We start from the raw sequence: 57671 nt of genomic DNA, 5'->3' as shown, positions 1-57671 counted from the left end.
GATATTCGATTCATAAAGTATTGGTACATCCGCCATATTGAGAAAAAAGATATCACAGCAGAGATCCATGCAAGCTTCGCAGTAGAAGTAGATTGTGAAGGAACAACGAATACCTGTATCGCAGAGATTTCCGATCAAATCCGAGATATTCTCATCCCCCTGTCAATATTGACTCGGCAAGCAATCAGCCTGCATGGCTGGGAATGGTGCAAAAACGATGGCACGGAAACTACTTGGATTCTCCTCTTAAACCTAATCTCGCACCTGACATGGCAATAGAACCGATTCTGGATCTCTGCATTGAAAAGGAGTTTCAGTCTCAAGCACAAAATATGGTTGAAAAATTTCTTGTGGCCAATGCCGAAATAGAGGCAGTGACATTGTTATCTGCCGCACTATCACCACATCTTGAAAAATCAACATCAGCAAATTTTTTGGCTTTATTTAGTGTTTTAGAGCAGGTGGTATCGCTTGAGAAATTAACTACGAAAGAGGCACAGCACTCAAGCAATTGCTGTAGCTCACTGGCATTTCGCTCACCTAGCTGAACGACTTGCTTTTATCTTGCTTGATGCAGAAGTACCAAAAGGAATTGAGATCAACTCTCCCACTCTTGCGCGCGAGGATTGGTACAACCGAATGTATTGATTGTCAGTGCAAGAAAAAGCACAGACCAATTCCAATTAGTTAGAGCAAATAACAAAAAACCCGCTTATCTCACGATAAACGGGTTTTTAATTTGGTGGAGCTTAGCGGGATCGAACCGCTGACCTCAACACTGCCAGTGTTGCGCTCTCCCAGCTGAGCTAAAGCCCCAGATTCATTGACATCCTGTCTCTGAGTGGCGCGCATTTTATGCAGCTGACCTCGGAGTGTCAAGCGAAAATTGGGGCTTGCACTCCGGTTTTTTTATCGATAAATCAAGCGCTTAACTATTGGCAGCTGGTTCTTCTGCGGTTGCGCCCAGTTTGTCAAAGATCTTTTCCAAGTCTTTCTGTTTGTTTTTGCCGAAGCCACCCAAGGCATTGATGGCGTGGCGGATGCGGGCGCGGCTCATGTCGGGGCCGATGATTTGCATGGAGTCCACTACTGAGAAGGACGCGGTGGTGCCGGCAATGGCGACAAACACGGGTGCGAGGGCGTCTTTGATCTTGATGCCCATTTGATCGGCGAGCAGTTTGAGTTCGGCGAACAGGTTATCGCGTTCCCAGGTGCGCAATGCCTCCAAACGCCAGAGGGCGAATTGCAGATACTCTTTTTGTTTCTCTACATCCAGCTTATTGCCGGCAAAACTCGCTTCGTTCACCGGCATCATGCCACTGACGAGGAAGCCGGCCAGTGGGGCGAAATCGCTCAGGGTGGTCATGCGCGATTGGGCGTGTGGCAGTGCTTGCAGCAAAGTTTCTTTGTTGAGTGCCCAGCCGTGCAAACGCTCGGCAAGTTGCTCGATGGTGAAGTTCTCGCGAATCCACAGGCTGCTGAGCCAGTTGAGTTTTTCCACATCGAAAATCGGGCCGCCTAATGACACGCGCAGCAGATCAAAGTGTTCCTGCATTTCGGCAAGGGTGAATTTCTCGCGCTCGTCCGGCATTGACCAGCCCATGCGGCCAAGGTAGTTGAGCATCGCTTCCGGCAAATACCCCATGCGCTTGTAATAAAGGATGCTGGTCGGGTTTTTGCGTTTGCTGAGTTTGGATTTATCCGGGTTGCGCAGCAGTGGCAAATGGCACAGCACTGGTGCTTGCCAGCCGAAGTATTCATAGAGTTTCAGATGCTTGGGCGCGGAGTTGATCCACTCTTCGCCGCGAATCACGTGGGTGATTTGCATCAGGTGATCGTCCACCACGTTGGCGAGGTGATAGGTGGGCATGCCGTCGCCTTTGAGCAGCACTTGCATATCCACTTGCGACCATTCGATTTCAATATTGCCGCGCAACATATCGTTGATAATGCACACGCCGTCTTCCGGGATTTTCATGCGGATGACATAGGGTTCGCCCGCTTCCAAACGGCGTGTCACTTCCTCTTGCGACAGCTTCAAACCGCGACCGTCGTACTTGGGTGTTTCACCGCGCGCCTGCTGCTCGCGACGCATTTCGTCCAGCTCTTCCGCCGTTGCGAAGCAATAAAAGGCATGGCCTTTTTCGACCAGCTCCAGCGCATATTTGCCGTAGATATCCATGCGCTCGCTTTGGCGATAGGGGCCGTGCGGGCCACCGACGTCCGGGCCTTCGTCCCACTCCAGACCCAACCAGCGCAGGCTGTCCAGAATCGCCTGTTCGGACTCGGGAGTGCTGCGGGTTTGGTCGGTATCTTCAATGCGCAACAGGAATTTACCGCCGTGCTGACGGGCAAAACACAGGTTGAACAGCGCGATATAGGCGGTGCCTACGTGCGGATCGCCAGTGGGCGACGGGGCAATACGGGTACGGACTTCAGACATGGAATGGCCTTTTGTGCGAATCAGAAGACTCTGGGAACAGGAAACAGGAAACAGGAAACAGGAATCGGCGCGCATTATACGCTTGAATCGCCCGGTGGGAGAAACAGGGAATTAGCAATTAAAGAACACGCGCTCCTAACAACGGCAAATGCTTGAGCCGATGGTACTGCAGAGATAAACCGATACATTGCTTTAATTGTTTAACGGGAATCAACTCCATGCTGGTAAAGATAATCGCCCTGCTGCCCTCGTAGTGAAATAAATAACCATAGAGCGCCTCGAAGGTTTCAACGAGCGTGGTTTTGCAATTGAAATAAAGTGCGTAATGTTCGGGGGCGCGCGGTTTCCAATCCATGCGGATGGTACTGCCCTGTTTGGCAATATAACTCGGCTCGCCCCACTTCAAGGTTTCTTCTATTTCGCCCACATCCAATTCAGCGGCAGTTTCCAAAATTAATGTGCGCAGGAATAATAATTTTTTGCGGATATAGGGCGGATATTGTTTAAAGACGTCGGCAACAGCTGGATTGTGGATTTTTTTCATCACAACACACTCCTGCGATATCCATAGGCATCTGCACTGTATTTTTTAGTGCAGATGTTTATTGGCTTGAATCAGAAAAAATCAGTTTCCAGAAAGTGTTACAGCTAATGCTTCATCCCAGAAGGATGCTTCGATCTTATGGCCTTCCGGATCACGTACGAAACAACCGTAATAAGGTTCTCCGTATAAAGGACGCGGGCCAGGCGGACCGTCGCAAGTTGCGCCGGCGGCGATTGCAGCATCATAAAATGCATGGACTTGTTCTTTGTTGTCCGCAATAAAACCGATATGGAAACCATTGCCGATACTGGCTGGTTTTCCATCGTGCGGAACACCGATCCAAAACTCGGGAAATTGTCGACCAAACGCGACTGCGCCGGGATGCTCCATAATGATTTTTGCTCCCACACTGGGAAGCACTGCTTCATAAAACGCGCGCAAACTATCAAAATCATTGGTGCCAATCGATACATGCGAAATAACACTGGGGGATGGACTGCTCATAATTCCTTTCTCCGGTTGATTCAATATGATTACATTTTTTTATTAGCGAATACGTTGATAATTACCTAATTCTGCTTTGATTCCCAAACGCGCAATCGTTTCCTGCGCATTGAAACCTGTCTTCTGATGCATTTCTTTAACTACTGCGCGTGCGCTTTCGATAAAGCTGGCGTTCTCCCATTCTACGAAGGTAGCCAATACAAAGGTATTTTCATCCATGGGTTGTTCCAGTAAAAAATCCTGAATAAAACCGGGCTGCTCATTAAGTATTTGATGGGTAGCTTTGACGCGGGCGAAAAATTCTTCGCGGGCGCTGTGCGGCACAACGAATCTGTCCAGGCGATACACGCGCTGGGATGCATAGGGGGATTCCGACATAAGGTTACTCCGGTAAATTGTTGTTGCTTGAAACTGTTGCTTGATAGTTTCAACAATACCAGAGTAGATCCGCTGCTCACCAAAACCTGTCAGGAGAAGACAACGAAAAATAACACGCAAAAAAAGCCCCGGCGATTAACCGGGGCAAGGAGAACCTAACTTGTTAAAACGCTTAACCTTAGAGAGATTCGAGGAAACGTAATACATCCTGCTTTTGTGAAGCAGATAATGCTTGATACGCATTTTTAGATGCTTGACCCTCGCCACCGTGCCACAAGATAGCTTCTTCAATCGAACGCGCGCGGCCATCGTGCAAATAGCTATGTACCGGAGTACACACTTGTGCGCCTTGAGCAGCATCAGTTACACCGCCGGTCACACAGGCCGACAAGCCCAAGCCCCAGAGCGGCGCGGTACGCCATTCAGCGCCGCTTGCCAAACCTTCGCCGAGGTTGTCTGCCATATCAGGACCCATATCGTGTAACAACATGTCGGTGTAGGGCTTGATAGTTTGGCTGCGCAATTCACCCAGTGGATGGTATTGGCTGGTGACATAACTTGGCGTGTGGCAACCGACGCAACCGATAGTCGCGAATTGTGCTTCACCGCGCTGTACTGCTGCATCATTAATATTGCGTTGCGGACGCACACCGAGCGTTGAAATATATTTCACCAGATTATTCAGATGTGTATCCGACAACTCTGAACCGCTGGCGCCACAATCAGTTTGCGCCGAACCGCAATCAGGATTTGGCAACAGACTGGTCATCACTCCCATATCCGCATTAAATGCAGCAGCGACTTGATGCTTCACACTGGTAGTTCCCGCTTTGTAACCAAAACGACCGAGACGGGTTTGACCCGTAGCAGGATCAGCGATGCGATTCGCGCGACCGGAAATGCCATCGCCATTTGCATCGTTAATATCTTCTTTCGCAAGAATGGCGGATTCAGGAATGGCCTCCAATAAACCCATACCAACCAATTGGGGCGCAACACGCGCAGAAAAACGCGCGGGTGTTACGCCACTGAATTGATAATTGGGTTTACGCAAACCGTTTGATTCACTCCAGAATGCGATTGAAACCTGCCCTTCACTTGCAGCACCGCCAGATGATTTTGGTTGCAATGAACGACCTAAATTAGGATGTGGATTGCTATTGATATCCGCCACTTTAAATACCCATTTATCCAACGGCTGGCCAACCGGCGCGGGTGCAGCGCGACCATTGCGCACATGGCAACCGGCGCAGCGATCATGCACATAATGTGGTCCGGCTTTGCCGACGGTGTCGGGGAAAATGCCGTTATCGGCAACATGCTCATCGTGCGAACCATCCACAAACGAGGCGTGATGCACGCGGCGACCCAACACGAACGGTTGGCCGTTGATCGATGCGAGGTTGGTCGCCATTTGGATGAAGTGATTATCCGGCTCATTGGAGTGCATGTAAGGAAGCGTTGTCTTGCCACCTAACCAGGCTTTCTCGGGAATTTTTACCGAATCTTTTCTGCCACCTTGAGTGCCGAAATTACCGGTGATATCCCAAGGCACTAAACCTTCGCCGACAATATAAAGATAAGTAGTGCCGTAATACGCAGAGCGACCGTGCGGCACACTGTGATCGAGGAATTGGCTTAATTCAAATTCGAGTTTATCGCCGATTTGAATGTTACGACCTTCACGTGCGTTGTAGCTGCGCTCTTTATAGTAATTAAAATCATTGATTACATTCATGGTGCCGTTATCGTGATATTCAGCAACAGTACCCACGCCGCGATAGAACCAGCGGTTTTCTGCTTCAGTATCGCTCAAGCGGAATTGCGTCACCACATTCATGCGCACGGTACTGCCACCTTTCGCAACGTAGTCAACAATTTCAATCGTTGCAGTGCGATGTTCCCAATAAAAACTGAGGAAGTGATCGTAGGCCTGGAATTGATCTTCTTTCGCGTGACGGTCGCGACCGCGATCCGCGATCCGCGTTACCAATGCATCGCCGCGATCAAATTGAATCGCACCTTCAAGCACAGTTGATGAATTGTATAAAGGTACAATATTGCCGAGACTTGCCGCTGAAGAACTGGACGGCGCCACCGATGCCGCCGTTGAACTGCGCGATGAACTCGATGGCGCCACGGAACTGCGCGACGAACTCGACGGAATTATCGAACTGCGCGATGAGCTTGATAATGGCGTGCTTGAACGCGATGAACTCGTGGCAACTGTGCCGAGTGAGTAATTTTGCCACGCGGTATCCTGCCCTACTCCTGAACGGATAATAGTGAAATTAACGCTGACCACATCAGTCGCAGATAAATTGGGGATGTCGTAAGTCCAATTATTACCGGAAACATTCATGCGCACATTTTGCTGCGCACCGTTATTAATCCGGTAGTGGATATCGACAATATCGGCTTGTGTGACAGTTGCACGCAACGTCGTGCTATTGAGCGTGGTCACACACCCCTGATTGCAATTACCGGCAGCAACACTGGATGAAGACGCTGGCAAAGCTCCAAATACATCTATTTCAAAAATAGAATAGCCCCAGTTATTACCGGTGCTGCGCGTCAACGCATTCATGCGTACATAGCGGTAGGTGCCGCTTACACCCAGTGTGTCGGTACGATTGCCAAAGGTGCCTCCAGTGCGCGAACTCAGTTGCGTCCAAGTGGAATTGTTATTGGAGCCGAGTATTTCGTAATTCGCGGCATTCGCCGCTTCCCACAAAATCACCACTTGGTTGAGCGTGTAAGCTTGTCCCAAATCCAGCGTGAGTGAACTGGGCGACACACCGTGATTGGACTCCCAACGGGTGCTGCCATTGTTATCGATAGCCAAATTGGCCGGTTGCAAGTTGGTGCTGCCGGTGATGGAGACTGGATTAATATTGATGGTTTGTGCGCTGGTTGTTTGTACAAACAAGCAGGAACTGACCAGCGTGAGTAATGCACAGACGGCATTGCGTCCGAATTCACGGCGACCGAATCCACGGCGGCCGAATAGATTTATTCGCATTTGGTGTTGCCTCTTTGTTAGATATTATTGTTGTGAGGTTGAATTACCCGACTAACAGCAAAGTGGGAATCAACGGTTGATGCTACCTATCCCTAACATTAGATTCAGCTTCATTGCTGCCGCGAGTTTCATAAACACAACCTGTCAGGCAAAAACACACCGGGTTCAGTAGCGCTTATGTAGTGGCTCAAGGTCGAGTTTAAGGCGGCATAATCAGAGCGTCGTCCCACTAAGGCGCTGGCGTTAAGTGATCAACAAAAGTGTGAACTTGTAGAGAAATCCGTGTGTATAAGAAACAAAACCGGTAAAAAAGCGCGCGATTCGTCACACCAATGGTAGAGATAAACCCAGTTCAGATGATGTGCCACTAGATGATTCGTGCAGGTGGGACGAGGGAGGCGGAGATTACGCCAAGCGAACGCCGCAGAAAAAGCGCAAACTGTTACTAACCTTTCTATAAAAATGCTATTTCGTATCCTCTCCACCAAACGAAACGTCAACTAATCCGGTAACACTATGAGCCATAAACGCATCCACCCGCTCGATCTGATGACCAATAAAACCGCCGACCTCTTTATCCTTGATGTGCGTACCGCCGCCGAAGTGAATGCATCCAAACTGCCGGATTGCTTGCATATCCCACTGCATGAATTAACTCCCGAGCGCTTGCAGGCGGACATCACCAAAAGCGATAGAAATGGCAACATCATCTATCTACTGTGCCAGAGCGGCAAACGCGCGGAAATGGCGGCTGATCAATTACAAGATCATATAAACGCAGAATTAATCATTATCGACGGCGGAATTAACGCAGTTCGCGACGCACAGATTCCGTTGCAGCAAAGCGGCAAGGCTGTGATGTCACTGGAACGACAAGTGCGTATTGCCGCCGGCTTTCTGGTGTTTACCGGGGTCCTGTTGGGCAGTGTATTCAACCCGGGATTTTACTGGCTCTCGGGATTTGTCGGAGCGGGTTTGATGTTCGCCGGTATCACTGACACTTGTATGATGGGCATGTTGATTGCACGTATGCCATGGAATCGCTAGCCGCTGTTTGTGCTCTGCGCGATTATTCCAGAGAGGAGTCCTTATGATTTTCCGTCAATTATTTGAGCGCGAATCCAGCACCTACACTTATTTAGTCGCCTGTGCAGAAACGCGCGCGGCGGTATTGATCGACACAGTAAAAACAGAAGTGACTAAATATTTGCAGCTGCTGGAGGAGCTGGACCTCAAGCTGGTTTATGTGCTTGATACCCATACCCACGCCGACCACATCACCGGTGCGGGCGCTTTGCGCGACACCACCGGCTGCAAGACATTGTTAGGGCAAGAAGCCGGTTCCGCGTGCGTATCGCAAGCATTGCACGATGGCGACCAGATCCCGGTAGGAAACCTGACCCTTAAAGCCATTTACACGCCAGGCCATACCGATGATTCCTACTGTTACGTGCTGGAACATCACAATCAGATGTGTGTATTCACCGGCGATACCCTGCTGATTCGCGGCACCGGTCGCACCGATTTCCAAAACGGCAGCGCGGCAGATCAATATCACAGCCTGTTTTCCAAGCTGCTCACCCTACCCGATCACACCTGGGTCTATCCCGCGCATGATTACAAAGGCTGGCAGTTAAGCACTATCGCCGAGGAAAAAGCGCACAATCCACGCTTGCAGGTGCAAGACCTGAATGCCTATGTAGAGATGATGGAAAACCTTGACTTGCCCAACCCGACATTGATGGATATTGCCGTCCCGGCTAATCGTGCCTGCGGGGAATAATCAAATTCCCGCTCGCATACCAAACCGTCAACTGAATTTGCTAGAATCACCGCTACAAAAAATTCCATGAGAAATACACCCATGCTAATCCAAGCCCCTATCTCCCTCGGCGAACTTATCGACAAAATTACCATTCTGGAAATCAAAGCCGTTAATATCGGCGATGAAGCCAAACTGAAAAATGTGACTCATGAATTAACCATCCTTGATGAAAAAGTAAACAGCTTGCTGGATACGGAAGGCTTGAACAAATTAGCTCCGCTCAAACAAGCATTGAAAGACATCAACCAGGAACTCTGGATAATTGAAGATGACATTCGCGATTGCGAATTAGCTAAAGACTTTAGCGATAAATTTATCCAACTTGCACGCGCTGTATACGTCACCAATGACAAACGTGCTGCGGTAAAAAAGGATATCAACCTCGCGTTTGGCTCTGAGTTGATAGAAGAAAAATCCTATAAAAAATATCAGTAACACAACCGTTTTGGTTTCGCCTTCACCGGTGATTCGCATAACCATTTTAGATTCACAAAAAGATATCACCCATGAAGATACTGCTTATCAAAATGTCCTCCATGGGTGATATTTTTCACACCTTTCCAGCGATCAGCGATATTAAAAAACAATACCCTCACGCTGAAATCGATTGGGTGGTAGAAGATAGCTTTAAAGAGATTGTTGACTGGCACCCCGGAGTGAATAAAGTCATACCCATCAATTTGCGCCGCTGGGTAAAACGGCGCAACAAACAAAGCTGGCAAGAATTTAAAGCTTGGCGAGCGGAAGTTCGCACAGAGACCTACGATTGTATTATCGATGCGCAAGGATTATTAAAGAGTGCAATCATCGCTAAATGTGCCAAAGGCAATGGTGTTGATGGTTACGACAAAAATTCTGCCCGTGAACCCATTACCCACTGGTTTTATGCGCGCGGCCACTTTGTTGATCGCGACCAACATGCCGTAGAACGTACTCGCCAATTAGTAGGCAAAGCATTGGGTTACATACCCTCGCCCAAACTGAATTTTGGCATCAACCAAAATTTCACGCATGTTCACAAAAACGCGCAGAAACTTATTTTTATTATCGGCACCAGTTGGGTCACCAAACTCTGGGCAACCTGTGAGTGGCAAGAATTAACCTCAATTGCAATCGATGCCGGCTTCGCGGTTGAAATTATTTGGGGCAGTGCAGAAGAGCAGGCAATCGCCGATAAAATTATCAGCGCCTGCCCGCAAGCAACGCGACCTGAGCAGCGTCTATCGATTACCACCATTGCTGAAAAATTGGTCGCAGCTGCTGCCGTGGTGGGTCTGGATACCGGTTTTTCCCACTTGGCCGGCGCATTGGAAACACCGACTATCGCGCTCTACGGTGCAACATCACCCATCAAAGTCGGGTTAATTGGCGATCACACGCAGAATTTGCAATTATCTGAACCATTGGAATGCATGCCTTGCCATAAACGCCACTGCAAATGGCTACCTGAAAACAACACTGATACCCCGCAGTGCATGAGCGGAATTAAAGCTGCTGCTGTGTGGGATGCATTGCAACAAAAACTGGCTGCGCAAGCACTGCATGAAGCTGCAACAATAGATTCTCCCGCTAACGATTCAACACCGATTTAATTCAGGATACTGTTATGTCACCACAAAAAATGGGCGTAGTCATTACTACTTATAACCAACCCAAGTGGCTCAAAAACGTGTTGTATGGTTACGAAGCACAACGCCACAATAATTTTACGGTGATTATCGCCGACGATGGTTCAGGCCAACCCACCCGCGATGTGATCGAGTTTTTTCAGGCGCGCGGCAAATTAAATATCCAGCATATTTGGCATGAAGATAAAGGCTTTCAAAAATGCCAGATCCTGAATAAAGCGATTGCGCAATCCGATTGCGACTATTTAATTTTCACCGACGGCGACTGCATTCCCGAACCGGATTTTATCAGCATCCACCAATCACTGGCGGAACCCGGTTATTTCCTGTCGGGCGGTTACGTAAAACTTACTACACCGGTATCAGAAAAAATCACCGAAGCGGATATTGCCAGTGGTGTTATTTTTAATATTGATTGGCTAAAAAAAGCCGGCCAGCCTTCAAGCCATAAACTGTGGAAATTAATTAAAAGCCGCAGCATCAAAGCGCTGCTTAATGCTGTCACTCCCACCAAAGCCACCTGGAATGGTATGAACAGCTCTACCTGGATAAGTGATATCAAAGCCTGTAATGGTTTCAACGAAGATATGCAATACGGCGGACTGGATCGTGAACTCGGCGAACGTTTATATAATCACGGGTTGAAAGGAAAACAAGTGCGCTACAGCGTTAACTGCTTGCACCTTGATCACCCACGCGCTTACGACAATCCCGAAACATGGAAAAAGAATTACGCGATTCGTAATGACGTAAAAAGTACGGGGAGATTTTGGGCGGACAATGGAATAAAAAAGGCACCCTAATCATCTTAATAAAATATCGGCATTGATTCATAGATTTAATTCCCGTAGCCTCATGCCGCCTTTCACTCGATGCAGAAAGGGTAAATTTACATCATGTAAGATGAAACCAGGAGATTTTTATGAAAAGGTTTTATTTGCTATAAGCGCAGTTTTTTCTCAATTAGTTCATATGCGCAAATATTTGAAGCAGGTTTGTCAGGTGGTATGGGTGGAACGGAATTTAGAGACTCTAGCCACACAGAGATACAATCAGTAACGCTATGCGGAGGCTCACGAGTCGATTCAATAAAAGTAACTTACACCGATGGATCAGGTGTACAGCGTGGTGGAAATGGTGGCTCATGCAGCACCCTCAAGATTAGAGGCGCTGACGTTTTCTACTCAACAAGACTTGTGGGGGTCAGTGGTTGCTATAACGGAAACACAATAAATTCTCTTACTCTTAGGGATTCTAATGGAGCGACTATAACAAAGGGGGAATGTCGTGGAGTCGGATTTGGATATGCTACTGATAACATAATTGGATTTAAGGGTAGAAGTGCAACTCTTCTTGATGCAATAGGCATAATTAGTTCAACCAAATTTAAAGGAAGTGCGGGCCCATCAGGCTCCATAGGTGGTAATAATGATTTCCATATATTGGGACCAATAAATCATATTGAAGTCTGCTCCGGGAGCAAAATTGACTCCATTAGAGTAAATGGCGGCGAAAGAATTGGAGGTAGTGGTGGCACATGTCAACAATTAAACATAAACTTTCCATTCCCAACTGGCAATTACGTTACTGAAATCGCTGGTCAATATAATAATAATGGGTTGGTCAATCTTCGCATCTCCACATTTCATGGAGCATCACTATATGCAGGACTCCAAACAGGAATTGAGAACTTTAGTTATAAATTTAGCAACAATGGTAATTTTTTAGATGGATTATATGGCAGAAGTGGGAGCCGTATAGACTCCCTTGGTGTTATATATTTCCCTCCTAATTTTTAAAATATAATTTAATATGAGGATAGCTTACTATCCTCATATTAAATTCCTGATAAATGAATATATGAAAAATAGTTTCAATGAAAAATTAAAAGTAATCATTTATCAAGATGGATTACTTTCCTATTCTGAAACATTTATCAAACAACAAGCTCTCGCTCTAAAATCATGGAAGCCAATACTTGTTGGGCATAAATATCTCCGTCATAGCCTAGATTTTTCCATGCTGGATTCGCAACTGTTACCCCCTTCAAACACATCGTTTCCACGTCGTGCACTTTATATAATCTATCGCTGGCTCAATAAAGCCGATCCGATTGGCATTAATACATTAAAAAATCTCAATGCCAATTTAGTTCATGCGCACTTTGGCACTTCGGCAATCGATATATGGCCTTATGCAAAAACATTAAATTTACCCATGCTGGTAACATTACATGGCTTTGACATTAGTATTTACAGAGCATGGTGGGAGTCAGGCAAACGCGGCCGCAGAAAGCGCAATTACCCAGAGCAATTATTGCAACTAGCCAAAGAGCCTAAAGTTCATTTCCTTGCCGTATCAAGTGCAATTAAAGAGCGCGCCATTAAATTCGGGATTCCCGCTGATAAAATCACACTAAGCTACATAGGAGTAAACTCTGAGGATTTTACTCCGGGACCAACTTCCATTTTAGAGCGTAAAAACCGCATCCTGTATGTTGGTCGATTGGTTGAGAAAAAAGGATCGCCTTATCTTATCGAAGCATTTGCTGCAGTCAAAAAGCAAATCCCGGATGCCGAACTGGTAATCGTTGGTAAAGGCAAGATGGAGGAGCAGTTACGTAACCAGGTGCAAGAACTGGGATTGAATGATGTAATTTTTACTGGCGCATTAACCAGCGATCAAGTTAAGGAACAAATCGATAGCTGTAAGATATTTTGCCTTCCCAGCATAACCGCAAAAAGTGGTGATGCAGAAGGATTACCGATTTCCATCCTTGAGGCTCAAGCGAGTGGAGTATTTGTTGTAAGCTCGTCGTCCGGTGGTGTGAATGATAATTTAATTGACAAAGAAACTTGTTTTACCTTTCCTGAAAAAGATAGCAAAGCTCTTGCCTATATACTTATCGACGTACTCAAATCTCCCGAATCACACACCAACATCATTGATAATCAAATGAAGCTAATTGAATCAAAATTTCAATTAAAAAACTGCGCTATAGAATTGGAAAAAATTTACGGTAAATATGCCCAATAAAATTTGAAACTAAAAATGCCAAAACCAGTGTTAATATTAACCTCCAAATAGTATTAAACACTTCCGATTCTTTTATCCAGCCAAGAAAATATAAATGATTGGGTGCTCTCGGGCGCCTTTTCTATACTTTGGATGCAAATAAATGCAGTACGAATATCTTTATCGGCAGCATCTATTTTGCTTTTAATACGGATCAATGCCTGATCTGCAGGCTTTAGTTGCAATGTTGTTAATTGATTATCGACAACAGCATGACCAGCCTTTAACTCTAGATGAGCTGCAAGCCCTTCAACAATGAACTGCTCAGGTGAGCGCAAACGGAAACAAACGCTAAACTCCAACAGCGCCGGATTATCTTCAAAGAATTTTTTAAATGTTGAAACCCGCCAAGCATGGGGGTTATGCGGAATTTGAAAGTATTTTTTTTCAAATCCAACTGCAGTTGCACTTAGCTCCTGTCCGGCAAGATAACCAGCACGCTGCTCACTTGGTTTATTTCTCATTACCATTTCTTTGAACCAGCGTCGAGCTCGTTTTCGCCACCCCGACTCAACAAAAGTTCGCCAACTTCCGCGCAATACAACCTTATTCTCACGAAAAAAATCCTCCGGTTTTACTGGCTGAATTAACGCGAAATCATCATTTAAGAAAATGAAATGCTCTGCTAAATCCGGAATCCTCCAAAGCACAGCAAGGATAGAACTACTATTAAAAGTAGGAAGATATTGCTCAAACCCTGCAAAAATCACATGATGATCAACAACAATAACACGCCCCTCATATTCCGTTCCTTGCAAGCGATTAACAATTGCTGGTGTCTGATTATCTGTAACTATGTAAATAGTGCGTATCCAGGGAGCAAAGCACAGCAAAGAGGTCACGCAATAATCCAACTCTCCCGAATGATGGAACCGAATTGGATTAGCCGCACGTGGCCGCACATCACCAAGGGTTGCAAGGTAGGCATTTAGTTTTTTAGCGTGCTCGGGGTCAGCACCATCGACCCAGGTTATCACTGCATCTATAGGAAAATTTTTACTCGCCGAGCCGGTCATAAGCAATCCGAGATTATTGAGAAATTGAAAGGGATTATTCTAACCTAACAGAGGTTCGACTAGGCCATACCAGCGCCAGACTGTATAATCGCCAGCCTGATTTTTCGCCTATTGATCAGCCGCGCAGCGGCATCCGCAAGAGCCTGTTATTGCTATGGAAAAAACCTACGAACCCCATGCTATCGAACGCCAGTGGTACCAAACCTGGGAAGAAAAAGGCTATTTCAAGCCTGCCGGAAACGGAACCCCTTACTGCATGATGATTCCGCCACCGAATGTCACTGGCAGCCTGCATATGGGACATGGTTTCAACAATGCGGTGATGGACACCATGATTCGTTATCGCCGCATGCAAGGCGACGATACGTTGTGGCAAGTGGGTACCGACCATGCCGGTATCGCCACCCAGATGGTGGTTGAGCGTCAATTGGCTGCACAAGGCGTAAGCCGTCATGATCTCGGTCGCGAAAAATTCCTCGAAAAAGTCTGGGAGTGGAAAGAGCAATCCGGCGGTACGATTACTCGTCAAATTCGCCGCCTGGGTTCATCCGTAGATTGGAGCCGCGAACGCTTCACCATGGATGACGGTTTATCAACTGCAGTGCAGGAAGCTTTCGTTCGTTTGTTCGATGATGGCTTGATTTATCGCGGCAAACGCCTGGTGAATTGGGATCCAAAACTGCACACCGCTATTTCTGACCTGGAAGTAGAAAACCACGATGAAAAAGGTTCATTGTGGAATCTGCGTTATCCATTAGCCGATGGCGCCACCACCGCTGACGGCAAGAATTATCTGGTCGTTGCAACCACTCGCCCTGAAACCATGCTGGGCGATAGTGCTGTAGCGGTTCATCCTGAAGATGAGCGTTACAAATCGCTTATCGGTAAATTTGTTCTGCTGCCATTAGTAAACCGTTTGATTCCGATCGTTGCTGATGATTACGTTGACCGCGAGTTTGGCACCGGCTGCGTAAAAATCACCCCGGCACACGATTTCAACGACTACGAAGTAGGCAAGCGCCACAACTTGCCACTGATTAATGTGCTCGATAAAAACGCGGCAATTTTAGGCGTTGCACAAATTTTTAATGTGGATGGCAGCCTCAATACGCAACTCGATGGCACCCTGCCCGCTCAATACGCGGGGCTTGATCGCTATGAAGCACGCAAGCAAATTGTCGCTGCATTTGAAGCGGCTGAATTGCTGGAAAAAATTGACGACCATGGTTTGAAAGTACCGCGTGGTGATCGCTCCGGCGTGGTGATCGAACCCTGGTTGACCGACCAATGGTACGTGAGCACCAAACCATTAGCGGAACCGGCAATCGCAGCAGTTGAAGACGGCCGTATCCAGTTCGTACCAAAACAATACGAAAACATGTATTTCTCCTGGATGCGCGATATTCAGGATTGGTGTATCAGCCGTCAATTGTGGTGGGGACACCGTATTCCCGCATGGTATGACGCAAGCGGCAAAGTGTATGTCGGTCGTAACGAAACCGAAGTGCGCAGCAAATATAATCTTGGTGCTGATGTGAAACTGGATCAGGATGAAGATGTATTGGATACCTGGTTCAGCTCCGGTTTGTGGACATTCTCAACACTCGGTTGGCCAGAGCAAACGGAATTCCTGAAAAAATTCCACCCGACTGATTTGTTAGTGACCGGTTTCGATATTATTTTCTTCTGGGTTGCGCGCATGATTATGCTCACCATGCATTTGGTGAAGCATGACGATGGCACACCGCAAATTCCGTTCAAAACCGTATATGTACATGGTTTGGTGCGTGATGGCCAAGGCCAGAAAATGTCGAAATCCAAAGGTAATGTGCTCGATCCACTCGATATTATTGACGGCATTGATTTGGAAACCCTCGTGCAAAAGCGCACTACCGGTTTAATGAATCCGAAAGATGCCGGCAAAATTGAAAAGCAGACCCGCAAAGAATTTCCGGAGGGAATCCAAGCCTACGGAACAGATGCATTGCGCTTTACTTTCTGCTCACTCGCATCCACTGGCCGCGATATCAAATTCGATATGGGCCGCGTAGAAGGCTATCGCAACTTCTGCAATAAAATCTGGAATGCTATGCGTTTCACATTGATGCAATGTGAAAATCAGGATTGCGGACAAGACGATGCGCAGGGAAGTATAAGTGATTACGAATTATCGCTGGGCGATCGCTGGATCATCAGCAAATTGCAAATTGCTGAAAAAACGGTGACAGAAAACCTGGATAACTATCGTTTGGATTTGGCTTCACAAGCGATCTATTCCTTTGTGTGGGATGAATACTGCAGTTGGTACTTGGAAGCAACCAAAGCTGTTTTGTTTAATGCCGATGCAACAGCAGCACAAAAGAAAGGGACTCGCCGCACATTGGTGCGAGTACTGGAAACCATTTTGCGTTTGGTGCATCCACTGATGCCATTTATCACTGAGGAAATCTGGCAAATAATCAAGCCGCTCTCAGGTGCGACCGGCGAAACGATTATGCATGCCCGTTATCCACAAGCAGATGACAGCAAAATCGATCAACAGGCATTGAATGATGTTGAGTGGTTGCAAGCTGTTGTTTTGGGTGTGCGTAACATTCGTGGCGAAATGAATATTTCTCCCGCTAAAGATTTGCCAGTGCTCTTTAAAAATGGCACCGGCGACGACCAGCAGCGCTTGACTAACAATCAACAGTTCCTGAAAAAATTAGCGTCCCTGGAAAGCGTTACCTGGCTGAATGCAGGCGATGCAGAACCTATGTCTGCCACCGCCCTGGTGGGCCAAATGGAAATTTTAGTGCCTATGGCTGGGCTGATTGATAAGGATGCCGAGATCGCTCGCTTGACCAAAGAAAGCAATAAATTAGTTCAGGATATTGGGCGCACAGAAGCAAAACTGGGCAATGCGGCGTTTGTCGAAAAGGCGCCAGCGGAAGTTGTTGCGAATGAGCGCAATCGTGTTGCGGAAAATAAAATTGCGGTGGAAAAATTGCGCGAGCAGATTCAAAAGATCAGCGCGCTGTAAAATAAATTTCATACGCCCAATAAAAAAGCCGATACAAAAACATCGGCTTTTTTATTTGAATATTGTCGTTTTGGAGCAGATCGCGTTGGGCATCGCTGCGCTCAGCGCCAACCTACGCAAATAAATTTTTAATCAGCAGAAAAAAAGCCCAATCTTTCGATTGGGCTTTTTGTTTGAATTCAATGGCGGAGAAGGGGGGAGTCGAACCCCCGATACCCTTTTGAGGTATGCTCCCTTAGCAGGGGAGTGCCTTCGGCCACTCGGCCACTTCTCCACGTCTACTGACGCGGGATAAGCTCCGTTTCAGCAGGTGCGGCATAATACCATAATTCGCTAAAAATCAAAGTCTTGAAGAGATATTTCCACAACAAAATAACGAATATTTCGAGTCTGGATAATTTACATCCAATTAGGGAAATATTTAAAAAAGTACATTTATAAAAACGCCTACGCGGCGGATGATCACTCATACCGCCGCGTAGTTGAAAAGCGCCGAACAACAAAACAATTAAATAAATTAACTGTCTTGCTCTTCCTGATTTTGCTTTTCGCGCTGAATACGCTGATAAATCTCTTCGCGATGCACAGCAATATCTTTAGGAGCATTGACACCAATACGAACCTGGTTGCCTTTAACACCTAATACGGTAACGGTAACCTCGTCACCAACCATCAAGGTTTCGCCAATACGGCGAGTTAAAATTAACATCTTTAATCTCCTTCACTCATCCTGTAAGAGTACGACTTAGACACCCCTTGCCACCATCGACCCCCGAATACCCCCTGTCGCGTCCTGACAACCGAATGCCTGGATTTAAGTATCGTCTACTTTTTGCGAAAGGGAAGAAACCCCCAACATTTTTCTGTTTATTTTTTAGGTAAACAGCAATACAACTCAAACACCTTAACTAAACCATCTTCAATAGAAGACCTAGCCCCTCACACGGCCTTCTGACGGTTCGGCATCCAAACCAAAAGCGGTGTGCAAACTGCGCACAGCCAACTCCAAGTAACGCTCATCAATGATCACCGAAATTTTAATTTCAGACGTGGTGATCATTTGAATGTTAATACGATCTTCTGCCAGCGCAGTAAACATGCTTGATGCAACACCCGCATGGGAGCGCATACCAACACCCACGATGGACACCTTCGCAACCTTATCATCACTACGCACTTCGCGCGCACCAATTTCTTTGGCAACCCCTTCCAGCACAGCAACTGCTTTGCTCATATCATTTTTATGCACAGTAAATGTCAGGTCAGTAGTGCCATCGGCAGATACGTTTTGGACAATAACATCAACCTCGATATTGGCTGCGCCAATAGGGGCAAGAATTTTAGCTGCTACACCAGGAGTGTCAGGTACACCGGCAACAGTGACTTTGGCTTCATCGCGATTAAATGCAATACCGGAAACAATAGGTTGTTCCATAGTTGAATCTTCCTCATCGAGGGTAATAAGAGTTCCAGGGCCTTCTTTGAAACTGTGCAAAACACGCAGAGGCACCTTGTATTTGCCTGCAAATTCTACAGAGCGAATTTGCAGGACTTTGGAACCCTGGCTGGCCATTTCCAGCATTTCTTCAAAGGTAATCTTTTCCAGGCGACGCGCACGCTCACAAACACGTGGATCGGTGGTATATACGCCATCTACATCGGTATAAATCTGGCATTCGTCAGCCTTTAACGCAGCAGCAAGTGCTACACCGGTAGTATCCGAACCACCACGACCGAGTGTTGTAATGTTGCCATGCTCATCTACACCCTGAAAGCCAGCGACAACAACGACACGACCAGCCTTGAGATCAGCGCGCATATTTTCTTCGTCAATAGACTGAATGCGCGCTTTGGTATGGGCGTTATCCGTAAGAATACGCACTTGGCCGCCGGTATAAGAGCGGGCATCCACACCGCGCTTTTTCAATGCCATGCTCAGCAGAGCAATAGTTACTTGCTCGCCAGTGGATACCAATACATCCAGCTCACGTGAATCAGGGGTATCCTGAATTTGCTGAGCCAAACCAATCAGGCGATTAGTCTCACCGCTCATTGCGGAGAGTACCACGACCATATCGTGACCCTGTGCACGGAAACCGGCCACCTTGTCGGCCACTTGCTCAATGCGTTCAATGGAACCTACCGAGGTGCCACCGTATTTCTGAACCAATAAGCTCATTACAGCCTATCCTTTATCAATTGACGATTGCTATTACTTACTAACCAGATCACAAAAAGGCGCCAATTAAACACCAGATTACGACAAAAGTTAACCCAAATGGATGATTAAAAGCGGATTAATCACACTTCCTTTACCTTTCTGTACAGCTATTGACCGAGTTGGGATTTAACCCATGGTACAACTGATGCTAAAGCAGCAGCCAGTCCCGCCACATTGGTACCACCACCTTGCGCCATATCAGGGCGTCCGCCCCCTTTACCGCCGAGTTGGCCGGCAACATAACCCATTAAATCACCGGCTTTTACTTTGCCAGTGACATCCTGTGTAACACCGGCAATCAATGCCACTTTATCTCCCTCTATTGCAGCGAGGAGAACAACTGCCGAGCCAAGTTTATTTTTGAACTGATCGGCTGTCTCTCGTAGTGATTTGGCATCGGCACCCTCAAGATTCAAGGCCAACACCTTAATACCTGCAACATCGACTGCCTGTGAGAGAACATCACCACTACCTGCGGTCGCCAATTTGGTTTTAAGCGTGGCAAGATCCTTTTCCAACTTGCGATTCTGCGCAACCAATGCATCCAGTTTTTCAATCAATGATTCGCGATTGGCTTTAAGGCTCCGGCCAGCGGTATCCACCAATTCCTCAACCCGATCAAACAGCTCAAGGGCTTTAGCGCCGGTAATTGCTTCAATACGACGGATACCTGCAGCCACTCCGGATTCGGAGGTAATACGGAATACACCTATGTCGCCAGTGCGATTCACGTGGGTACCGCCACAGAGTTCAACCGAGAAACCATCCCCCATGGTTAGAACACGCACGGTATCACCGTATTTTTCGCCAAAGAGAGCCATTGCACCCTTGGCCTTGGCGGCATTCATATCGCAAAGTTCGGTAGCGACCAGTGAGTTGGCGCGAATCTGATCATTCACCAGCGTTTCGATCGCTTTCAATTGCTCCGCAGTAACCGCTTCAAAATGCGAGAAGTCAAAGCGCAACCGCTCTGAATCAACCAGCGAGCCTTTTTGAGTGACATGTTCGCCCAGAATTTTACGCAACGCGGCATGCATCAAGTGGGTAGCAGAGTGATTTAACGCCGTCGCTTGACGCACATTGCTGTCTACCTTGGAGGAAACCGTATCACCAACAGAGATTGCACCCTGGAGGACACGTACAACGTGAAGGCTGGACACGCCCTGCTTCTGGCAATCGCGCACTTCAAGACGGTTCGCACCCAGTTCAATATATCCGCAATCGCCTGCCTGACCACCAGATTCAGCGTAGAAGGGTGTGCGATCCAGAACCACAGCACCCTCTTCGCCCTCAACCAAACGCTCAACTTTTTTGCCATCTTTAACCAGCGCAAGTACTTTGCCTTGCTCTGCCAACGAGCTGTAACCCAGAAACTCGCTGACGGGTAAATCAAGGCCTGCCGCGTTGTAATCCATCTTGAAGCTGCCGGCTGCGCGGGCACGAGCGCGTTGCTCCGCCATAGCCGCCTCATAGCCTTCCTGATCAATAGTCAGGCCGCGCTCGCGTGCAATATCAGCGGTTAAGTCGACCGGGAAACCATAGGTGTCATACAAGGTGAACACTACTTTGCCGGGAACTTCAGTGCCGGAAAGCTTACCCAGGGCATCTTCAAGTACAGCGATACCTTTATCGAGCGTCTTTTCAAACTGTTCTTCTTCTTGCAGCAATACGCGTTCGATGTGCGCCTGGTTCTTGTACAACTCGGGATAAGCCTCACCCATCACCTCAGCCAACGCCTTTGCCAGCTTGTGGAAGAAAGGTTGCTTCTGACCGAGTTGGTTACCGTGACGAATTGCACGGCGAATGATACGGCGCAGCACATACCCGCGACCTTCATTGGATGGCGCGACGCCATCGCTGATCAGGAAAGAACAGGAGCGGATATGGTCGGCAATGACACGCAGGGATTTATTTTCCATATCGCTGGTGCCAGTCGCCGCAGCAGCCGCATTCAACAGGTGTTGAAACAAATCGATTTCGTAGTTGGAGTGCACGTGCTGCATAACGGCAGAGATACGCTCAAGCCCCATTCCGGTATCCACCGAGGGAGCAGGCAGCGGATGCAAAATGCCATCCGCAGTGCGATTGAACTGCATGAACACGTTGTTCCAGATTTCGATGTAACGGTCGCCATCCTCTTCCGGTGAACCCGGTGGGCCGCCCCAGATATCAGCGCCGTGATCGTAGAATATTTCGGTGCATGGACCGCAAGGACCAGTATCGCCCATTGCCCAGAAGTTGTCCGATGCGTAGGGAGCGCCCTTGTTATCGCCGATGCGGATAATGCGCTCGGCAGGAACACCCACTTCTTTGTTCCAGATGCCGTAGGCTTCGTCATCGGAAGCGTAAACGGTTACCCACAGTTTTTCCGCAGGAATGTTCAGCCAGTTCTTTGCGGTCAAAAACTCCCACGCAAACTTGATTGCATCCTGTTTGAAGTAATCGCCAAAACTGAAATTGCCCAACATTTCAAAGAAGGTATGGTGACGTGCGGTGTAGCCAACATTTTCGAGATCGTTATGTTTACCGCCAGCACGAACACAACGCTGGGAGCTGGTTGCACGATTGTAAGAGCGCTTATCGCCGCCGAGAAATACGTCTTTGAATTGGTTCATACCCGCATTGGTAAACAATAACGTAGGATCATTCTCAGGAACCAACGAACTGCTGGCCACTATCGTGTGACCTTTGCTTTCAAAGTACTTCAAAAAGGCGTCGCGAATTTCAGCGCTCTTCATAAGGCATCCACTAAATATTCAAATTTCTGCAAGGTTTAAAGAAGACAGCCGTAAGTCAGGCGTGATGCTCTTCTATCTCTTCGGCGCTGAGTTTGCGCGCTTCATGTTCCAACATCACCGGGATGCCATCGCGGATGGGATAGGCCAAACCACTTTCCCAACACACCAGCTCCTGCTGCTCGGGGCGATATTCAAGCTCGCCTTTACTTACAGGGCACACCAAAATACTGAGTAACTTTTTATCTATCATGATCTTAGGTCGTGCTTAGTTAACCGGGGGCGGTATCTTACACTGCCTTTTGCAGCCCTGTCTCTAGAGCGGCGGGGCTATAGGTGCAATTAGGGATTTAAATCACCCGAAACCGGTGCCAAAGGCACGGCCTGCCAGCGTTTCAACTGCTTAACGACGGTGGGATTAGTAAAAATTTGCGGATTGGATTCGGTGATTTTTTGCTCTTTTTCCCACTCTGCCACCAGCTCTTTTGCTTCATAAAAAGCCTGTTCAAAATCCACACCCGGCCTGAGCGATTCCTTGAAATAGGCTTTTCCAAAATAGGTGAATAAACTGTCATCCGCACAGCCAAATGAAGTTTTATCCGCTGCCGCGGCAGTCATCACCAGGCTATGCGAGTCTTTAAGGTCGTCGATAAATCCACCTGAGTAACATGCAGATAACACGATTACCCGGTGCTTAATACCGGTTGCTTTGAGCAAATCCCCCAACCATTTTGCATCTATATCATTCAATGCAAGGCCATTGTGATTCAGCGATATTGTTTTGTTTTTTGAACCATGACTGGTGATATAGAGGAAAAAAATATCCTGCTCTTTATCCATCTGCTCAGCAAGGCGTGCAACAGCAGCACTGATACTGGTGCGCGTTGCCAACGGATGCCCTGCCAGCGAGCGCTGGCTATTAGCCAGATAAATTGCGGTCGCACTATTTCCATATTGCGTATTAAAAAGATTTTCTATAAATGTACTTTCGCGATGGAACACTTCTTCGGTACCGTAACCTGCAACCACCAAACTATACAATTCTATTTTTTTCGGATCTGAAATTTGCACCGCATCCAGAGCGTGTTGCAACTCAACGGATTCCTTATAGAGTGCGTGTTCAGCCACTTCTTCCGGTGAGAAAATTTTTACTGCATCACCACCATCCACCAAGCGATCGTAGCGCCAACGACCATCAATGCGGCTCACGCCATCGATAGGCGTTTTATAAGTCAGTACTCCCTTACCGTGTTTTCTGCCGTAGGAAAATTCCCCTTCGTAGATATCACCATTACTGGCGATTAATTTCCCTTTGCCATCATATTGACCAAACTTGAATTCACCGGAATATTGCGCTCCATTTTTTGCAATGTAATTTCCCTTACCTTCAAGCTGGCCATCCTGATAATCACCTTCCCATTGGTTGCCCTTCCCGTCTGTTTGTACGCCTTTACCGTTTAGTTGCCAGTTTTTAAATTCACCGACATAAGTAAATCCATCCTCACTGGTATAAGTGCCTGAGCCGGTAAAATTATCCGTTTGAAACTCACCACTGTAGCGATTGCCTCGCCCATCATCAAACACACCTTGGCCATGCATTTTTCCCGCGACAAAATCGCCGGTGTATTTTTCACCTGAAGCCCGCCGCAATTCGCCTTTACCTTGAATCACACCCTCTACCAGTTGTCCGCTATATACAGATTTATCGGCAAAACCCCACGTTCCAGCGCCGTGCATTTTATTATTTTCAAAATCACCTTCATAAATATTTCCACCCGGATAAATAAGCTTACCCTTACCCTGAAATTGGTTTGCTACAAATTCACCTTCATAACGAGCACCATCCACATATACCAATACGCCGCGCCCTTCCATGTAACCACGGGCAAAATCACCTTTGTAATTGCCTGAATATTTTGAAGAGAACTTTCCTTTGCCGTGCATCAGTCCTGCTAAAAATTCACCATCGTATTCATCTCCATTCGTCCAGGTCATACGCCCCTGTCCGTCGAGCTGCCCTTCGGCATTAAGGTCGCCAATATAAGTAGCGCCATTTGCAAAACTTAATGACGGAGAGAATGCAAAGCGCAAATCGCGAAAAGTACCTTGCATCGCGATCAAGGTAAAAACAATCCCCGCGACAAAAGCACCGACAACTAAAGAAACTCGTTTCATAAACAATCCATTATGATTCTGAAAAAAGGATCGACAAAACATTCGAATTTTTATTTCGCCGGCATTGGTTCAACTAACAATTGTGGATCGACACGCTCCTCAAACCAGTTCATCCGCCAATCCAAATGTGGGCCAGTGGCGCGCCCTGTCTTACCCACTTTGGCAATGGTTTGCCCTTGGCTTATTGCATCACCTTTTTTCACCAGCACTTCGCTTAAATGAATAAAAGTCGACGAAAGGCCGTGTCCGTGATCGATAATTAATGTTCCGCCAGAGAAAAACATATCGGGATGCACAAGAGTCACCACACCGCCAGCTGGCGCTTTTACCAAAGTACCAACAGGTTTGGCGATATCAACTCCATAATGCGGTGAATTGGGTACGCCGTTGTAAAAACGCTGGCTGCCGTATACGCCAGTGATGGGGCCAATTAGCGGCCATTCAAATTTCTGTGTAAAAAAAGTAAGGGGCAAATCGCCTTTGCGTGCATCCGCTGACATTTGCGCTTCGCGTTTTGCCCGTTCGACTTGCGCCGGATCCGGCTCGACTGTCTGTTGTGGTACACCCGTTACTTTCTGGATGTTGTAGCTACGTTTCTTAACCGTAAAGCGATGTTCTTTGCGCAGGCCATTGCTATCAATTGTTGTAAGGCTTGCCTGTTGCCCTGCATCGCGCCCAAGACCAATTACGAATTCACCCGCAGGTGATATCTGCAACTTTTTACCGCGATATTCCACCTGGGTTCCTTGCGGTACTTTGCCGAGAATCACCGCGCCTTGCTGCCACTCGCCCTTCAATTCAAGTGCAGTAGCTGCCATGCTCGACAGCGCAAATAAAATACCAATGACAAATTGATGTAATTTCACATGTGACTCCAGATATACCTGCTAAATTTTGGACAAAAAAAACGGCAGACTAGCTGCCGTTTCTTATCATTATCTGCACTTAGACAATTTGATCGTCGACACGCAAGATTTTCATAGTGTTAGTACCGCCTAACAGGGTGGTATCACCACTTGAAACGATTACGAGGTCGCCATTTACCAAAGTACCTTGCGATTTCAACATCTCAATCGCGCGGACGAAATCATCTGCACAAGGAGCGCTATTGGTATCGAATGCGATAGGTTGTACACCGCGGTACATCGCCACTTTACGCTGGGTGCTCACATGACGGGAGAACGCAAAAATAGGCAATTGCGAACCCACACGTGACATCAAACGCGGTGTGCTACCGGATTCGGTAAAGCAGATAATCGCTTTAACACCATCGAGATGGTTGGCGGTAAACATAGAAGCCAGTGCAATCGATTCATCAACGCTGCTGAAAGCCTGATCCATACGATAGTTATCAAAACTGGCCGTTGGATGTTTTTCAGCGCCGAGAATAATACGCACCATCGCTTCAACAGTTTCTACCGGGAAACTACCGGCAGCCGTTTCTGCCGAGAGCATTACCGCATCGGTTCCATCAAGTACGGCGTTAGCAACGTCGAATACTTCAGCGCGAGTTGGCAGTGGGCTGTTGATCATCGACTCCATCATTTGGGTCGCTGTGATTACCGCTTTATTCAGTGCACGTGAACGCGCAATGATGCGTTTCTGTACACCGATCAATGCTGCATCACCAATCTCAACACCCAAGTCACCACGCGCAACCATTACGGCATCGCTGGCAAGAATAATGCCGTCCAGGGTAGCATCGTCAGCAACAGCTTCTGCACGCTCAACTTTAGACACCAAACCGGCACGGCCACCCGCTGCAACCATTAGCTTGCGCGCGAAATCCATATCCTCAGCAGAGCGAGGGAAAGACACGGCAAGATAATCCACATCGATTTCTGCCGCAGTCTTGATATCAGCGATATCTTTTTCAGTTAGTGCAGGTGCAGTCAAACCACCACCTTGGCGGTTGATACCTTTGTTGTTCGACAAAGGACCAGCCACTTTGGTAGTAGTGTAGATACGAGGACCTTCAATTTTATCGACGGTGAGAACTACACGGCCATCATCCAGCAGAAGCACATCGCCAGGCTTGCAATCATTTGGCAATTCTTTGTAATCGATACCCACTTGCTGTTGGTTACCCGCATCGCGCTCCAGCGATGCATCCAACACAAATTTGTCACCGACTTTAAGATGAATTTTGCCTTCGGCAAAACGCGCAACACGAATTTTTGGCCCTTGCAGATCGCCGAGTACCGCCACGAAGCGGTTATGCTTGGCCGCAAGCGCGCGCACAGTTTCCGCGCGGCGCTTGTGATCTTCCGGTGAACCGTGGGAGAAGTTCAAACGAACGACATCCACACCGGCAAGGATCAATCTTTCCAATACTTCCGGCGATTCAGAAGCCGGGCCTAAAGTACTGACGATTTTAGTACGTCTTAACATGATGGCTGCTTCTCTTATTTGGCTGACACAAGTGCAATGGTGTTATCCAACATACGGTTGGAAAAGCCCCACTCGTTGTCGTACCAAGCCAATACTTTTACCCACTTGCCATACACTTTGGTTTGCAATGAGTCGTAATTTGAAGAGTGCGGGTTGTGGTTGAAATCGATAGAAACCAGTGGCTCATCAACGAATGCCAAAACACCCGGCATTTCAGTTTCAGCGGCTTTTTTCATCGCCGCATTGACAGCTTCAACACTCACATCTTTTTCTACTAATACATTCAGGTCAACCAGGGAAACGTTGATAGTTGGAACACGAACTGAAATACCATCCATCTTGCCTTTCAATTCCGGCAATACCAAACCTACCGCTTTAGCAGCACCGGTAGTGGTTGGAATCATTGATTGAGTAGCTGAACGCGCGCGGTAAATATCTTTGTGGAACACGTCAGACAACACTTGATCATTGGTGTATGAGTGAATCGTGGTCATAGAACCTTGCACGATACCGAAGTTATCGTTCAACACTTTGGCGATTGGAGCCAGGCAGTTAGTGGTGCAAGATGCGTTGGAGATAATGGTGTCAGATGCTTTCAATACTTTGTCGTTTACACCGAATACCACGGTTGCATCCACATCAGTACCGGGAGCAGAAATAATGACTTTCTTGGCACCAGCTGCCAAGTGCAGGCCTGCTTTTTCTTTGCTGGTAAAAATGCCGGTACATTCGTATACCACATCAACATTCAATTCGCCCCAGGGCAATTTAGCCGGATCGCGCTCAGAGGTAATGCGAATCGCATCGCCGTTAACAAACATGGTGTCGCCTTCAAATTTAACGGTGCCGTTAAATTGGCCATGTACTGAATCGTATTTGGTAAGGTGAGCATTGAGATGGGCATCACCCAAATCGTTAATACCAACAATTTGGATTTGGCTGCGCTTGCCTGATTCATACAAAGCGCGCAGTACATTGCGACCGATACGACCGTAACCGTTAATTGCCACTCTAATCATTACATTCTCCTAAGTAAGCTGTTCAATAATTTTTCGCTGTAGGGGCGCCGCTTGCTGCGCCCTGTTCTGATGCTTGTTGTATTGCCAGGGCGCAGCAAGCGGCGCCCCTACCTAACTGCGCGGCAAGCTGGCTGCTTCACGGGCCAGACGCTCAATCTCATCCCAACGCCCGGCTTTCATTAATTCTTTAGGAGCCATCCAGGTACCGCCAACGCAATGCACGTTTGGCAGGGCCAAATAGCTCGGTGCTTTTGCCAAATCAATTCCACCAGTCGGGCAGAAAGTAATTTGCGGCAAAGGACCAGCAATCGATTTCAACATAGGTACGCCACCAGCAGCTTCCGCAGGGAAGAATTTTTGATGGGTAAAACCTTGTACATACAAATTCATTGCTTCAGTTGGTGTAGCAACACCGGCCAACAAAGGAACAGGTGATGCTTTAGCAGCTTCGATCAACGCTGGCGTTGTACCCGGGCTTACCAAAAAGGTTGAACCGGCTTTCACCGCCTTTTCCAAATCAGCTGGAGTGATAATAGTACCGGCGCCAATTACTGCGTCATCCGGCAGAGCTTCTACCATCGCAGTAATCGCATCCAACGCACAAGGAGTACGCAGGGTGATTTCCAATACTTTCAAGCCACCGTTGTAAAGCGCTTTGGCCAATGGCACAGCATCTTCAATACGCTCTACCACCATAACGGGTACGACTGGCGCTACTCTGACAATTTGATCGATAGTTAAAGCCACTGTATATCCCTCGTTGTTCAAAAAAGTTCGACAATTAATTTGCGAAAAACTTACCGCAGATCAGTTCGGAATTCGGTACAAAATCACGGCGCCCAATAAACGATAACAGGCACTTTTTGCTGTTGTAATACAGCGCGGATCGGCATTTCTTTCACATCGCTACCCGCTTGTGCGGCGCGCAGCACTGCCAGTTTCTCGTCGCCGGTGATCAGCAATACCAACGTCCTGGAGCGCAGCAAACCAGCGAGTGTCAATGTCATGCGCTCGGTAATCGCACCGGTCACTTCACTTTGCCTGGCAATAATTGCCGCGCACAGAGAACCAGCTTCCGGTTCCAACGCTGCATCCAAACCCTGCGCATGCGGGAACAACGATGCGGTGTGGCCATCAGAACCCATACCCAGGATAGTCACATCGAATGGCTGTGCCAGTTGTTGGTAGGCACTTTCGCAATCATCCAGCCCTTCCGCTGCAGTTTCGGCGGAATTTTTCATACCGACCAAATTAGCGACTGCGGCCTTATTCTGGATTAAATGTTTTACCGTAAACGCTTCGTTGCTTTTGTCGTGTTCAAAATCAACCCAACGCTCGTCAACCAAGGCGACGTAAACAGATTCCCAATCAAGATCAGAATTGCTCAGCGCTTTGTACAGCGGCTCGGGAGTGCTGCCACCGGATACCATAAAAGTCGCTTCACCACGATCTTCAATCGCTTCACGCAATGATGTCTCACATTCCGCTTGCAATGCAGCAATCATGTCTGCGCGGCTGTCAAATAAACGCTCGGTTACCATTCCTGATCGGCTCCTGACAACACTTCATCAATAGAGAACCAACGGCGACGGTCACTGGCCAGCATTTGCGCGGACGCTTGTGGACCCCAACTACCCGCCATATAGCCATGCGGCTTGTTCTCAGGGCGCTGCCAGGCTTCGATAATCGGATCAATCCACGCCCATGCTGCATCCACCTCAGCACGGTGGATAAACAAACTGGCGTCGCCAGCAGCAGCATCCAGCATCAAACGCTTGTAGGCGTCAGAGTAGAAATCCTTGTAGGTATCGGCAAAGTTCAGGTTGAGCACTACCGGACGCAAGTGAGTCTCGTGCTTCTCCAGATCTTTGGACACCATGATGATCTTGATGCTCTCTTCCGGTTGCAAGCGGATAATCAGACGGTTCGGCGTAGATGCGCCGGCAGACTCCGGATATACACGGTGCGCAACATCTTTGTATTGGATAACGATTTCGGCAAAACGTTGCTTCATACGCTTACCGGTGCGTAAATAGAACGGCACGTTGGCCCAGCGAGAGTTATCAATGTAGGCGCGAATAGCGACGAAAGTTTCGGTATTACTCGACTGGCCCAACTCATCCAAATAGCCTGGAACTTGTTTGCCGCCCATTTCACCGGCGACGTATTGGCCGCGCACGGTGTTGTACTTAACGGTGTTGCCTGTCAATGGGCGCAAATTCTCCAGGACTTTCAATTTTTCTGCACGGATACGCTCGGCGGTCATTTTGTTCGGTGATTCCATCGCCACCAAACACAACAGTTGGAGAATATGGTTTTGCACCATATCGCGCAGGGCACCGGCGCCGTCGTAGAAACTGGCGCGACCTTCAAGGCCTACGGTTTCAGAAATGCTGATTTGTACGTGATCGATTGATTTGGCATCCCACAGATGCTCAAACATGCCATTGGCAAAACGCAGTGCCAACAGGTTTTGCACAGTCTCTTTACCAAGGTAATGGTCGATGCGGAAAATGGCATCTTCTCTGAAATATTCGGCAATCTGGCTGTTGATTTCTTCCGCTGTTTTAGCGTCATAACCCAATGGTTTTTCTACCACTACGCGTGAGGTAGCAGTAATCAAACCAGTCTCATGCAAATGCTTGCAGCAGATACTGAATACTGACGGCGGAGTGGAGAGATAGAATACGCGCTGGCTATTACCGCCGCTATTGAGCAATTCTGCCAAGGCATCCCAATGTTCATCTTTGGTACCGATATCTATGAATACAGGGAACAAACGCTTGGCGAATTCATCCCAATCGGCAGTTACAAATTCGTCTGCATTAAGGTGCTTTTCAGCGGCTTCACGCACCTTGTCTTTGTATTCGGCAACCATTTGGGTATTACGGCATGTCGGAATAATACGTGAACCGACAGGCAATGAACCTTCGCGATGGGCGCGATAAAGACCGGGAATCAACTTGCGCAGGGCCAAATCACCAGCGCCACCAAAGATGACAAAATCAAATGCTTCAAGCATGTGGGGTAATCCTGTTTGTGAATCTTGACAGTGGATTTACTTTTTAAAAACGAAGACCCCGAACACAGGTTCGGGGTCCGGGATTTAACGGGCTATTTTACCAGTTAAATACAGTAGCTCCTTCTTCAGCCAGGCCAACTGTGGCACGCAGGGGCGCAAACAACTCGCGCCCCATACCATAGTGGACACCTGACAAATCACATTGGGCAGGTTGGCGAGCACTCAGCTCTTCCTCACTGACCAGCAGTTGTAACGTGCCGGATTCAGCATCCAATTCAATCATATCGCCGTCGCGGATCAGGCCGATTGGGCCATTGTCCAGGGCTTCCGGTGTCATGTGGATCGCAGCAGGAATCTTACCAGAGGCACCCGACATACGACCATCGGTCAATAAAGCAACTTTAAAACCACGGTCCTGCAACACACCTAACGGTGGAGTCAGCTTATGCAGCTCCGGCATACCACAGGCTTTTGGCCCCTGAAAGCGCACAACGGCAATAAAATCTTTTTCCAAATCGCCACGCTTGAAGGCGACCTGCAATTCTTCCTGGCTATGGAACACTATAGCGGGAGCAACCACTTTGCGATGGTCCGGTTTGACCGCAGAAATCTTAATCACCGAGCGACCAATATTACCTTTCAGCAGACGCATGCCACCTTCCGGCGCAAAGGGTTTGGCGACCGGACGCAAAACTGCATCGTCCAGACTTTCCAATGGCGACTCGCGCCATACGACCTCGCCATTTTCCAGGAAAGGCTCTCGAGTGTAAGCCGCCAATCCGGTTCCACCCATGACGGTTTTTACGTCATCATGCAACAGACCGGCATTGCGCAGTTCACGCATCAGGAAGCCCATGCCGCCGACGGCCTGGAAGCGGTTAACGTCAGCCAATCCGTTAGGATAAATGCGACACATCAACGGAATTATATCTGAAATGTCAGACAAATCCTGCCAATTAATTTGAACACCCGCTGCGCGCGCGATCGCAACAATGTGCATAGCATGGTTGGTTGAACCACCCGTCGCCATCAAGCCAACAATACCGTTAACGATAGATTTCTCCGTCACGATATCAGCCAGGGCAACCGGCTCATCGCGGGTGATACGGGCCAATTGGTGAACAGAAGCGCGAGTGAGGGCCTCACGCATTGGCGTGTAAGGGTTGATGAAGGTACTGCCGGGCAAGTGAATACCCATGATCTCCATCAACATCTGGTTGGTATTCGCAGTACCGTAGAAAGTACAGGTACCTGCACTGTGATAAGACGCGCTTTCAGCTGCCAACAGCTCTTTGCGCCCTACTTTGCCCTCGGCGAATAATTGGCGCGCCTTGGCTTTTTCAGCATTCGGCAAACCAGGAGTCATCGGGCCTGCCGGAATGAAAATAATCGGCAGTTGGCCGAACGACAACGCACCCATCATCAAACCGGGGACAATCTTGTCGCACACACCCAGGCAGATAGCACCGTCAAACATATCGTGCGAAAGCGCAATCGCTGTGCTCATCGCAATCACATCGCGGCTGAACAAGGATAATTCCATGCCCGGAAAACCTTGCGTTACACCATCGCACATTGCCGGTACACCGCCAGCCATTTGCGCAGTCATGCCCATTTCTTTGGCGGCAGCCTTGATCGGCTCCAGATACTCACCATAGGGAACGTGGGCGGAAAGCATTTCATTGTAGGCAGAGACCACACCAAGGTTAGGCGCCTGGCCTTCGGCCAAGGCTTCTTTATCCGAGGCATTACACGCGGCGAAACCGTGGGCAAGGTTGGCGCATCCCAAATGATGACGAGCAGGCCCTTTACTGCGGAATTTGTTGACACGTGCAAGATAAGCGGCACGGGTATCACGGCTGCGAGCAATGATTCGCTCGGTAATTTCAACAAGTCTTGGATCTGTGCTTAGTACGTCAGTCATTGGGATACCATTGCTCTTGGGCTGCATCTATCGCAAACACAGGGTTTGCGCACAATCGCGCCGGGTGCATCGCCCGGCGCTCTGGTTTGTTTTTGTCTCTCTGCTCTACAGAAGCGGTGACCTAGACAGTTTTGGCGCGCTTGTAGAAATCGATCAAATTCCGGGTTGAAGCATCGTGTTTGGCATTGGTTTCTTTGGCCAGATCCAACTCTGGCTGGATACCCGCCGCCAGCACTTTACCCAGCTCAACACCCCATTGATCAAATGAATGTATACGCCAAATGATACCTTGAACAAAAATTTTGTGCTCATAAAGCGCGATCAAGGCACCCAGCGAGCGAGCATCCACCTTATTGAGCAGAAAGGTATTGGTAGGACGATTACCGCGATGCACCTTGTGCTCCACGATTTCTTCAATGCGCGATGCGCTCATACCTTTAGCTGACAACTCGCGACGCACCTGATCCGCATCGATACCCAACATCAGCGCCTGGGTTTGGGCGAAGAAGTTAGCCATCAGTGCATCGTGATGACCGTCTACAGCCACAGTCGGAGCAATGGAACCGATAAAATCAGCAGGGATAATATCGGTGCCCTGATGCAGCATTTGGTAAAACGCATGCTGACCGTTGATACCCACCTCACCCCATACCAGCGGCACGCTACCGTAACTGATTTGCTCGCCAGCCCAATTCACGGACTTACCATTACTTTCCATCTCAGCCTGCTGCATGTAAGCAGGAAAACGGTGCAGGCATTGGTCGTACGGCAGCAATGCATGAGCGGGATAGCCAAGGAAATTGCGGTTCCAAACACCTACCAACGCCAACAGCACCGGGGCATTTTCAGCCAGTGGCGCGGTTTGGAAATGTTGGTCCATTTCATAAGCGCCTTGCAGCAACTCATCAAATAATTCGTAACCAAGGAACAATACAATTGGCAGGCCAATTGCTGACCAGAGTGAGAAACGGCCACCGACCCAATCCCACATATCAAAAATATTTTCTTCCGCGATACCAAATGCCGTCACCAGCTTACGGTTGGTCGACACCGCCACAAAATGCTTGGCAATAGCCGCCTTATCACCCGCTACCGCCATAAACCACTGCTCAGCGGTGCTCGCGTTGGTCATAGTCTCTTGCGTGGTAAAGGTTTTGGAGGAGATAACAAACAAGGTTGTCTCAGGACTCAAACCCTCCAATACTTCAGCGATCTGGGCGCCGTCGATATTAGACACAAAATGCATATTGAAGCGTTTATCGCTGTAGGATTTCAGCGCTTCGCACACCATCAATGGCCCCAGGTTAGAGCCACCAATACCAATACTGACAATGTCGGTGATGGTTTTACCGGTAAAACCAATCCACTCGCCCGAACGCAACTTCTCGCTCAGTTTACGCATACGCTCCAGCTCGGCATTAATCGCCGGACGCGCATCAGCGCCATCAATAACAATAGGCCTGGAGGATTTATCGCGCAGGGCAACGTGCATAACAGCGCGATCTTCAGTGGCATTGATGTGCTCGGCAGCAAACATCTTGCCGCGCCAGCTTTCAACATCGGATTCTTTCGCCAGCGCCAGCAAACCGGCTTTGGTTTCGTCGGTAATTAAATTTTTGGAGTAGTCGAACAGCAGGCTGGATAATTGCAGCGAGAACTTATCAAAACGTTTGTCATCAGCAGCGAACAAGTCTTTGAGATGTTGGGATTTCAGTTGAGCCGCATGGGCAGTCAAGGTTTTCCAGGAAGGCAAATCGGTAGGACGCACATCAGGATTAGTCATTTCTACTCCGCAAACAAAAATGCGTAGGTGGTATACCTAGACAAGTGGTTGATTTCTATTCTATTAACTTGAGCCCGACCCGACCCAGATAACAAGCAGGAAGGATAAATTTCCTACCAGCTTCGAAGTTATATGCTTGCCATCCTAGAATTAAGCCATTAAGCGCAAACCAAACTTGGAAGTCGCGAATGCGCCGAAATATAGAAATGGCATCAGCAACCAGCGCCAAGCGATCACACAAAAATCACCTCAAAATCCGCGTGAATTGCGCTGCTCAAAAAGGCCGCTATGATAGGCAGATGGGTTTTGAGTGTCAATTAAAGCACAGTATTTACGGGGCTGGATTAAATGTTTACTCGCAACAAAAATAACCCTGCGCAACGCAACAAATTCCAATGCCCGAATCAATCATTCAATCAGTGAATTATCCATGCAAACGAATAAGAATTGCACAGCGCCCTGCGGAATCATCGAAGGTTTTTTTGGGCGCAGTTGGAATTGGAATATCAGAAAAAAATACGCTGAATTCCTTGCGCTAAATGAGTACAGCTTTTATATCTACGCACCAAAAAGTGACAAGCATTTGCGCAAGCACTGGCAAGAAGATTGGCCCACAGAAGAAAAAAAATCACTTCAGGAATTACGCCAGGCTTATAGCGATACCGGTGTCCAATTTGGTATTGGACTCAGCCCACACGAAATTTATCTCGATCCATCGCATAACCAGCGCGCGCACCTGGATCAGCGCATTCGACAAATCAATCAACTTGAACCCGATATCCTCTGCATTTTATTTGATGATATGCGCGGCGATATTCCTGGCTTGGCACAAATCCAAACCGATATCATCCATCAAGCGGCGGCAATCAGCACTGCAAAAAAAATAATCTTTTGTCCAACCTATTACAGCTTTGACCCGGTATTGGAAAAAGTATTTGGGGCGATGCCGGAAAATTACTGGCAAACATTTGCGCAGCAGTTGGATAAAACTATCGATATTTTTTGGACAGGGGAAAAAGTGTGTTCGACCAATTACCCTGCAGAACACTTGACACACGTCACTGATTTAATCGGTCGCAAACCCTTTTTATGGGACAACTATCCCGTCAATGACGGCGCAGTAAAATCCAACTTGTTGCAATTGCGCGCGTTCGATAAAGGCCACAGCCAATTAGCAGATAAAGTGGCCGGACATGCAGTAAACCCGATGAACCAGCCTTGGCTTTCACAAATTCCGCTAGCCAGCTTGCCGCTGGCTTATCGCGAGAAAGAAAATTATTCGGCTGCAGCTGCATTCCCTAGTATCTGTAATAATCTTTGCGGCGCAGCCATGGCGGCACAGTTACAACACGACATTCACCAACTGCAAGATCGCGGTTTAAAAAACCTTGATCAGGCAGAGCGGCAAGCATTGCGCGAAACTTATCAGCATTTTGGCAGCAATCCTTACGCAAAAGAAATTGTTGCCTGGTTAAACGATGAATACCAATTTGACCCAGCCTGTTTGACTGAATAATGGTTTTAGCGAAAGCGTTTATTTTAAAACAGATTGAATCCAACGAGACATGGATTCAACTTGCTCCATGCAGACGGTGTGCTCCATCGGATAAGATTCATAATTCACATTGCAACCGCGATCCTGCAAAAAACGATAGGCGCGCTGCCCCAAGGCTTCGTTAACAATTGGATCACGAGTGCCGTGCTGAATCAGTATCGGCGTTTTCTGATTGGCAGGATGGATACTGGCGGTGGCGTGAGTAGCAAAATAACTCGACAAAATCAGCAACCCTGCGAGCGACTTTTCATAGGTCAAACCGGCCTGATAAGCGACCGCTCCGCCCTGGGAAAAACCCACCAATAAAATTTTATCACTCGGCACTCCACGTGCAATTTCACGCTCTACCAAATGTTGCACAGCGTCAGCGCTGGCAATTAATTGCGCTTCATCCACTTTGCGCTCAAGGTTCATTTCCAGGATATCGTACCAGGCGGGCATGACATAACTGTTATTGATTGTGACCGGGATCTGCGGCGCGTGCGGAAAAATAAAACGCACCGACAAATCCTTTGGCAAACGAAGTTCTGGTACCAAAGGAGCAAAATCATTGCCATCCGCCCCCAAACCATGCAACCAAATAATGCTGGCAGCCACCGGCAATTGCGGCTGATTAAGTTTTTCAACACAGGGTAAATATTCCATAAGGATTCTCTTTTACGGGAAACTTTGTTTAATTTTTGCTCAAAACATTTATCGATATGCAATATTGCTGACAATTACTCAATTGGGCAAGCGTCCATAAGCGCACAATCGGGAAAATAACACTACACTTGGATTGTATATCGACAGCGAACTGCAGCAGAACCAGTGCATCATTGATGCTAAGGAATACTATGAGTCACTTGAATCCCAACCAACCCACCTTCAAAGAAGCGGGCGTATACAAAACGGTGAGCGCCCTCATCGCCCCTATTGATCAACTGAATGTACTTTCCAAAGTGGAAGTAGCCAAATTGTTGGACTCCAGCCAAAGCGGCCTGTACAAATTATTCCGCAGTTGCGCACTTGCCGTACTTAACACCGGCAATGACCTGGACGATGGCAAAGAATTGCTCGAACGCTATAAAGATTTTGATATCAGCATTGTGCAGGAAGAACGCGGCATAAAACTCGCCGTAAAAAATGCGCCGGCGAATGCATTTGTTGATGAAAAAATGATTCGCGGTATCAGTGAACATTTATTTACTGTGTTGCGCGATGTGATTTACAACAACGATGAACTGAATGGCAATCCAAAATTTAGCTCACGTACATCTGAAGGCATTACCGACGCCGTATTCCATATGTTGCGCAATGCTAATTTATTGAAACCGGGATTAGACCCCAATCTCGTTGTCTGTTGGGGCGGTCACTCCATCAACCGTATTGAATACGACTACACCAAAGAAGTCGGTTATCAATTAGGTTTACGCGGCCTGGATATCTGCACCGGGTGCGGGCCAGGCGCAATGAAAGGCCCAATGAAAGGCGCAACAATTGGCCACGCCAAGCAGCGTATTCCTAACGGTCGTTATATCGGTATTACTGAACCGGGAATCATCGCGGCAGAAGCGCCAAATCCGATTGTTAACCAACTGACCATCATGCCCGATATTGAAAAGCGCCTTGAAGCCTTTGTGCGTCTCGGCCATGGCATTATTGTATTCCCCGGCGGCGCGGGCACAGCGGAGGAAATTCTCTACATCCTCGGTTTGCTGTTGCATCCGGACAATAAAGATATTCCTTTCCCGTTAATTTTTACCGGCCCGGCAACTTCAGCGGAATATTTCTCGCGCATTGATAAATTTATTGGCGATACGCTCGGCGTAGAAGCGCAATCGCATTACAAAATTATCGTCAACGATCCCGATGCAGTCGCACGTGAGATGAAGGAAGGGATTAAAAAAGTACGCGAGTTCCGCAAGCACAGCGATGATGCTTACTACTTCAACTGGCAGTTAAAAATCAGCCCCGATTTGCAACAGCCATTTATTCCCACCCACGAAAATATGCGCAACCTGGAGCTACACAAAAACCAGCCGGTCAACCAGCTCGCTGCCAATTTGCGCCGCGCGTTTTCCGGGATAGTTGCGGGTAATGTGAAAGAGGAAGGCATTCTCGCGATCGAACAATTCGGTCACTTCGAACTGCACGGTGATCTTGAGATTATGCAACCGGTGGACGAGTTGCTGGAGTCTTTTGCTCGCCAAAGCCGGATGAAGTTACCCGGGCGCGAATATATTCCTTGCTATAAGGTTATAAAGTAGTCGATTACATATACTCAAGTGATCTAGGTTGTAGTCAATCTCCTACAAAAACTAGCGACTTTAGCGACTATCTTGCCAGCAGCCAGCATTGGATAATGATCACACCAAGGAAGTAGACAATGATGTGTGCTGGCCAGGAAAGGTCAATGGATGCGCCCACCTGTTAGGGACGCGATGTCGGATGACATCAAAGGATTGCACTAGCGCAGGAGGAAGGCGGTCAGGGAATCGAAAGGAAAATCGACGCAATTGACTACTTCTACTTAGGGATAGTATTTGTATGGGGCCGCTTATGCGGCCCCTACTCATTTCAGGGGCACCATTTTTAGACGCTCGCCATGATGCTTTATTTAGGATGGCATCACATTATTATCATCAGCCAAAGCTTTGCCTCGCTCTTGTTTTTCCTTACGTTTCTGCTCCCTTCTCGCCGCAAAAAAATGACTCAATTGATGCTGACACTGCTGCGCAATTAACCCGCCGGTATAATCGACCTTGTGGTTAAAATAATCGTTATCCAATAGCCGTGATTTACTCACTACCGCGCCTGCTTTGGTCTCACTGGTACCGAATACCAAACGCGCAATACGTGCATGCACTAAAGCACCGACGCACATAGTACAAGGTTCAAGGGTGACGTAAATTGTTGCACCCACCAAACGATAATTTTGTATTTTTGTTGCCGCTTGCCGCAACGCGATAATTTCTGCGTGGGCAGTGGGATCATTACTGCTAATCGGCTGGTTAAAACCCTCACCAATAAGTTTTCCATCCCGGACAATCGCCGCACCGACAGGCACTTCACCCAAGATTTCGCCCTGCGCGGCAAGCGTCATCGCATACGTCATCCAACGCTCATCGTCCGCCGAAAAGAAAGCAGGATGTGCAGGATTTTCTTGCTCGCCATTACTCACGTTTTTTTAACTTCCACCAGCGGCGCCAAATAATCAGCAAGCTCTTGTTCCGTTAATGCACGCTCAAAACGAAACCGGGGAATAGTTTCACCCGCAAGCTCAACTGTCTGTAGAAACAATTCTAATGGACGAATTGACCAGCCATAATCATCATAAAGGTAACGATAAACGACATAAGGTTCTTCAGTTTCACTGTGATTTGCCACCTGAAATACAAAATAGCTTTTGCCTTTGTAGTGGCGATATAAACCTGACTTCAATTTCATATCGATTACCTTAAATAACACCTGCGATTTTTAACTCATCAATTTGCGTTTGCGACAAATTCAATATCGATTGCAACACGTCTTGCGTATGGCTACCAATTTCACCACCCGGCCAATCAGTACGACCAGGTGTGTCAGTCAACTTGGGAAGTATCGCCGGAATTTTTAGCGGCTTGCCATTAATCTCTACCTGCTCAAACATGCCACGCGCATTAAAGTGTGCATCGGCAAACATATCTTGCACGTTATATATCGGACCGCCCGGCACCCGCGCTTGCTCAAGCAATTGCAAAATATCATCAGCATCTTTACTCATACACCAGGCCGCCAGTGCATTATCAATTTCCAATTCGTGCTTAACACGCCCTGCATTATTTGCCATGCGTAGATCATTGGCCATTTCCGGATGGCCGGCCACTTCCATCAAACGCTGAAAAATGGAATCGCCATTACCGCCAATCACCACATACTTTCCGTTTTTGCAGCGATAGGTATTGGTCGGCACAATACCGGTAACCGTAGTGCCGGAAGGTTCGCGAATAACGCCAGCGCCGGAGAATTCCGGTACCACAGCTTCCATCAAATTAAACATGGATTCATAGAGCGCGACATCCACTACCTGACCATCACCGTCTTGGTTTCGCTCGCGCTCAAGTAATGCCAATGTAATGCCCAGCGCGGCATGAATACCGGAAATGGTATCGCCAATACTTAAATTAGGACGCACCGGCGCTTGATCAGGAAAGCCATTCACGTAACGAAAACCACTTATACCTTCGCACACCGACGCAAAACCCGGCTTACTCGCATAAGGGCCGGTTTGGCCGTAACCGGAAATCCGCGCATAGACTATTTTGGGGTTCGATTTTCTTATTTCTTCCGGTCCCAAGCCCCAATTTTCCATTACACCCGGACGAAAGTTTTCGATTACCACATCGGCGCTATCAATTAATTGCCGCGCGAGTTGTTGGCCTTCGGTTTTCTTTAAATCCAGTGTGAGGCTTTTTTTGTTGCGCCCGATACTCCGCCACCAATGGGAAGTACCATTTTCCAATACACGCCACCCGCGGATAGGATCGCCTTCAGGCGGCTCGATTTTTATCACCTCAGCACCAAAATACGCGAGCATACAACCGGCGAAAGGACCAGCGAGCAGCTGCCCTACTTCAATTACGCGGATGCCATCCAGGGGGCGACGATTTTTATTGGCCATATTTATTTTTCACTATACCGTCAAATCCAGAATAATTTTCCCGATGTGTTCGCTGGATTCCATATGTGTATGGGCAGCAGCAACTTGTGCAAAAGGAAATACAGAATCAATTATTGGCTCAATGGTTTTATTTTCAAAGAGCGGCCAGACTTGTTGTTTCAATTCATTTGCAATACCCGCTTTTGCTTGTGCGGATTGGGCACGCAAGGTAGAGCCGGTAAACGTCAGGCGTTTTAACATTAGCGGCATAAAATCCACTTGGGTTTTACTGCCCTGCAAAAACGCAATATTTACTATACGCCCATCTTTTGCAGCAGCAGAAAAATTGCGCTGGATATAATCACCACCGACCATATCCAAAATCACATTCACACCCTGCCCCTGGGTTTGCTCTTTAATCACAGCGACAAAATCCCGGTCGCGATAATGAATGGCTGTAGCACCCAAGGATTCAATGGCCTGACATTTTTCTGCCGATCCTGCCGTAGCAAATACCCTTGCACCAAACACGCGCGCCAATTGGATTGCCACAGTACCGATTCCACTCGAACCGCCGTGAATTAGCACAGTCTCGCCAGCTTTTAATTGTGCGCGTTGAAACAGGTTATGCCACACGGTAAAAAAAGTTTCCGGCAGCGCGGCAGCTTGCACATAAGAAAAATTTGCAGGAACTGACAGGCATTGAAATGCAGGAGCCAACACATATTCAGCGTAGCCGCCGCCATTGACCAAGGCACAGACTTTGTCGCCAATTTGCCAATCACTTACCCCTGCACCACAGGCAATAATTTCACCGGAGACTTCCAAACCTAAAATAGGTGATGCATCTGCAGGCGGTGGGTACAGTCCTTGCCGCTGCATAATATCGGGCCGATTAATCCCGGCGGCATAGACACAGATCAACACCTCGCCCGTGGCAGGCTCGGGAATCGCCATCGTCTGCAGCTGTAAATTTTCCACGCCGCCAGCGTTGGCTAAGGCAATACATTTCATCATGGTTCAAGACGCTGGATATCCCAGCGACCATCGGCTTGTAAATTATATTCAAAGCGATCATGCAGACGCGCTGCGCCGCCTTGCCAGAATTCGATCTGATGAGGTTTGACACGGAAGCCGCCCCAAAAATCCGGTAGCGGAATTTCACCTTTGGCGAATTTATTTTTCATCGCCTCGAATTGCTGCATCAATAGTGCACGCGATGAAATCGGACGGCTCTGGTGTGAAGCCCATGCACCCAATTGGCTGTCACGCGGGCGCGAGATAAAATATTTCAATACGTCTGCTGCCGACAATTGTTCAACAACACCGCACACTTTTACCTGTCGCTCCAAAAAATACCAGGGAAAATGCAGACTGATTTTCGGGTTCTGTTTTAAATCCTGCGCTTTACGGCTGTTCAAGTTGGTATAAAACACAAACCCTTTTTCATCGAGATGCTTGAGCAACACAATACGTTGCGATGGCTGACCCGCTGCATCAACCGTAGCGATGGTCATCGCGTTGGGATCAGGAATGCCCGCTTTGATTATCTGCTCCATCCAACGATTGAACTGCTCCAGCGGATTATCCGGCAAGTCATTGCGCTCCAATCCGCCCTGGGTATATTCGCGGCGAAAGTCGTCGAGTTTTAATTCCATAGGGAAACTCCAGTCATTAGCTAATTGCTGCGCAGTCTAATCCTCGCCCGCCAAAAAGGCACGGTTCACAGAAATGAAAAAGCACCGGGGATACCAGTGCTTTTCCGTTTGCCCAAGGTTGTGACCAGATCCCGGCCTGGAGATTCCGGGATTTAACACTATGTGGATGATTATGCCGGCTGGCGATACCAATGCCGGAGCAGATAGTAGGCCATGGCGAGACAAAAAACTGCACTCACCACGCCGTGTACCCACGCAAAAGGATAAAGTGCATCCATCACCCCCAATTGCCGCAGTGCGATACCCACACCCAATAACGCAATTGCAACACCCATTTGCTGGCGACGAATCAGTTCAAAAGCCAGCAGCATTTGCATCGCGGTAATGAATTGGAAACCCAGGTTGAGCGCAACTTCGCGTGCGGCCGATGCACTGCCAATCCACCAGATTAATACCAGCAAGATAACCAGTGCCCAGCGCCACGCCTTAGTGGTGTAGCGGGTTAATCCGATGGTCAGCATAAGTAGCATCAGCGCCGGAAATATTCCTTTAAAGCCATTAAGTATGGCCGTTAGCCATGGCGCGATTGTGGCGAAATCGGCTGAATAGGTCGTGGGAACAGTAGTGGAAGGAACGAATAATTCCAGCAACGCGTAGCTGCCCGCCAAAACCAATGCCAATACGCCGCCCGTTAAAAAGTCACGGTTCACACCAGCATCAGCGCGCGGGCGCTCGGCGTGCAGGGCTTGTGCCGCCAGAAATGCAAACACACCGATCACACTGGAGCCAATAGCTAATCCCACCAGCAACATCCCCACTTGTATCCACCACCCCATGGTGGTTTGCAAAGCGGCCAAAGCAGGATCGAGCCACAGTAAAGACACGGCGAGGTTGGCAATGGACGCGATAATGACCCAGGGCAATGCGGCCCTGATACTGAAATGACGACCGGTGTGCTTGCGGAAAAATACGCTGACCGCACAACCCAGCAGCGCAAAAAGCGCCACTATTGAGACAACCTTGTACGGCTGTTTGCGGGAATTCTCTTCGCTTTCGGTACGGGACCATGCCTCAGGCACATCAACACTGCGCACATAACTCCTCACTTCATCACCTGCCAATTTGATGGTGATAATCGCCTGGCCGTTATTGTGATCGTAAGCTGCCTTATCGATATAAGTTAACGTCCAATCACTGCGCGCTGGCCGCGCTGCTTCCTCGACAGACTTTTCCTCCAGATTGGCGACATCGCCCCAGCCCATCCTGGCAATCCACTCCTGTGCTTTAACGATGGCTTGGTCGCGGGTCAACCTGGCCCCTCCGGTGCCCTCGGGCAGGTGATGCACCAACTCATGCAGACTGCCATCAGGATATAACCACGCTTGCCACTGCTCCGCGCGATTTTCAACCGGACCATCAAACTTACGCCAACTGACTACCCAGTATGGCGTGTCCAGATACCGACCAATCAACGCTTGCACCTGTTCAGCTCCCGACTCGCGCCAGACAAATTCAAGCGCTTGTGAACTACCGTTGTGCGTTGTAACCGTGCGATGCCACTTGCCTTCCAACACCACGCCATGCTGCGCCAATTCCTGTTCGGCACGAGTTTGTGCTTCCGCGCGATCTATCTGGTACGCAGGCCAATCCAATTGAGGCGGCTTAACTGCGGCAATACTGATGGCAATGATTGAACCAATCGCCAGTACCGCCAACCATACAGGTTTAATAAGCAGGGCGTTGCCTGGATGACGCACCTCTTCCACTTTTATCACCTGTGCCTCGGGAACTACCTCCACCGGGATACCATTGCGCCATTCTGATTCCGAAATTGTTGATTGGGCTTTACGTAAACGCGCCCAAAGCAAGGCGAGCAACGGCGCTATGCCAGCGATAATCACCAACAGCCGATCTATCCACAGGCTGGAATCATCCGCGGTGAAAATCGGCAGGCTCATCAGTACCAGATCGTATTCAAAATGCGTGATCATGCCGATCACCAAACCGAAGCGCAGGTACACCAAACCAAATGCCATTGCGGGAATAAACAATTCGATCAGGCGGCTGTAACCAGGCAAGTTGGGATAATTAGCGTGGGCGCCGGCAAAAATCAGCGCCTGTAAAATCAGGGTGACAATGACTAACTTATTGCGAATACCAAAGTGGTTGCCGATCAATACGGCGAGCGCCAGGGGAATCGCGCGGAATAAACATTCTTCCCAGGTGCCCGCTTGCAGCGCAGTAAAAATCGGCGCCAGTGCCGGGCGCCAACTGGCGAGAATATTGGGATCTGAATTGATATCCGTCGGCTGCCACCAACCCAACACTTTGGAACTGAAAAGATAAAAAGCGACTGCATACAACAGGAATAATCCCGTCCACGCATAACCACCTAATACCCGCCCCCAGGATGCAGACGAAGACACACGGAAAAAATCAAATACGCGCGGATGATCCGCAAACGCCATGCGCGTTAATCCTTCTGCTACAGCGTAAATCGTAGCAAAAAATAAACTGGCACCGAGCAATATCGCACCTGCCTGTGCCAATTGCAGAAAGAGAAAAGTGTGCGCTGGCGATGTAGTTTGGTAATCCATCCAGGCAACCGGTAAATTGGCCAGCGTTGCCAATGCCAAACCGGTGCCGACAAATAGCGCTGGCCAAAATGCCCGGCGCCATTGCAATTGGTGGCGACGGAACAGCCACACACCACCGCCCACCAATCCCCCCAGACCAAACAGCACTGCCATCAGGTAACTGGCGATCTGGCTGATCTGGGTATTGAGCGAGCGCATTTCACCGAAGCGCTGGTCGAATGCATCGGGAATATGTTTGAAGGTATCGATTGCAACCAGCTTATCGCCCGCAACTTTTAACGCGATACGAAAGCGCGCTTCATTTGCCTGAAGGTGCTGATGCTCATAAGTAAAACTGTAATCCACTCGCCCCGACACCTGGCGCTGCTGTTTGGTCTCAAAAGTGTTGTAAGCGGCGAATCGCTCGCCCATAAATGTACGGGCGCCCTCTTCCGCAATGTTGCGCGCGCTGCTTTCGTCCAGGGCTGCACCGGCTTCCTTCTCGGGAATACTGTAAGCAAAAGAAATTGGCTCGCCCTTGGGACTGAATGCAGTAATCAATTCTTGCTCTTGCCCGGCGGCAAAACTGCGCACTTTCCAATAGTGAGTTGCTGCATCCAGTTGCAGCATAAGCGCTTCAAACGCTTTAACTCCTCCCGCCTCCAGCTCCACGTAATTTTGGAAATGGCGATCACTGATAAATACCGATGCCGTGCGGTCGGTACTCAACGCCGGAAATTGTTTGTGTTGGAATGCCTTAGCCGCAGCAATGGCTTGTTCACGCGAAAATTTAACTTCCAGATTCAATCCGGGCGCTGCAGTAAACATCAGCTTCATTGCTGTTATCGCAGCGACAAGGGAGACAGTTAAAAAGATCGCCCAATACCAGCGCGATTGCAGTGAAAAAAATTGGCGAGAGGAAGCCTGCATCGTCCATTTTCCTTATTGATTATCGTAACTTTTTGATTATCGTAACGTCGTCCGTCGCAACATCTTGAAAAGACAAGTGACGAATCCTATAGGGAAACACCGCTCAGTAAAAGGACGCCCGCAAACAAAAACGCCGCTGACACTGCAGCGGCGTTTTGTTGCTATCGAATCATTATTACAAAAGTGCTTTTACCATGACGGCGTAGGTTGGATCAGCCTTGTGCAGATAACCCAACATCCGCTCTTGAATTGATGCGTTGGCTTGCGATAATCCCCCGGCAACATTGCGCACGAGCTGCAATTTTTGGTCGTCGCTCATCAAGCGGAATAAATCACCCGCCTGCGAATAATAATCCTCGCTCAATTGGTCGTAGCGATCCACCACTGCACTACTCAACACCATTAGCGGTTCCCGGTACGCAGGATTTGGAGCGGGATAACCTTGCGCAGCACGATCATTCGGATAGTAATTCGCACCGCTATTTTGCGGCTGGCTGCCGTTGCTAAACGGACAACCGGCAGCGGCACCATCGCGCTGGTAATGGTTGACCGGACAACGCGGCGCATTTACCGGCAACTGGTTATGGTTCACACCGACACGGTAGCGATGCGCATCCTGATACGCGAGCATGCGCGCCTGCAACATTTTATCGGGCGACCCCCCAGTACCCGGAACCAGATTGCTCGGCGCAAAGGCAGACTGTTCAGTCTCGGCAAAATAATTTTGTACGTTGCGATTCAATTCAAGCTGGCCAATTTCAATCAGTGGGAAATCCTTGTGCGGCCATACTTTAGTCAAATCAAATGGATTGATGTGATAAGTCTCCGCTTGAGCCAATGTCATAACCTGGATTTTTACCGCCCAACTTGGAAACTCGTTGCGATTGATGGCATCCACCAAATCTTTTTGTGCGCCGAACGGCGGCATTTTCGCGGCCTCTTCTTCCGTCAGGGTTTTAATTCCCTGATTGGTTTTGAAATGCCACTTCACCCAATAACGCTCACCTTTATCATTCCACAAACTTAACGTGTGGGAGCTAAAACCGTGCAGGTAGCGGTAGGACAACGGAATTCCGCGATCTGACATCAAGATCGTCATCTGGTGCAATGATTGCGGATGATTTGCCCAAAACTCAAATGCCGCAGCGGGATCAGGCAAATTAGTCTGTGGATTTTTCTTTTGCGAGTGAATGAAATCCGGGAATTTAATAGGGTCATTCAAAAAGAATACCGGCGTGTTATTGCCCACCACATCGTAGTTGCCCTGGCGAGTGTAAAACTTCACTGCAAAGCCGCGTGGATCACGGGCATAATCGCTCGAATCCTGTCCACCACCAACGGTGGAAAAACGCAAAAAGACCTCGGTTTTATCGCCCACGTTTTGTAAAAAGTCCGCAATGGTGTAATCACTTAAACTTTTAGTCAGGGTGAAATGGCCGTAGGCACCTGTACCGCGTGCATGCACTACCCGCTCGGGAATACGCTCGCGATTAAAGTGTGCCAGCTTTTCAAACAGGTAATGATTATCGAACGTCAAGGGACCGCGCGGGCCAACACTGATACTGTTATTGTCATCGGGTACCGGAGCACCGGCTGAAGTAGTCAAATCAGTTTTGCTCATAATTACATCCATCCATTTGTGGTTAACACGGTGTTTGAATTTCAAAGCTATACTAGGTGACATGCATAAATATAAAAAATCAATTATCTATATTTAATCAATAGTTTTTTATAATTTTGATAGTGAGAAAGCTGACGTAGTGGAAAGGAACCATAAAATTCATGGTTGTGCCCTCTGTCAGCAGCTAAACTAAACACTGAGCATACATAATGATTAGCGCGCCAAATAATGGTAGTGGCGCACCACTAATCCTAGATCATGATCCTGACGTAGCCAAAAACCTATGAGTACACCTGAATCCGTTGTCGGCATTATCCTGGCCGGCGGTTTGGCCCGCCGAATGGGTGGTGGCGATAAGTGCTTATTGCCATTGGTTGGCAAAACACTGCTACAACGGACTATCGAGCGCGCCCAACCGCAAGTTAACCCGCTTTTGTTAAACGCCAATGGCAATAGCCTGCGTTTCGCCCGCACCCGATTACCGGTTGTGCCCGATATTTACCCGAATAACCTCGGTCCCCTCGCTGGTATCCATGCCGGTTTGCAGTGGATGAAAACCAATGACCCGAACGCGGAATGGCTAGCCAGCTTTGCCTCGGATACTCCGTTTTTCCCAACCGAACTTGTTGCCCGTTTATTTGACGCCGCTACTACGCAACAAACACAACTGGCAGTGGCAACATCCAACCATCGCGCGCATCCTATCTTTGCGCTCTGGCATGCATCGCTTATTGGTGCGATTGAACAACAGCTGGATACTGGCGATATGCCTCGCCTGCAAGATTGGATCAAACAGCAAAAGCTCGTCGAGGTTGAATTCGCTGCGGAAGGTTACGAGCCTTTTTTTAATATCAATACACCGCAAGACCTTTACGCCGCTGAACCAATGGTCAAGCTGGTAAAATAGCCGTCCCCACCACAATCGCCTGAATTACGCCAAACTGTTATGCTCCCGCCACTATTCAAGAGGAGCTCACAATGCTTTGGCGTTATCTATGTCTGCTGCAGTTTTATGTTTTATTGGTGATATATACCTATCTCGGCCTTACACCTCATCCAGAAAATTCCATTCCTGTTTTTAACGATTTATTAATGCATTTTGCGGGTTATAGCGTTGCAGCCTTTTCAATCAGTTTTGCACGTCCCCTTTGGCAACTCTGGAAACGCGCCGGCTTTTTAGTGATTTATTCAATTGGTATCGAGATTGCCCAACATTTCAATCCACCGCGCACCTTTAGCGGGATGGATATTATCGCCAATGCGAGTGGTGTTTTGCTGGGGCTGGTTGTCGTGGTGTTATTGACAAAAACTGTTTCACCTTTTGCAAAATTGCTTTACTGGAAAACAACTGTACAGCAAGGTAATAACTAAATTTTAAATTCAAAGGATATAGGTGATGGCAAAGTTATTCGTTTCATTGGTGAGTGGAGTGCTGTTATTTTTTGCGAATGGCAGCATTGCAGAAAATAATACCCCGACCGGCAAAACAAAAGCGCTGGTCACCGCTGCACTTTCGCAAACCAACGATCCGGTTACTTATAACGGCGCCTATTTTAAAATAGCCTATCCGATGGGTGATGTACCTGCGCAGTATGGTGTATGTACCGATGTGATCATTCGTGCTTATCGCAAACTCGATATCGATCTTCAACAATTAGTACATGAAGATATGCGCGCGAACTTCGCCCTTTATCCAGCGAAGCGAAACTGGAACCAGACCAAAACCGATACCAATATTGATCATCGCCGGGTTCCCAACCTGCAAACTTTTTTTACCCGTCACGGCAAAAAATTATCGGTGTCTGACAAGTCGGAAAATTACCAAGCGGGAGACCTGGTAACCTGGATATTGCCCGGCAATTTGCCGCATATTGGTATCGTTACGGACCAACGCTCTGCAGATGGCCAACGACCGTTAATTGTTCACAATATTGGCGCAGGCCCCAAACTCGAAGATATGTTGTTTGATTATTCTATTACCGGACACTATCGCTATGGATTGTTTTGAATTCTTGATCTAAAACTCCAAACGCATCCGGAATTTTTCGCAATCACAAAAACAAAAAGGCCAGCAATTCAAATTGCTGGCCTTTTTGTTAAGACTGAAGTGTATGTTTGATTACAACAGCAAACGTCTAACGTCTGCGATAACCGCAGTCAGGTAAGTGAAGAAACGACCTGCGTCAGCGCCGTTAATTGCACGGTGATCGTAGGACAGGGACAACGGCAGCATATTGCGCGGCAAGAACTCTTTACCATTCCATACCGGTTTCATTTGCGCCCGACTTACACCGAGGATCGCAACTTCCGGCGCGTTAACGATTGGAGTGAAACCATTACCACCAGAAGCGCCCAGACTGGAGATGGTGAAGCAACCACCCTGCATATCGGCTGGCAGCAATTTACCATCGCGCGCTTTTTTCGCGATTGCATTGATTTCGTCGGTCAACTCCCACAAGCCTTTTTTGTCCACGTTACGAATAACCGGAACCATCAAGCCGTTAGGCGTATCCACCGCGATACCAATGTGCACGTATTTCTTCTGCACGATACTTTCGCCATCGTGATGTAAAGATACGTTGAAACTTGGCTCGGCTACCAAAGCAGCAGCACAAGCTTTCATAATGAACGGCAATGGAGTCAGTTTGCTGCCACGTTTTTCAGCTTCAGCTTTCAAGCCGTTGCGGAATGCTTCAAGGTCAGTGATGTCCGCGTCGTCCCATTGGGTAACGTGTGGAACGTTCAACCAGTTGCGGGTCATGTTGTCCGCAGTGATCTTCTTCACTTTGCTCATTTTCACGGTTTCGATTTCACCGAACTTGGCAAAATCCACCGCCGGCACGCGAGGAATACCAGCACCACCCACTGCCGCACCAGATTGTGCAGCTTGAACGATTGGCTTCACATAGCCGCGCACATCATCTTTCAACAAGCGACCTCGTGGACCGGTACCAGATACTTTGCCCATATCAACGCCGAGTTGACGGGCAAGTTTACGCACTGCTGGGCCAGCATATACATCGCCAGTTTGCGCAACTTCAACCGTTGGGGCAGGAGCGGCTTTTGGCGTTTCGGTTTTAGGTGCAACTGGGGCCGCAACCGCTGGGGCAGCTTCTGCTTTTGCCGGTGCTGCTGCAGGAGCCGGAACTCCGCCGCTGGTGGCCAGGGTGCCAATAACTGAACCTTGGGAAAGCTTATCGCCTACTTTTACCGCGAGGCTGACAATTTTACCCGCTGCTTCTGCAGGAATTTCCATGGAGGCTTTATCGGTTTCAAGCACGATCAATGAATCACCAGCGGCAACTTCATCGCCTACTTTTACCGAAATCTCGATAACTTCAACACCTTCTGCGCCGCCGATATCCGGTACAACCATTTGTATTTCTGCACTTGCGTTGGCAGCAGGTGTTGGCGCTGCGGCTGCCGGAGCCGCAGTGGTAGCGGCAACAGGAGCAGCGGCTTCAGGTGCCGGAGCTGCGTCGCCTTCTGCCTCTACTTCGAGCAGTAAACTGTCTTGAGAAACTTTATCACCCAAATTTACTTTGATAGCGACAACCTTGCCTGCTTTATCGGCCGGGATTTCCATTGAAGCCTTGTCGGTTTCAAGCACGACAATCGAATCTCCTTCAGCGATGACATCGCCCACTTTTACGGAAATCTCGATAACTTCAACGCCTTCTGCGCCGCCAATATCAGGCACTTTAATAGTTTGAATTGCCACTGTAGTCGTTCCTCGCTAATTCAATTGTTTCTACATTTGATAAATGTTTTGGACGGATACAAACAACGTCGCCCTCTTTGTGGGAGGGCGACGGTTTTATACGCTCATTGGATCCGCTTTTTCCGGATCAATACCAAACTTCTTGATGGCCTTGGCGACCACATCGGCTTTAATCTTGCCTTGGTCTGCCAAAGATTTGAGTGCTGCAATTACGACGAAGTAACGGTTCACTTCGAAGAAATGACGCAATTGGGTACGGGTATCACTGCGACCGAAACCTTCTGTGCCCAACACGGTGTACGAACCTGGAATATAGGCGCGCAACTGCTCGGAATAGGTTTTCAAGTTGTCAGTAGAGATAATGAATGGGCCTTCGGCGCCTTCCAATACCTGGGTAATATAGGGCTTACGTTGCGCAGCAGTCGGGTTCAACATGTTCCAGCGAGTAGCACGCTGACCATCGCGGGTCAATTCGTTCACACTGGTTACGCTCCACACATCCGCTTCAACGTCGAAGTCTTTGCGCAGAATTTCAGCAGCAAAGCGTACTTCGCGCAGGATTGTTCCGGCACCCATCAATTGAACGCGGTTCTTGGCTTTGCCGGAACCTTTTTCCAATTGATAAATACCTTTGATAATCCCCTCTTCCGCCCCTTCCGGCAAATCCGGGTGCTGGTAGTTTTCATTCATCAATGAAATGTAATAGAACACATTTTCATTGTCGTGATACATGCGCTTAATGCCGTTTTGAATAATGACGGCCAACTCGTATGCGTAAGTTGGATCGTAAGAACGGCAGTTCGGGATGGTATTGGCAAATACATGGCTGTGGCCATCCTGATGCTGTAAACCTTCACCATTCAGAGTAGTACGGCCAGCGGTAGCGCCCAACAGGAAGCCGCGCGCTTGCGAATCGCCTGCCGCCCACGCCAGGTCGCCAATACGCTGGAAACCAAACATGGAATAATAAATGTAGAACGGGATCATTGGCTTTTTGTAGTTGCTGTATGAAGTCGCAGCAGCAATCCAGGATGCCATAGAACCCGCTTCGTTAATGCCTTCTTCCAAAATCTGGCCAGTGGCAGATTCGTGGTAAGACATCATTTGGCCTGCGTCATGCGGAACGTATTTTTGACCTTCTGATGAATAGATACCGACGGTCTTGAACATACCTTCCATACCGAAGGTACGCGCTTCATCTGGAACAATCGGCACGATTTGCTTGCCGATTTGTTTGTCTTTTACCAATGAAGACAGGATACGTACGAAGCTCATGGTGGTAGAGATTTCGCGCTCACCGGTGCTCTTCAACTGGGCAGCAAATGCATCCAAAGCCGGTACTAACAGCGGGTCGAAACCTGGATCGCGCGAAGGAACAAAACCTTTCAGCTCTTTGCGACGCGACTTCATATACTGCATTTCAGGGCTGTCTTCCGCCGGGCGGTAATAGGGCAGCTTCGGCAGGTCTTCATCGCTGATTGGCAACTCAAAACGATCGCGGAATGCTTTCAGGCTTGTAATATCCAACTCTTTCAACGAGTGGGTTTTATTGACCGCTTGACCAGTTCCCATACCGTAACCTTTTACGGTTTGCGCCAGGATTACAGTGGGTTTGCCTTTGGTATTAATTGCTTGATGGTATGCGTTATATACCTTGTGCGCGTCATGGCCGCCACGAGCAAGGCCCATGATGTCGTCATCAGACATATCTTTAACCAGTTCCAACAACTCCGGATATTTACCGAAGAAGTGTTCACGGGTGTAAGCGCCGCCGTTGGCTTTGTAGTTTTGCATTTCGCCGTCAACGACTTCATCCATACGCTTTTGCAGCAAACCGGTTTTGTCTTTGGCAAGCAGTTCATCCCAACCACGCCCCCACAGTACTTTAATTACATTCCAGCCAGCGCCGCGGAATACAACCTTCAAGCTCTTGTACGATTTTACTGTTGCCGCGCACCGGACCATCCAGGCGCTGCAAGTTACAGTTGATCACAAAAATCAGGTTGTCCAACTTCTCGCGGGTCGCGAGGGAAATAGCACCCAGGCTTTCCGGCTCATCACATTCACCGTCACCAAGGAATGCCCATACTTTACGATCTGTTTTAGGGATCAAGCCGCGCGCTTCCATATAACGGTTAAAACGCGCTTGATAAATTGATTTGATTGGACCCAGGCCCATCGATACGGTTGGGAACTGCCAGTAGTCCGGCATCAACCATGGGTGCGGATATGAAGACAAACCACCGCCATTCACTTCGCGGCGGAAATTATCCAAATGCGCTTCGCTCAAACGGCCTTCTACATAAGAACGGGCATACATGCCGGGTGAAACGTGGCCCTGGAAATAAATCAGGTCGCCGGGTGTGTCGCCATCGTTACCACGGAAAAAATGATTAAAACCTACGTCATATAAGGTTGCAGATGAGGCAAATGAGGCGATATGACCACCAAGGCCTTCATCGTTATCGTTGGCTTTCATGACCATGGCCATGGCATTCCAACGGATAATTGAGCGAATTTTACGCTCCAGGGCTACATCGCCGGGAGACTTGATTTCTTTTTCTACAGGAATGGTATTGCGGTAAGGAGTCTGGATAGATGAAGGCTGTTCAATGCCATGGTTAACAGCGGACTCAGACAGGGACTTCAATAATTCGGCAGCGCGGTCTTTGCCGGCATGACGAACGACTGACTTAAGGGCGTCCAGCCACTCTTTTGTTTCAATGGCATCAATATCTTGTAGCATTCAAATCTCCTCAGCTATGCGCACATGCGCATATCACGTAGCAGTAGTATCTAATACAGGAATTTGGATCTGGGCTTCGCACAAAATTTGCTCATTTATTAAAAAATGTGCAGAACTTTCATGGAGTTACAGGAGGAATATTCCTTTTACTTGTGTAAAAAATCCCCGAATTCTTGCATAAGTGGGAATTTTTTACCAGCCCTACCCTATTTGGTAACACTCTGGAGGGGCACAACTTTAGTGCACGAATCGCTGAACCATGTACTTCAAATAGAAAGAAGCTATTAAAAAACAGGTTCGCAACAGGGCTGGCATTATTACCCAAAGTTTTGGGATTCACCAAGCAGTAAACAATAAAAATAATGATAATTTTACTTTTCCTTGCACCAAAGAAAAGCAAAAAAAGGGAATGGGTGGTAATGGCGACTTATATAGTGCAATTACGCATCAAATCTATGGCTGTGCGACACTTTGCATTTGCTGCTTGTGGATCAATAAATCCTCAACAGGAAAAAATTTTTCACGCGCTTGTATTGCACCCGATGTCAACCACAAGCGTCGATTTTTGTCCATAAAGACTGCGCGATAATATTTACTGAGCGATTCAGGTGTAATACGCGAAACGGCCTCTGCAAGATCGAGACGGCGAGAAAAACTGTCATCGTAGTTGATGATAGCGTTCCAATAACGTTCACCCTGCTCTTGCAGTGAGCGCGCAGGTTCACGTAGTTTTTTAATTAATGATTGTTGATTGACTACAAAATCTTCGCCTAACTGCGAGAACTCTTCATCCAAAAATAAATCAATTTCCTGGATAATTTTTTCTTCTGAAGTAGCAGGCGATTGAACCACCAACAAACTACCTTCGAGATTAAGTATTGGCGCAGCCATAGCGGCAACAACATAACCCAATTGTTTTTCTGTGCGTAAATGATTATAGAATGCTGGCTGTAAGGTTTGCCGCACCAACATCATATGTGCAGCGTCGTCAATTGATAGTGACGGACTTTGGATAAGCAGCTCAACAATATTATCGTCATGTTCTAATGGGTGAGCATAGAGCCATGGCTTTTCTGTTCCTTTGGGCAATAATAATAATTTTGTGGAAGGAAGATCGCGCCCGGCTTGACGATTCAATAATTCATGCTCAACCAATACTGATAATTTCAATGCTTCAGCACGGAAATAATTGCCGTAAAAAAGCGCATCCATTTTGGCATCAATTAATTGGCGATTGGCAAACTGGGCAAACTGCTCAAGGTTTTTATTTTCCAATGCAGCAATTAATTGTTCATTGCTCCACTCAGGCTCAGATTGCAACACAGGCACCTGCTTGGCCAACACCTGATAAGGCAAATCTTTATTTTGGTTGCGCCAGGTACGCAACAGATTTTCCTTGATAAGATTAAAACGCTCTTCCTTAAATTTACTGATACGCATCATCTCCATGATTTTGTTCATTAATAATCCTTGGCGACTTGAGTAACCAAAGATTTTAATGTCATAACCACGGGTATTAGCAGTCGCGCTGTAATCAATTCCGGCGAGCCGGGCCGGATAAGCAAACTCATTGAGCTGGTCGGTAATAAGCGCTGCAAAAAGCTGTGCTTGCGCCGCGCCCTCTGCATTCGCGGCAATTAACGGTGATTTGATCCGCAAGTTAATTAATGCGCGCGGTTGTGCAAATTTTTGATCTTGCGCAAACCATACCCGCATATTTTTATTCTGTGTCAGCAGTTGAGGTTTACCACCTATCGATGCCGGATCTTCCAGCATCGAGCTGGATTTAACTATCAACCGCTTCGGAATAAAGAGATTTTTCTCCGGCAGGAATAACTCTTTACGTACGGCAGGTTTTAGCTCCAATATTCCGGAGACCCCGGAACGTACACTGTAAGGGGCTGAATAGAGTGGCGATATGCGATAAGGCTTAACATCCGGAGCTGTCAACACCAGCAAAAGATTTTCGCTATTCAGATAGGACAAACTCTTTTTAATTAATTTTTCATCGTATGCAGCATACAGGTAATCGCCACGCAAAATATCGTGCGGCAAATAGGTCTTCATCGCTTCGGCCAAACCGCTAACCGTTTGCATGGGTGCACGCTTTTCCTGAAAGCGAAAACTCATATCACCCAATTGTTGTAATTCGGTATAGCGCCAGGCTGCCAGCCCGCGCTCTTGCAACTGTTCAATACAATAAAATACCAGTGAGACTATTTGATCGCGCGCTCGTACTCCCTGTGGAGTTAAATTGATACCCAATTGAAATATGGCATCATTGCGACTCTGCAGCCTGGTATCAGCATACACTGCATCCGCCCATCCCAACCGTTTTAGCAGTGACAACAAACTCCCTTCAGCTTCATGACCAAGCAAATTGGCAATGTAAGCAAAAGGTTTTTTATCGTAAAACTGATCGGGAGCAGGAATTGGAAAATTAAATGTCAGTTGGCGCAGTTCTTTTTCCGGTTTTATTTCGAGGCTGGCAGGAAGGCGATCGCTGGCAAATAAAGGTGGGTATTTACTACTGATACTAATATCGCGTTTGAGAATCGCACTGAAGCGCAAGCGTACATTTGCTTCAAGCGCATCCAGATTCTCGCGCCCCAGTACCACCAGGCTCATTAGATGCGCTGAATAATGTTGTTCGTAAAAAGCAATCATGTCATCGCGAACAGAATGATCATCGCGATCTGCCAGTGTTGTTAAATTACCCACAGAGAATTTAGCACTGGGATGTGCGGGGTTCATCAACTCACGATAAACCTCCCACTCGCGACGCGAATCGTCTTTTAATTTAGCGAGATATTCGGAGTGAACCGCATTGCGCTCGCGATCAACATACTCAGCGGTAAACAATGGAGCGACAAAAAATTGGGAAAACCGATCTAACGCAGCATCAAGCTGGTTATTGTCGATTTCAAAAAAGTAATTGGTATTTTCAGCTGCAGTGTAGGCGTTAAAACTACCGCCATGTTGCGAGATAAATTCCTGATACTCGCCAGCTTGGGGATATTTTTTTGTACCCAGAAACAACATGTGTTCAAGAAAGTGCGCAAGCCCGGTGCGATTAAGCGGATTTTGATTTGCGCCTACATTGACATCCATCGCAGCGGCCGATTTCTCAGTCACCGGATCTGATATCAGCAAGACACGCAGTTGGTTATCTAAAATAAGGTAGCGATAATTGCGTTTGTCATTTTCACTTTTGATAACACTGATGGCATTATTAAGTGGAAGGGTCGCATCAAACAGAGAATTGGTATTACTCGCTACATTAGTGCTTTGTGCAAACAGAGATTGAGTGGACAGCAAACATACTAGCGTCAACAGCCAGGATGTACTCGAACCCAAACTCATTCTGCAACACCGTTTCACCATAACAAACTCACCTGGAAATCAGTAATTTTTTCACAACATCAATCACTGACTGATCAATATCCAATCAGCCACACTTCAGGTCGCCGACTTTTTAAGCAAATAACAATAAACAGTATCCTGCTCGGCAAAGGC

The 57671-nt window shown here is 48.0% G+C and carries 44 protein-coding genes, 2 tRNA genes and 1 pseudogene (1 of these 47 only partly in view); 14 read left to right on the top strand and 33 right to left on the bottom strand.

Features of this window, described 5'->3' with window-relative positions; translation table 11 throughout:
• Nucleotides 1-233 precede the first annotated feature (233 nt).
• Nucleotides 234-548 (top strand): hypothetical protein, encoded by a 315-nt coding sequence (locus tag AC1RJL_RS03990; protein ID WP_492911447.1) that lies wholly within the window; start codon nucleotides 234-236, stop codon nucleotides 546-548.
• A gap of 192 nt (nucleotides 549-740) precedes the next feature.
• Here the strand turns inward: AC1RJL_RS03990 and AC1RJL_RS03985 are convergent.
• The 6 genes from AC1RJL_RS03985 to AC1RJL_RS03960 all read right to left on the bottom strand — a co-directional run bounded on the left by AC1RJL_RS03985 (nucleotide 741) and on the right by AC1RJL_RS03960 (nucleotide 6891).
• Nucleotides 741-816 (bottom strand) — tRNA-Ala (locus AC1RJL_RS03985).
• A 112-nt stretch (nucleotides 817-928) separates the two neighbouring features.
• On the bottom strand, nucleotides 929-2443 hold the full coding sequence (gene gltX, locus AC1RJL_RS03980; protein ID WP_492911446.1) for a glutamate--tRNA ligase: 1515 nt from the start codon (nucleotides 2441-2443) through the stop codon (nucleotides 929-931).
• A 118-nt stretch (nucleotides 2444-2561) separates the two neighbouring features.
• Nucleotides 2562-2987 carry a DUF1801 domain-containing protein gene (locus AC1RJL_RS03975; RefSeq protein WP_492911770.1) on the bottom strand — a complete coding sequence of 142 codons (426 nt, stop codon included), beginning with the start codon at nucleotides 2985-2987 and terminating at the stop codon, nucleotides 2562-2564.
• Nucleotides 2988-3068: 81 nt separating this feature from the next.
• Nucleotides 3069-3491 (bottom strand): VOC family protein, encoded by a 423-nt coding sequence (locus AC1RJL_RS03970; protein WP_492911445.1) that lies wholly within the window; start codon nucleotides 3489-3491, stop codon nucleotides 3069-3071.
• Between the two features lie 42 nt (nucleotides 3492-3533).
• Nucleotides 3534-3869, bottom strand: coding sequence for an antibiotic biosynthesis monooxygenase (locus AC1RJL_RS03965; protein WP_492911444.1), 336 nt, complete (start codon nucleotides 3867-3869; stop codon nucleotides 3534-3536).
• A 178-nt stretch (nucleotides 3870-4047) separates the two neighbouring features.
• On the bottom strand, nucleotides 4048-6891 hold the full coding sequence (locus AC1RJL_RS03960) for a di-heme oxidoredictase family protein (protein WP_492911443.1): 2844 nt from the start codon (nucleotides 6889-6891) through the stop codon (nucleotides 4048-4050).
• Nucleotides 6892-7407: 516 nt separating this feature from the next.
• Between AC1RJL_RS03960 and AC1RJL_RS03955 the strand changes: the two genes are divergently transcribed.
• The 7 genes from AC1RJL_RS03955 to AC1RJL_RS03925 all read left to right on the top strand — a co-directional run bounded on the left by AC1RJL_RS03955 (nucleotide 7408) and on the right by AC1RJL_RS03925 (nucleotide 13380).
• Nucleotides 7408-7938 (top strand): rhodanese-like domain-containing protein, encoded by a 531-nt coding sequence (locus AC1RJL_RS03955; RefSeq protein WP_492911442.1) that lies wholly within the window; start codon nucleotides 7408-7410, stop codon nucleotides 7936-7938.
• Between the two features lie 43 nt (nucleotides 7939-7981).
• Nucleotides 7982-8674 (top strand): MBL fold metallo-hydrolase, encoded by a 693-nt coding sequence (locus AC1RJL_RS03950; protein WP_492911441.1) that lies wholly within the window; start codon nucleotides 7982-7984, stop codon nucleotides 8672-8674.
• Between the two features lie 81 nt (nucleotides 8675-8755).
• Entirely contained in the window at nucleotides 8756-9151 is a 396-nt protein-coding gene (locus AC1RJL_RS03945; protein WP_492911440.1) for a DUF6165 family protein, read from the top strand.
• A gap of 71 nt (nucleotides 9152-9222) precedes the next feature.
• Nucleotides 9223-10308, top strand: coding sequence for a lipopolysaccharide heptosyltransferase I (gene waaC / locus AC1RJL_RS03940; protein WP_492911439.1), 1086 nt, complete (start codon nucleotides 9223-9225; stop codon nucleotides 10306-10308).
• Between the two features lie 14 nt (nucleotides 10309-10322).
• Complete coding sequence (locus AC1RJL_RS03935; RefSeq protein WP_492911438.1) at nucleotides 10323-11147, top strand: glycosyltransferase family 2 protein; 825 nt, start codon at nucleotides 10323-10325, stop codon at nucleotides 11145-11147.
• Nucleotides 11148-11339: 192 nt separating this feature from the next.
• Nucleotides 11340-12143: a jacalin-like lectin gene (locus AC1RJL_RS03930; RefSeq protein WP_492911437.1), complete on the top strand. Its 804-nt coding sequence runs from the start codon at nucleotides 11340-11342 to the stop codon at nucleotides 12141-12143.
• Between the two features lie 61 nt (nucleotides 12144-12204).
• Nucleotides 12205-13380 carry a glycosyltransferase gene (locus tag AC1RJL_RS03925; protein WP_492911436.1) on the top strand — a complete coding sequence of 392 codons (1176 nt, stop codon included), beginning with the start codon at nucleotides 12205-12207 and terminating at the stop codon, nucleotides 13378-13380.
• A gap of 53 nt (nucleotides 13381-13433) precedes the next feature.
• Here AC1RJL_RS03925 and AC1RJL_RS03920 read toward each other — a convergent pair whose 3' ends face one another.
• Nucleotides 13434-14435: a stealth family protein gene (locus AC1RJL_RS03920; RefSeq protein ID WP_492911435.1), complete on the bottom strand. Its 1002-nt coding sequence runs from the start codon at nucleotides 14433-14435 to the stop codon at nucleotides 13434-13436.
• 154 nt (nucleotides 14436-14589) lie between these two features.
• Here AC1RJL_RS03920 and AC1RJL_RS03915 point away from each other — a divergent pair, with 154 nt between their 5' ends.
• The gene (locus tag AC1RJL_RS03915) at nucleotides 14590-17457 is read left to right on the top strand and encodes a valine--tRNA ligase (RefSeq protein WP_492911434.1); all 2868 of its coding nucleotides are present in this window, start codon (nucleotides 14590-14592) and stop codon (nucleotides 17455-17457) included.
• Nucleotides 17458-17640: 183 nt separating this feature from the next.
• On the opposite strand, the gene AC1RJL_RS03910 is transcribed toward AC1RJL_RS03915, so the two are convergent.
• The 14 genes from AC1RJL_RS03910 to pgi all read right to left on the bottom strand — a co-directional run bounded on the left by AC1RJL_RS03910 (nucleotide 17641) and on the right by pgi (nucleotide 34727).
• Nucleotides 17641-17731: transfer RNA gene (locus AC1RJL_RS03910), tRNA-Ser, on the bottom strand.
• A gap of 243 nt (nucleotides 17732-17974) precedes the next feature.
• Nucleotides 17975-18166, bottom strand: a complete 192-nt coding sequence (gene csrA / locus AC1RJL_RS03905; RefSeq protein WP_062060719.1) for a carbon storage regulator CsrA — start codon at nucleotides 18164-18166, stop codon at nucleotides 17975-17977.
• A gap of 222 nt (nucleotides 18167-18388) precedes the next feature.
• The gene (locus tag AC1RJL_RS03900; RefSeq protein WP_492911433.1) at nucleotides 18389-19636 is read right to left on the bottom strand and encodes an aspartate kinase; all 1248 of its coding nucleotides are present in this window, start codon (nucleotides 19634-19636) and stop codon (nucleotides 18389-18391) included.
• A 149-nt stretch (nucleotides 19637-19785) separates the two neighbouring features.
• Complete coding sequence (gene alaS, locus AC1RJL_RS03895; RefSeq protein WP_492911432.1) at nucleotides 19786-22416, bottom strand: alanine--tRNA ligase; 2631 nt, start codon at nucleotides 22414-22416, stop codon at nucleotides 19786-19788.
• A 55-nt stretch (nucleotides 22417-22471) separates the two neighbouring features.
• A complete protein-coding gene (locus AC1RJL_RS03890; RefSeq protein ID WP_435783595.1) occupies nucleotides 22472-22666 on the bottom strand; it encodes a Trm112 family protein in 195 nt (64 codons plus the stop codon).
• 89 nt (nucleotides 22667-22755) lie between these two features.
• Nucleotides 22756-24588, bottom strand: coding sequence for a C13 family peptidase (locus tag AC1RJL_RS03885; protein WP_492911431.1), 1833 nt, complete (start codon nucleotides 24586-24588; stop codon nucleotides 22756-22758).
• A gap of 50 nt (nucleotides 24589-24638) precedes the next feature.
• Nucleotides 24639-25454, bottom strand: a complete 816-nt coding sequence (locus AC1RJL_RS03880) for a M23 family metallopeptidase (protein ID WP_492911430.1) — start codon at nucleotides 25452-25454, stop codon at nucleotides 24639-24641.
• Nucleotides 25455-25533: 79 nt separating this feature from the next.
• Nucleotides 25534-26979 carry a pyruvate kinase gene (gene pyk / locus AC1RJL_RS03875; RefSeq protein ID WP_492911429.1) on the bottom strand — a complete coding sequence of 482 codons (1446 nt, stop codon included), beginning with the start codon at nucleotides 26977-26979 and terminating at the stop codon, nucleotides 25534-25536.
• Nucleotides 26980-26993: 14 nt separating this feature from the next.
• Entirely contained in the window at nucleotides 26994-27998 is a 1005-nt protein-coding gene (gene gap, locus AC1RJL_RS03870; protein WP_492911428.1) for a type I glyceraldehyde-3-phosphate dehydrogenase, read from the bottom strand.
• 111 nt (nucleotides 27999-28109) lie between these two features.
• Nucleotides 28110-28745 (bottom strand): bifunctional 4-hydroxy-2-oxoglutarate aldolase/2-dehydro-3-deoxy-phosphogluconate aldolase, encoded by a 636-nt coding sequence (gene eda, locus AC1RJL_RS03865; RefSeq protein WP_492911427.1) that lies wholly within the window; start codon nucleotides 28743-28745, stop codon nucleotides 28110-28112.
• 83 nt (nucleotides 28746-28828) lie between these two features.
• Complete coding sequence (pgl, locus tag AC1RJL_RS03860; protein ID WP_492911426.1) at nucleotides 28829-29539, bottom strand: 6-phosphogluconolactonase; 711 nt, start codon at nucleotides 29537-29539, stop codon at nucleotides 28829-28831.
• A complete protein-coding gene (gene zwf / locus AC1RJL_RS03855; RefSeq protein WP_492911425.1) occupies nucleotides 29533-31020 on the bottom strand; it encodes a glucose-6-phosphate dehydrogenase in 1488 nt (495 codons plus the stop codon). The genes pgl and zwf overlap by 7 nt, the downstream gene beginning before the upstream one ends.
• Before the next feature lie 97 nt (nucleotides 31021-31117).
• Nucleotides 31118-32944 carry a phosphogluconate dehydratase gene (gene edd, locus AC1RJL_RS03850; RefSeq protein WP_492911424.1) on the bottom strand — a complete coding sequence of 609 codons (1827 nt, stop codon included), beginning with the start codon at nucleotides 32942-32944 and terminating at the stop codon, nucleotides 31118-31120.
• Between the two features lie 121 nt (nucleotides 32945-33065).
• The gene (pgi, locus tag AC1RJL_RS03845; protein WP_492911423.1) at nucleotides 33066-34727 is read right to left on the bottom strand and encodes a glucose-6-phosphate isomerase; all 1662 of its coding nucleotides are present in this window, start codon (nucleotides 34725-34727) and stop codon (nucleotides 33066-33068) included.
• Between the two features lie 430 nt (nucleotides 34728-35157).
• Here pgi and AC1RJL_RS03840 point away from each other — a divergent pair, with 430 nt between their 5' ends.
• A complete protein-coding gene (locus tag AC1RJL_RS03840; RefSeq protein ID WP_492911422.1) occupies nucleotides 35158-36243 on the top strand; it encodes a beta-N-acetylglucosaminidase domain-containing protein in 1086 nt (361 codons plus the stop codon).
• Nucleotides 36244-36261: 18 nt separating this feature from the next.
• On the opposite strand, the gene AC1RJL_RS03835 is transcribed toward AC1RJL_RS03840, so the two are convergent.
• Nucleotides 36262-36927 carry an alpha/beta hydrolase gene (locus AC1RJL_RS03835; protein ID WP_492911421.1) on the bottom strand — a complete coding sequence of 222 codons (666 nt, stop codon included), beginning with the start codon at nucleotides 36925-36927 and terminating at the stop codon, nucleotides 36262-36264.
• A gap of 191 nt (nucleotides 36928-37118) precedes the next feature.
• On the opposite strand from AC1RJL_RS03835, the gene ppnN reads away from it, so the two are divergent.
• The gene (ppnN, locus tag AC1RJL_RS03830; protein WP_492911420.1) at nucleotides 37119-38531 is read left to right on the top strand and encodes a nucleotide 5'-monophosphate nucleosidase PpnN; all 1413 of its coding nucleotides are present in this window, start codon (nucleotides 37119-37121) and stop codon (nucleotides 38529-38531) included.
• A gap of 350 nt (nucleotides 38532-38881) precedes the next feature.
• Here the strand turns inward: ppnN and tadA are convergent, their stop codons facing one another.
• The 7 genes from tadA to AC1RJL_RS03795 form a co-directional block, all read right to left on the bottom strand.
• Nucleotides 38882-39445 (bottom strand): tRNA adenosine(34) deaminase TadA, encoded by a 564-nt coding sequence (gene tadA / locus AC1RJL_RS03825; RefSeq protein ID WP_492911419.1) that lies wholly within the window; start codon nucleotides 39443-39445, stop codon nucleotides 38882-38884.
• Complete coding sequence (locus AC1RJL_RS03820; RefSeq protein WP_492911418.1) at nucleotides 39442-39711, bottom strand: DUF1653 domain-containing protein; 270 nt, start codon at nucleotides 39709-39711, stop codon at nucleotides 39442-39444. The genes tadA and AC1RJL_RS03820 overlap by 4 nt, the downstream gene beginning before the upstream one ends.
• A 10-nt stretch (nucleotides 39712-39721) precedes the next feature.
• Nucleotides 39722-40924, bottom strand: a complete 1203-nt coding sequence (locus tag AC1RJL_RS03815; protein ID WP_492911417.1) for a CaiB/BaiF CoA transferase family protein — start codon at nucleotides 40922-40924, stop codon at nucleotides 39722-39724.
• A gap of 12 nt (nucleotides 40925-40936) precedes the next feature.
• A complete protein-coding gene (locus AC1RJL_RS03810) occupies nucleotides 40937-41917 on the bottom strand; it encodes an NAD(P)H-quinone oxidoreductase (RefSeq protein ID WP_492911769.1) in 981 nt (326 codons plus the stop codon).
• Nucleotides 41917-42561: a pyridoxamine 5'-phosphate oxidase gene (pdxH, locus tag AC1RJL_RS03805; RefSeq protein ID WP_492911416.1), complete on the bottom strand. Its 645-nt coding sequence runs from the start codon at nucleotides 42559-42561 to the stop codon at nucleotides 41917-41919. The genes AC1RJL_RS03810 and pdxH overlap by 1 nt, the downstream gene beginning before the upstream one ends.
• Nucleotides 42562-42731: 170 nt before the next feature.
• Nucleotides 42732-46067: a CPBP family intramembrane glutamic endopeptidase gene (locus AC1RJL_RS03800; protein WP_492911415.1), complete on the bottom strand. Its 3336-nt coding sequence runs from the start codon at nucleotides 46065-46067 to the stop codon at nucleotides 42732-42734.
• A gap of 175 nt (nucleotides 46068-46242) precedes the next feature.
• Complete coding sequence (locus AC1RJL_RS03795) at nucleotides 46243-47688, bottom strand: catalase (protein WP_492911414.1); 1446 nt, start codon at nucleotides 47686-47688, stop codon at nucleotides 46243-46245.
• 283 nt (nucleotides 47689-47971) lie between these two features.
• On the opposite strand from AC1RJL_RS03795, the gene mobA reads away from it, so the two are divergent.
• The 3 genes from mobA (at nucleotide 47972) to AC1RJL_RS03780 (ending at nucleotide 49696) form a co-directional block, all read left to right on the top strand.
• Nucleotides 47972-48595, top strand: coding sequence for a molybdenum cofactor guanylyltransferase MobA (gene mobA / locus AC1RJL_RS03790; RefSeq protein ID WP_492911413.1), 624 nt, complete (start codon nucleotides 47972-47974; stop codon nucleotides 48593-48595).
• 71 nt (nucleotides 48596-48666) lie between these two features.
• Nucleotides 48667-49059, top strand: a complete 393-nt coding sequence (locus AC1RJL_RS03785; protein WP_492911412.1) for a VanZ family protein — start codon at nucleotides 48667-48669, stop codon at nucleotides 49057-49059.
• Between the two features lie 25 nt (nucleotides 49060-49084).
• Nucleotides 49085-49696 carry a DUF1287 domain-containing protein gene (locus tag AC1RJL_RS03780; protein ID WP_492911411.1) on the top strand — a complete coding sequence of 204 codons (612 nt, stop codon included), beginning with the start codon at nucleotides 49085-49087 and terminating at the stop codon, nucleotides 49694-49696.
• Between the two features lie 111 nt (nucleotides 49697-49807).
• On the opposite strand, the gene aceF is transcribed toward AC1RJL_RS03780, so the two are convergent.
• The 4 genes and pseudogenes from aceF to AC1RJL_RS03760 all read right to left on the bottom strand — a co-directional run.
• On the bottom strand, nucleotides 49808-51409 hold the full coding sequence (gene aceF / locus AC1RJL_RS03775) for a dihydrolipoyllysine-residue acetyltransferase (RefSeq protein WP_492911410.1): 1602 nt from the start codon (nucleotides 51407-51409) through the stop codon (nucleotides 49808-49810).
• A gap of 96 nt (nucleotides 51410-51505) precedes the next feature.
• Nucleotides 51506-54155, bottom strand: a pseudogene (gene aceE, locus AC1RJL_RS03770) (pyruvate dehydrogenase (acetyl-transferring), homodimeric type).
• Between the two features lie 453 nt (nucleotides 54156-54608).
• A complete protein-coding gene (locus AC1RJL_RS03765; protein WP_492911409.1) occupies nucleotides 54609-57518 on the bottom strand; it encodes an insulinase family protein in 2910 nt (969 codons plus the stop codon).
• 96 nt (nucleotides 57519-57614) lie between these two features.
• A protein-coding gene (locus AC1RJL_RS03760; protein WP_492911408.1) for a sulfurtransferase TusA family protein crosses the window boundary here: on the bottom strand, nucleotides 57615-57671 show its 3' portion. It continues 204 nt past the right edge of the window; the window shows 57 of its 261 coding nt (coding positions 205-261); its start codon lies beyond the right edge, outside the window — the gene reads right to left on this strand; its stop codon occupies nucleotides 57615-57617.

The sequence above is a fragment of the Cellvibrio sp. GW822-FHT04B05 genome, from assembly GCF_058800985.1.
Note: the sequence above shows the minus strand (reverse complement) of the source record. Positions and strands in the feature narration are given on the sequence as shown.

What these genes read in the sequence shown, in the direction of transcription:
- gltX (WP_492911446.1), bottom strand. Translation starts at nt 2,443, where the DNA reads ATGTCTGAAGTCCGTACCCGTATTGCCCCGTCGCCCACTGGCGATCCG.
- pdxH (WP_492911416.1), bottom strand. Translation starts at nt 42,561, where the DNA reads ATGGAATTAAAACTCGACGACTTTCGCCGCGAATATACCCAGGGCGGA.
- AC1RJL_RS03975 (WP_492911770.1), bottom strand. Translation starts at nt 2,987, where the DNA reads ATGAAAAAAATCCACAATCCAGCTGTTGCCGACGTCTTTAAACAATAT.
- AC1RJL_RS03800 (WP_492911415.1), bottom strand. Translation starts at nt 46,067, where the DNA reads ATGCAGGCTTCCTCTCGCCAATTTTTTTCACTGCAATCGCGCTGGTAT.
- csrA (WP_062060719.1), bottom strand. Translation starts at nt 18,166, where the DNA reads ATGTTAATTTTAACTCGCCGTATTGGCGAAACCTTGATGGTTGGTGAC.
- AC1RJL_RS03815 (WP_492911417.1), bottom strand. Translation starts at nt 40,924, where the DNA reads ATGGCCAATAAAAATCGTCGCCCCCTGGATGGCATCCGCGTAATTGAA.
- AC1RJL_RS03780 (WP_492911411.1), top strand. Translation starts at nt 49,085, where the DNA reads ATGGCAAAGTTATTCGTTTCATTGGTGAGTGGAGTGCTGTTATTTTTT.
- AC1RJL_RS03765 (WP_492911409.1), bottom strand. Translation starts at nt 57,518, where the DNA reads ATGAGTTTGGGTTCGAGTACATCCTGGCTGTTGACGCTAGTATGTTTG.
- AC1RJL_RS03890 (WP_435783595.1), bottom strand. Translation starts at nt 22,666, where the DNA reads ATGATAGATAAAAAGTTACTCAGTATTTTGGTGTGCCCTGTAAGTAAA.
- AC1RJL_RS03915 (WP_492911434.1), top strand. Translation starts at nt 14,590, where the DNA reads ATGGAAAAAACCTACGAACCCCATGCTATCGAACGCCAGTGGTACCAA.
- AC1RJL_RS03935 (WP_492911438.1), top strand. Translation starts at nt 10,323, where the DNA reads ATGTCACCACAAAAAATGGGCGTAGTCATTACTACTTATAACCAACCC.
- mobA (WP_492911413.1), top strand. Translation starts at nt 47,972, where the DNA reads ATGAGTACACCTGAATCCGTTGTCGGCATTATCCTGGCCGGCGGTTTG.
- AC1RJL_RS03835 (WP_492911421.1), bottom strand. Translation starts at nt 36,927, where the DNA reads ATGGAATATTTACCCTGTGTTGAAAAACTTAATCAGCCGCAATTGCCG.
- alaS (WP_492911432.1), bottom strand. Translation starts at nt 22,416, where the DNA reads ATGAAGAGCGCTGAAATTCGCGACGCCTTTTTGAAGTACTTTGAAAGC.
- AC1RJL_RS03955 (WP_492911442.1), top strand. Translation starts at nt 7,408, where the DNA reads ATGAGCCATAAACGCATCCACCCGCTCGATCTGATGACCAATAAAACC.
- ppnN (WP_492911420.1), top strand. Translation starts at nt 37,119, where the DNA reads ATGAGTCACTTGAATCCCAACCAACCCACCTTCAAAGAAGCGGGCGTA.
- AC1RJL_RS03795 (WP_492911414.1), bottom strand. Translation starts at nt 47,688, where the DNA reads ATGAGCAAAACTGATTTGACTACTTCAGCCGGTGCTCCGGTACCCGAT.
- AC1RJL_RS03840 (WP_492911422.1), top strand. Translation starts at nt 35,158, where the DNA reads ATGCAAACGAATAAGAATTGCACAGCGCCCTGCGGAATCATCGAAGGT.
- pyk (WP_492911429.1), bottom strand. Translation starts at nt 26,979, where the DNA reads ATGTTAAGACGTACTAAAATCGTCAGTACTTTAGGCCCGGCTTCTGAA.
- AC1RJL_RS03885 (WP_492911431.1), bottom strand. Translation starts at nt 24,588, where the DNA reads ATGAAACGAGTTTCTTTAGTTGTCGGTGCTTTTGTCGCGGGGATTGTT.
- edd (WP_492911424.1), bottom strand. Translation starts at nt 32,944, where the DNA reads ATGACTGACGTACTAAGCACAGATCCAAGACTTGTTGAAATTACCGAG.
- AC1RJL_RS03960 (WP_492911443.1), bottom strand. Translation starts at nt 6,891, where the DNA reads ATGCGAATAAATCTATTCGGCCGCCGTGGATTCGGTCGCCGTGAATTC.
- gap (WP_492911428.1), bottom strand. Translation starts at nt 27,998, where the DNA reads ATGATTAGAGTGGCAATTAACGGTTACGGTCGTATCGGTCGCAATGTA.
- AC1RJL_RS03945 (WP_492911440.1), top strand. Translation starts at nt 8,756, where the DNA reads ATGCTAATCCAAGCCCCTATCTCCCTCGGCGAACTTATCGACAAAATT.
- AC1RJL_RS03810 (WP_492911769.1), bottom strand. Translation starts at nt 41,917, where the DNA reads ATGAAATGTATTGCCTTAGCCAACGCTGGCGGCGTGGAAAATTTACAG.
- AC1RJL_RS03920 (WP_492911435.1), bottom strand. Translation starts at nt 14,435, where the DNA reads ATGACCGGCTCGGCGAGTAAAAATTTTCCTATAGATGCAGTGATAACC.
- zwf (WP_492911425.1), bottom strand. Translation starts at nt 31,020, where the DNA reads ATGCTTGAAGCATTTGATTTTGTCATCTTTGGTGGCGCTGGTGATTTG.
- AC1RJL_RS03965 (WP_492911444.1), bottom strand. Translation starts at nt 3,869, where the DNA reads ATGTCGGAATCCCCCTATGCATCCCAGCGCGTGTATCGCCTGGACAGA.
- waaC (WP_492911439.1), top strand. Translation starts at nt 9,223, where the DNA reads ATGAAGATACTGCTTATCAAAATGTCCTCCATGGGTGATATTTTTCAC.
- AC1RJL_RS03900 (WP_492911433.1), bottom strand. Translation starts at nt 19,636, where the DNA reads ATGAGCTTATTGGTTCAGAAATACGGTGGCACCTCGGTAGGTTCCATT.
- AC1RJL_RS03785 (WP_492911412.1), top strand. Translation starts at nt 48,667, where the DNA reads ATGCTTTGGCGTTATCTATGTCTGCTGCAGTTTTATGTTTTATTGGTG.
- AC1RJL_RS03950 (WP_492911441.1), top strand. Translation starts at nt 7,982, where the DNA reads ATGATTTTCCGTCAATTATTTGAGCGCGAATCCAGCACCTACACTTAT.
- pgl (WP_492911426.1), bottom strand. Translation starts at nt 29,539, where the DNA reads ATGGTAACCGAGCGTTTATTTGACAGCCGCGCAGACATGATTGCTGCA.
- AC1RJL_RS03925 (WP_492911436.1), top strand. Translation starts at nt 12,205, where the DNA reads ATGAAAAATAGTTTCAATGAAAAATTAAAAGTAATCATTTATCAAGAT.
- pgi (WP_492911423.1), bottom strand. Translation starts at nt 34,727, where the DNA reads ATGACTAATCCTGATGTGCGTCCTACCGATTTGCCTTCCTGGAAAACC.
- AC1RJL_RS03820 (WP_492911418.1), bottom strand. Translation starts at nt 39,711, where the DNA reads ATGAAATTGAAGTCAGGTTTATATCGCCACTACAAAGGCAAAAGCTAT.
- AC1RJL_RS03970 (WP_492911445.1), bottom strand. Translation starts at nt 3,491, where the DNA reads ATGAGCAGTCCATCCCCCAGTGTTATTTCGCATGTATCGATTGGCACC.